Below are 54,172 nucleotides of genomic sequence, written 5' to 3'. Positions count from 1 at the left end.
ATACTCCCTACCCACTCTCCAAACTGATTTGGCTTAGGGATAGCAGCGGCAGCGCCTGACGGTGCTTTTGTATTGGAGCTTGGCCTATAATAAGCGACTTTAGAAGCTTGGTTTAGGCTATAGCGCAAAACAAAAGCAACAAAGGACTATAGCGGATAGCCTGTTTAAAGCCCCATATTAAATTTGTCCCTCGACTCCGCTCGGGAACCTAGTTTAAACCTATTGATTAAAGCACAAAAAAGGCCCTTTCGGGCCCTTCAGTAATTCTATATTTCAAAACTTTTACAAATTCTTCAAGTTCTCTTCTACCATTTCTAAAGGCACATAACCTCTGGCGATGGCGTAGAGTTTTCCTTCTCCTTTGTCTACAGCTAACGTTGGGAAACCGTTTACACCTATTTGCTGACAAACACTAAATTCTTCGAAGCTTTGCTCAACAATCTTCTTGTCTTGCATTTGCGCGATGAATTCCTCACCGTTTAATCCAAATTCTTCGGCCATTTTACCGTAAGCCTCCGTATCCATAGGTTGAATAGCATCAAAGTAGATTGCCTTTTGCAAACGTGAAGCAAAGGCTACTTGCTCTTGGGGCTTGTGTTGTTTAAATACACTCAATGCAACTGCCGTTGGAATAGAAGTGAATTCTGTACTTCCTTCTTCTAAAATGTCTTTTAAAAAGGCTTCGCTGAATTTTACGCCTGAACGCTCTTCTACTTGTTTGTAACCGTCTTTAATAAAAGGTGCTACTTCTCCAATGGGTCCAGCTCTCTCTCCTGTCATCATACCTCCAGAAATTACCTGGAAATCGTATTCGTCTTTGTATTTCTCATACACTTCCATCATTACCGGTGAAAAACCGTAACACCATCCACAAAGGGCGTCGTAGAAGTAAAATATTGTTCCTTTTTTCATACGGGCACAAAAGTAGGGGTAAAAAAAGAGGATACAAACGCTTTGGGTTTATATCCTTCTTTAGTATTATTTGGCGACAAAGACTGTCGTTCTATTTTTTCTGACCGAGTACTTGCTTTCTTCTTTGCTTTTTAGAATTTGGGTCTGGCTTACGCTTTTTATTGCGATTGGGTTTTTGCTTACTATTCTTCGCTTTTGGAGTAGGTTCATCTTGCGGTTCAAAACCTTCTTCGATTTTAGATGGAATTTGTGTTTTCAACAACTTCTCTATATCCTTTAAGTATCCTAACTCGTCAGCTCCTACCAAAGAAATCGCCAAGCCTGCAGCTCCTGCTCTACCTGTTCTACCAATACGGTGAACGTAGTCTTCTGGAACATTTGGTAACTCATAATTAATTACGTGCGGTAACAATGGAATATCCAATCCTCTAGCGGCAATATCTGTAGCTACCAGAGCTTTTATTTTACCTGCTTTAAAATCTTTTAGCGCTGCCGTTCTTTGGTTTTGACTCTTGTTACCATGTATAGCAGATGCCTTTATTCCTCTTTTATCGAGTTTCTGACATAAACGATTGGCTCCGTATTTTGTACGTGTAAAAATCAAAACTTGCTCCATTTCTGCATCAAAAATGATTTTGATTAACAAGGCTGTTTTTTCTGCTTTATCCACCCTATAGGCCAATTGGTCTACACGTTCAGCTGTTGTATTTTCTGGAGCAGCTTCTACTTGCGCCGCATTGTTTAAAATCCCTCCTGCTAATTTCTTAATCTCCTTGCTAAAGGTTGCAGAAAACATCAAATTTTGACGTTGCTTCGGCATAAGCTTCATGATGCGCTCTATATCGCGCAAGAACCCCATGTCTAACATACGATCGGCCTCATCGAGCACCAATACTTCAACTTTGTTAAGTTTGATATGTTTTTGGTTGTGGAGGTCTAATAACCTACCTGGAGTTGCTACCAAAATATCTACACCTTGTTTAAGGGTACGTACTTGTGGGTTCTGATTAACTCCCCCAAAGATTACGGTAGATTTTAAATTTAAATTAGCGCCATAGTCTCTTACAGAATCGTAAACTTGACTGGCTAATTCTCTCGTTGGTGTAAGAATAAGTGCGCGAATGGCTCTTTTTCCGTCTACCTTTTGTTCGCTTAATTTATGTAATAATGGCAAGGTAAATCCTGCCGTTTTCCCGGTTCCTGTTTGGGCTGAGGCTAATATGTCTCTCCCTTTTAATATCTCTGGAATTGCCTTTTCTTGTATGGGTGAAGGCTGCGTGTACCCTTTTGCTTGAACTGCTTCTAACAATTCACTTTTTAATCCTAATGATTCGAATGTCATATATATACTTGAAAGGGACGAACAGATGCCGTCCCTTTTATTTGGTACAAAGATAGTCTATTCTATTGGATTAGAAATCTACAACAATTCCTAAGGATGGAAGTATAGTTCCTGTGGCTACAGAAGGAAATTGTTTTAACTCAATAGGTTGAACCGGTACTCCGTTTTCATCTTGTACTAATCCGTATGAAGGCTCTGATGGCGTTGCTTGTCCAAATACATTTTGTACTTCAAAGTAGATGTCTAAAGTCCATTTTTCAAAATTCCATTTCTTATCGATACGTATGTCTGTTTGGTTGAAGGAAGCCAAAAACTCTTCTCCTAATCGGTTGTAATCTTTCACCAATGCAGGGTAAGTTTGTTCACTTGCTTCTACATCTACAGGAGCATAAGGTGTTTTTCCTAAGAAACGCGTTCTGGCACTAATCTCCCAGTTGTTTCCAAATTTATACCCTCCTGTTAAACTGATCAATACTTTGTTATCCCACGCCGATGGTAAATACACGTCTTCGTCAAAACTTGTGAATTCACTCTTGTAGAAAGTAACCGAAGCTACTCCATAAAAGTGCTTGGTGAATTTCTTTTGTGCCAACAACTCTATACCGTAAGTTCTACCCAATCCTATGCTGGTTACAGGTTCGTTTCCTAATACAGAGAAGTCTCCTCCTAAATTGGCCAAACTCACAGAATCTGTTAAAGAAACTGGATAGTTACTGTACTTTTTATAAAACCCTTCTACGGTAAACTTAGTAGATGAATTCAACAAGAACTCTACTCCTGCTACCAGGTGGTCTGATTGAATGTAATCAGCATCTCTGTTGGCAAAATTACCCTGGTTGTTGGTAAACCCTAAAATGGTATAACTCGGTAATTTGAAGTAACGTCCGATAGAGGCATTTAAACTCCAGCGTTGTTTTTTATCCAATTGATAAGAGAATGCTGCTCTCGGACTCAAGGTTTTGTAAATGTCATTTCCATTATTAGTAAAGTCATTTCCATCAAAACGCAAACCTCCAGAAATACTCAATTTATCTTTCAACACTTTAGTAGAGGCCTGAACGAAAGCACCGTATTTCCAAAAATTTATAGCGTTTTCGTAATTAAATCCGCTCACCGTATTGGTTGTATTATTCGAATAGTCAGCATTTTGAACTACTCCACCAAAAGCTAACTCCCACTTTTCGTAGAAACGTTTGTAGTAATATCTAGCCTTGGTTTCTTGCTCTTGCGATACATTATTTAAGTATAAACCTGTAAGGTTGATGTTGTCTTGATAACGCTTAAAGTTGTTGTTCAATATATTGGTACTCACAGCCGTAAGCATATACCCATTCACATCTTTAAAACGCTTTTTCCAACTTAAACCACTGGTTGTTGACCATTGTTTAATGACTGGAATTTGCTCCAATGTGGCTTGCTGCTCCTCATCAAATTCATCGGGTACATTAATGGCAAAATCATCTAAAGATCCTACACCGGTAAAGTTCAACTCGTTGTATTTGTTGATTTTATGGTTGATTTTGTACTGATAATCCCAGTAATCTGGCAAAAATGGAAGGTCTAGGGCTTGAAACAAAAATTGTAAGTATGATCTTCTAGCAGATACGATATACGTTGTTTTGGCTTCTTCTTTATCTTTCTTGAAAAGTGGTCCTTCTAGCGTCAATGCCGCCTCACTACTACTTAGCCTGAAGTTGGTTTTCATTTCTCGAGCATTTCCTGTACGTTGTTCAAATTGCAGTACTCCAGAAAGCACATTATCATACTGTGCGCCAAAAGACGAAGTTGAAAGCGTTACTCCTTCGAAAAAAGAGACATTCAATAAACCTACAGGTCCACCTGCAGAACCTTGCGTAGAGAAGTGGTTGATGTTTGGAATTTCAATTCCGTCTAAGTAATACACATTCTCATTCGGCGCTCCACCACGTATGATGACATCATTTCTAAAACCACCTACAGAACCTGAAACCCCCGGTAAAGATTGTACTACTTTGGCAATATCGTTATTACCTCCAGGGTAGGTTGCAATTTCTTCTTGACTCAATTTATTAGAAGATAGAGGAGTTTCTTTATCCTTCTTAAATGGATTGGCAACAATTTCAACTCCTTCCAAGTCTGTTGCTTCTTCTTGCAATACAAAATCAACATCTGGGTTACCTCCAGAACGAACTACAATGTTATATTTTATCTCGGGTTTATACCCCGTTCCTGTCGCTTCTAAGGCATAGGTTTTTGGGGGCAATCCAGTGATTTCGTACTTTCCATCAAAATCGGTTACGGCACCTTTGTCCTCCCCTACTATTTTCACTTTTATTCCAAAAAGTCCTTCACCTGTTTTACCATCTGTTACTGTACCTCTTAAAATACCTTCCTGACCAAAGGCAAAGATGCCCATTATAAGACATAAAAAAAGTGTTGTTATTCCTCGCATGCTACAAAATTATGCAAGGATAACAACACTTCAAATCAATTGTTCACTTATCCGTGAATTGTTTCTTCTTTTCCGTAATTTTTTATCACATCCGCTTCGTATTCTAACCATTCTTTCCAACGTTGATCAACGTCTGTTCCTTCGGTTAACTCTTTGGCCAAGCGTAAGAATAAGGTATAGTGTCCAGCTTCTGAAATCATCAATTCTCTATAGAATTCTGCCAACTCCTCGTCATCTATATTATCCGATAAAACTTTAAAACGTTCACAGCTTCTCGCTTCTATCATGGCTGAGAAAAGTAAACGGTCAATCAAACGTTGATTTCTAGAACCTCCGCTAATCATGAATTTGTACAACTCATTTACGTAGCTGTCTTTACGCTCTAAACCAAGTTTAAATCCTCTCGCTTTGATTTTTTCGTGTACCATTTCGAAGTGCTCCAATTCTTCTTGCGCCAACTTCAACATTTCCGTTACCAAATCTGGGTACTCAGAGTTTTGAACAACAATAGAAATTGCATTACTCGCCGCTTTTTGTTCACACCAAGCGTGATCAGTTAACACTTCTTGTATGTTCGTTTCCACAAGTTTAGCCCATCTTGGATCTGTAGGTAACTTTAATCTAAGCATCTGATAAAATTTTTTGCAAAGAAAAGGAATTTGAAAGTTTTCTTCGGTCTCCTCCGCTATTTATTTAAGATTTAAGGACTTTATATTCCAAATTGTTCAAAGTGGTGTTGCAAATGTTTGTCAAACAAAGTATTCCATTCAGCAGCTGTTAACGGACCAAAGTTTGGACTCTTTTTCCCTTCAAAACTCGCTTCTCCTTCTTGAATTACTTTTTCAATATTCGCCAAAAGCTCCGTTTTTTCCTTTTCAAATTCTCTTTCATCAACGATGTAAAATGCCGGAGAAGTACGTATGTTTTTCTTGTAAGGTTTATCTCCCACAACCAAAGGTTTAACAAACTTCTTTAACATGAAATTCATCAAAAAACCCTTCTTCTTTTGCTCTGTAGAAAAACTGTTGGTATACGTTGCGTTCAAATGCGCCAACATCTGTGGTGCGTTCATTTTTCCCCATAAAGGTTGCGTATTTGTATCTAGCTTATCCAGGCGCTCTTGTACGCTTGTTAAATAGGCTTCGTTATAAATTTTCATGTACTTTATTTTCTTACAAAAATAGAGGGATAGTTCACTTCTAGCTCATGCTTGATTACAAAATTTATATTCGTCATTTTTCCCTTGATTTCACTACTATTCTGACCGGTAAAAACTCTTCTTCGTCCTCCCCTGTTCATCCAATTAAAACAATTATCTTTGCTGCCATAAAATTAGGATGATGAGCAAAGCAAAATATACAATTACCGCAGCCCTTCCGTATGCAAACGGTCCCCTTCATTTAGGTCACGTTGCGGGTGTTTATTTACCAGGAGATATCTTTTCTAGGTTCTTACGTTTAAATGGTCATGATGTGGCTTTCATTTGTGGAAGTGATGAACACGGTGCTGCCATTACGTTAAGAGCAAAAAAAGAAGGGATCACACCCCAAGAAATTGTAGATAAATACAACGGTATTATCGCAAAGTCATTCTCTGATTTCAATATTAATTTTGACATTTTCCACAGAACATCAACTGAAATTCACAAAGAAACGGCACAAGCTTTCTTTAAGAAACTGAATAATGAAGGAAAATTCATTCAAAAGACAAGTGAGCAATATTACGACGAAGAATACAATCAATTCTTAGCCGATAGGTACATTACCGGAACTTGTCCAAGCTGTAAAAACGAAGGTGCTTACGGTGACCAATGTGAGAAATGTGGTTCGGCTTTGAGTCCGACAGAATTAATAGATCCAAAATCTACTTTAAGTGGAAAAACTCCAGTATTGAGAGAAACATCTCACTGGTTTTTACCGATGGACCAAGCAGAAGAATGGTTAAAGGAGTGGATCAAAGAAGGTAAATTAAACGGAGAGCAACAGCACAACCCAAGCGAATGGCGTAAGCAAGTTATTGGGCAGTGTATGAGTTGGATAGATGGTGGTTTAAAGCCACGTGCAATGACCAGAGATTTAGACTGGGGAGTTCCTGTTCCTGTTGAAGGAGCGGATGGAAAAGTATTGTACGTTTGGCTAGATGCTCCTATCGGTTACATTTCAGCGACCAAACAATGGGCGGCTGACAATGGTAAAAACTGGAAAGATTACTGGACAGGTGATAGAAAATTAGTGCATTTCATCGGAAAAGATAACATCGTATTCCACGCTATTATTTTCCCAATTTTATTGAAAGAACACGGTGGATTGATTTTACCAGATAACGTTCCAGCCTCTGAATTCTTGAACTTAGAAGGAGACAAATTTTCAACTTCTCGTAACTGGGCCGTTTGGTTACACGAGTACTTGGAAAGACACCCAGACAAGATTGACGAATTGAAATATACACTTACTGCTATTGCTCCTGAAAGTAAAGACAGTGAGTTTACATGGAATGAATTCCAAGCAAGAGTAAACAATGAGTTGGCCGATGTAATGGGTAACTTTGTGAACCGTGCTTTGGTGTTGAACCAAAAATACTACAAAGGAGAAGTTCCCGTTAGAGGAGAATTAGACGCTTACGATAAAGAAGTGATTGCAGCTGTAGAAAACATTCCTACGCGTATTGCTGAATTATTGTACAAATACAAAATTAGAGAAGCCCAACAAGAAGCCATGAACTTGGCGCGTATCGGTAACAAATATTTAGCAGATACTGAGCCTTGGAAATTGGCAAAAACGGATCCTGAGCGTGTAAAAACAATCATGAATATTGCCTTGCAAATTACAGCAAACTTGAGCATCGTATTTGAGCCTTTCTTACCAGACACCGCTGATAAGTTAAGAAGCTTCATGAACTTGGAGAAAATGGATTGGACCAAAGCAGGTAGCATGGATCTTTTACCAGAGGGATCCGTAACAAACAAGCCTAGTATTTTATTCCAAAAAATAGAAGATAGCTTAGTAGAAGCAGAACAAGAAATTTTAAAAGCTTCGCAACAAAGTAACCCAAGTTTACCGCCACAAAAAGAGAACATTTCTTTTGATGATTTCACGAAAATGGATATCAGAATCGGAACTATTTTAGAAGCTGAAAAAGTGCCAAAAGCTGATAAACTATTGAAATTATTGGTAGATACTGGTATTGATAAAAGAACCGTTGTTTCTGGAATAGCAGAGCACTATGACGCAGAAGAAGTTGTGGGTAAAAAAGTAAGTGTTTTGATGAATTTAGCGCCGCGTAAAATTAGAGGTGTTGAATCTCAAGGGATGATTTTGATGGCAGAAAATGAAGCCGGAGAATTGAGCTTTGTTTCACCAGAAAAAGCTTTCGAAGCCGGAGGAGAAATTAGATAAGTAATTATTTTATTATAGGAAAAAGGAGTTGCAGCGATGTGACTCCTTTTTTGTTTTATGAAGATTATCACTAATCAAATACTGGAACTCCTTTATCATACTCGTGGTAGAGTTTACCCGCTTTAAAAGAGAACATAATTTCGTGGGTTCCGAAGGTATTACTCTGCAATGAACTCGTTGTGAAATCATAACTATAAGCAATCGTATACATTTCTTTTATGCGTAGACGTAGCATACCCGTTATAGCATCTTCAGTTCTGTATCCTAAGCCAAAAGCGAACTTGTCGAAATAATCAAAAATCAACATTAAACTGGCTTGCGGATTTGCTCCTCTTACATAGTCTATTTTGGCGCGTGGTAAAAAACAAAATCCATATTTGTTATCAAACTTATATCCCCCTTGCAACGAATAATGCATGCGGAAACGACTTTCAGTTCCTGGTGCCGTCCATTTATTGCGTAAAATCTCTTCTCCACTCAAGCCTAAATAAAAGTCATTGTTGTTGTAAAGTGCTCCTAGCGTTACGCGTGGAAAGTAGATATTGGTAACATTGCTCCCCACCGTAAGGTCTGGATCTACGGTAGTTGCATTAATTTGATCAAAAGCTAATTGTTGAAGCCCCAAACTGGTTCCAAAACTCAACATTTGGGTTCTGTCTAAAGGGATGTGAAAGGCATAGTTCAAACCTACCATCATGTGCGTAAACTCTCCGGCTTGGTCACGTTGCACATTGAGCCCTACACCATGATAGGGTTTTAGGTAATTCCCTCTTTTGAATACCATAGGGGCATTGAAGGTGAGCAACCCAATATTGGGTGCGCCATCAAAACCAGCCCACTGTTCTTTATATCCTGTCTTAAATTCAAACTTCTTTGTTATTCCTGCAAAAGAGGGGTTATACGCAAAAGAATTTTCTGACCACATACTAAAGCTTCCCAATTGTTGTGCAAACAAAAGAGAGCTACTAAAACATATGAAAAGATAAAAGATGTATCTCATTATCTAATTAGGTTGATGTGTCCTTTCAAGGGTTTTTCATCTTCTTCTTGGGTCAAATATATCACATAATAGTATACCCCAGCAGGCAAGTTCTGCCCCTTGTGCATACCATCCCATTCTTCTTCCTTATTGTATCCCGTTTTTTGAAATACAACTTGTCCCCAACGGTTAAAAATTTCCACCTTACAATCTGGGTATTTTTCTATCCCTTCAATTTCCCAAGTGTCATTATTCCCATCATTGTTCGGCGTAAAGGTATTTTTTATATCGAGTGGTGAGTCTACAGTAACCACTACTTCATCACTACTCGTGCAATTTCCATCTGTTACCGTTAAGGTATAAGTTGTCGTTTGTTTAGGTTCTACAAAAGGTTGAATATTATCAGGATATTTCATACCTATCGTGGGAAACCAAGTAAACGTTGGTGCATTTGTACTGGCATTCAATTTTGTATCCTCACCAAGTTCTATGGTTCTATCTACTCCCGCATAAACGCTATATCCATTTACCGTAAACGCTATGGCATTGCTTGCAAAAACTTGATCACATGGTGCAAAACAATGTATATCCGCAGTTACCACGTCGCCATCTTGTAAATCGGAAGTTGTAAAAACACCTTGGGTATTGCTTTCTATGAAGTTTCCGTTGATGTACCAATTCACTTCATTGGTATCACAATCACTTATTGACGCATTGATACTTACCTCATCTCCTGCACAAATAATAGTATTCTCATAGGTTATTTGTAATTGAGCTGGATCAGGTTCTACTGCAGTTCCTGAAAGATTTACATCTAAACTTCCTTCAGCACCTCCACTACCATTAATCAACAACAAATAATTTTGATTGGCCCCTAAACCAAAGGCGTTTAAGGTAAAGTTAGTTGTTATGTTCGACTCACATGTGCTGACCACTGTTAATCCATTCGCATCACAACCATTAGCTGTTTCAAACAATACGGCTTGGAAAGCAGCACCATTTTGAAAATTAAAATTGCTCAAATCTATACTTGCATCACCTCCATTTGCATCACTCGTAAACTTCAACCAAATAGAATTTTGTGTTACAAAGCAAGAGCTTGCATCATCTGCACAAGATGTACAAGAGCTCGCTCCTATGGTGTTAACGTTAAGGGGTGAGTTTGGACAAATTTCCAAGGCCTGATCACAGACATCATAAGCCTGCTGAGCCCCTAAAAATCCAATGCTTCCAAAAAGAAAGAGTATGCTGCTAATTATTTTCATTACGACTAAGTTACAGTTTATAAACGAAAAATAAAGTGAGACATTGCAGTGAATACAGCGATCTTGATTCCATTTTATACACATCCCAATAGCGATAACATTTTCTAACCTCTAGTCACTAGTTTTGTGAAAATTAACATCTTTAACACTTCTTGGCATAGTAACTGATTTTACCTTGTCAAATAACACCAGGGATATGAAAAGAATTTTTACACTACTCGCAATTTTAACCCTCTTTACAGCTGCTGCTCAAAAAGTAGATTACGACTATAATAGTAGATGGTACTTTGGCTTAAATGCTGGAGCTACTTGGCAAACTACAGATGTTAATACTAAACTTAGATTAGGATCAGGTTTTGTATTTGGGAAATCGTTTAACATGGACAGAGGAAGACTTCTTTCTTTCGATTTAGGTGTAAGATACCTTTATGGTTATTGGGAAGGAGTGGATGATTTTCAAACGACTAACATCTCTGCTAATGCCCCTGTATACAATGTATACAATAATTTAGGAGCCTTTCAACAAAACTTTTTAAGTGAACAACACGCCGGAGATATTGAATTGGCCCTTCACTTTAATAGACTTAGAGAACGTACAGGATGGGATCCTTATCTTTTCGGAGCCATAGGTTTTACAGCGCACCAAAGTTATGGTGATATTTACACCTATGACGGTGATTTCAACCAAGTGCCTTACGATTTTGCTGCTGGTGAACAGTTAGAGGGAGTTTACAGAACTCCTTTAGAGGCAAACAGCGGAACACTTACTTACAACAACTTTGTTTGGAGAACAACACCTAGTTTAGGTTTTGGGATAGGTTACTATTTTGCACCGCGCATTTCTTTCGGTTTCGAACACAGAACAACCTTTACGCTAACAGATTATTACGACGGAACTGTTGTAGATGAATCTGGTTTTGCTGATAACTACAATGATTTGTACCACTACTCAAACCTCTATTTAAAATGGTACATTAAAGACAGACATAGAGAAGAAGATGATTATGTACAAGAGGAACCACAACCTGAACCTGAAGAATTGGTGGAGGATGTAAATAAAGTGTATTTACCGATAGTAGATTTTACACAACCCTCTAGTACTCCTACAAAAGTTGCAAACCCGAACTATACATTAAAAGCAAAGGTTCAATATGTAGCGGGTAAAGACAATGTTCAGTTTAGTCAGAATGGTCAAAACAGCAGAACATTTACTTACAATGCAAATACAGATGTATTTACAGCAAACGTTACATTAATTCCTGGTCAAAACACTTTCACCTTACAAGGAACAAATGAAGAAGGTGCCGACCAAGAAACAATTATTATCAACTACGAAAGGGAAGTTAAAACTCCTCCCGTTGTAGAAATAACAAGACCTAATAATACACCACATACAGTGTATAAAAACGTGTATAGCCTGAATGCGAATGTGTTGAATGTTACAAGTAAGCAAAACATTACTTTTACTTTCAATAACCAAGTATTGAACAATTTTAATTTCAATACTCAAAATGGTGTGTTGAGTGCCAACTTAAACTTAATCTCAGGTACCAATACAGTTCATATTGCAGCTACAAACGAAGATGGAAGCGCCAGCGATGAAACACTTTTGATCTACAAAAGAGAAGTGAGTATTCAACAACCAGATGTACAGTTTACAAATCCTTCAATTAGTCCGTACACCCACAACGCCAACACCTTTAACTTGGTGGCTAATGTTTTAAATGTTACCGACATCAACAACATCATTTTTAAAGTAAATGGTAGTCAAAACCAGAACTTTAGTTTTAATGCTAACACCGGTATTTTTACAGCGAATGTTGTGTTGATGGGAGGTCAGAACGTTTTTGAAATAATTGGAAGCAACAGTGCTGGTACTGACCAAGACATTGTTTTTATTAACTATAGAGAACCAGCTCCTACCCCACCGGTAGTTGCGATTACAAATCCTCAGAACCCAACATATGTTACCAATAATAGTAACCACACCGTTGTTGCAAACATTCTAAACATTAGTAGTGCAAACCAAATTACTATGACTGTAAATGGAAGTACTACACAAAACTTTAGTTACAACAATAATAACAACACACTTACAGCAAATGTAAATTTGGTGGAAGGGAATAACATTGTTACAATTAGTGCAACAAATGGAGATGGAACAGATAGCAAGCAATGTACTATTGTTTACAGAAAACCAGTAACTGTTCAAGCTCCAACGGTAGAGTTTACGCAACCTAACTATTCTCCATTTACTACAAACACGCAACAACAATATATTACTGCTGCAGTATACAATGTAAGCAGTGCCAATGCTATAAATGTTAGTGTGAATGGAAGTAATTTCAACAACTTTACTTACAACGCTAACACACATCAAGTGAACTTCAATGTTAACTTAATTGAAGGGGCAAACATCATTACAATCAGTGCAACAAATAGCGCAGGTTCTGATAATGATTCACAAACTATCATCTACAGAAAACCAGTAACTCAGGCTGCTCCTATTGTAAATATTGTAGATCCCGTTCAGAGTCCGCTTACAGTGTACAACAACAATTACTTAGTTCAGGCAACGGTTCAACACGTTAATGGTAGTCAGGATATAACCGTAAAAATAAATGGTATTGCTACACAAAACTTTAGCTATGTTGCTTCTAACAATCAAGTAAGTGTAAATGCTGGGTTAAATGAAGGTGCGAATACCATCCAAATCTTAGCAAGTAACAATGCAGGTCAGGATAGTGAGAGTACAACAATTATTTACAAAAGACAGCAAGTAGCAACTCCTCCGGTGGTTCACATTACGCAACCTGCAACTAATGTAACGGTTGGTACGAGTAATTATCAGATTACCGCTCTGGTACAAAACATCAATAATGAAAATGATATTGACTTAGTAATAAATGGAAATGGAATTAACAATTTTACTTACAATGCCAATACTTTAGAGTTAACATACACGCTCAACTTTAACAATGCAGGTATATACACCGTTCAAATTGTTGCTAGTAATGCGGCTGGTACAGCAAGTGATAATGTAAACATCAATTACCAACCAGAAGAAGATCAAAAATTACCAGAGGTATATTACTTACAACCGAGTAGTAATATTACCGTGAACACTCCTAACTATGCCTTGAAAGCAAAAGTATTACATGTTGACACAAAATCTCAAATTGTTTTGAAACACAATGGTCAAACCGTAAACCAATCGCTTTACAGCTTTAATACAGCGAACAAGGAAGTAGTCTTTAACCATAGTTTGGTTCCTGGTAACAATATGTACAAAATCATTGCTACCAACTCAGCTGGAAGTGCTGAAGAAGACATTGCTATTGTTTACAGAAAAGTAGTGGTGAAATGTGATGAACCTATAATTCGATTAGTGGCTCCGGCAACTACAGCTATTAGAACAGATCAAAACAGTTTCAATGTACAAATGAACATTGCTCATGTAGGAGCAGCAAATCAAATTCAACTCAAAGTAAACGGAAAACCAAAGAACTTCAGTTTTGTTAATGGAGTTTTGAAAACTAAAATTTACCTGACGGAAGGAAGTAACAGCGTTCAAATTATCGCTGCAAACGAATGTGGTCAGACCAAAGAAGCGGTAACTATCACTTACAAAGCGCCACAAAAACCTTGTGATAAACCAACGATCACAAGCAGACAAGCAAGTACAATAAAAACCAAGAATAGTACAACAGCTTTCATAGCTCAAGTAAATGGAGTAAAAGCTTCAAACATGATCAAAGTTATGGTGAATGGTAAAAACCATCCTTTTACTTATGATCCTGCGAGCAAACAACTGCGTATTGCTATTAATCCTTTACAAATGGGGAATAATACCATTAAAATAATGGCCAACAATGAATGCGGAGGTATAGATGTAAACTATTCTATAGTAAGAGAAGACTGTGAAAAGCCTGTATTAAACTTGAGATCATCTCAAAATGACAGACAAAAAACAATCGCTGATGATATGATTACAATTTCAGGTAACATTAGTGATGTGAAAAATAGAGCAGATGTAGAGGTAATCTTCAATGGAAGAGCTACAACATTTAACTTTTCTCCGAACAATGGTGCTTTTAGTTTTAGACAGAACTTAAAAATTGGTAAAAACTTAATTATAGTAAAGGCCAAGAATGAATGTGGAAGTGCCCAAAAATCATTCAGTTTTAACTACATGCCACAACCCGTAGTTGCCAAACCAACCTTAACTTTAGTTTATCCAAAAACTACAAAATTTGCTACGGAACAAGCAAATCATACGGTTAAAGTAAAAGCTTCTAATGTAACAGCGGCTTCAGATATTCAGGTGAAAATAAATGGTGTGAATACGCGTTTCAAGTTTCACGTTCCTTCACAAATGATTAGTTTCAATACTACCTTAAAAGCTGGAATCAATAAAATTGTAGTGTCTGCGGTTAATGTAAGTGGGAGCGCAACTTTAAACCTTGAAATGAATTACAAGGAAAAACCACAAGAAGCAAAACCCGTAATAACCATTACAAATCCAGATGCAACGCCAGCTATCCTTTCTAAAGAAGGTAGAGTTTTGTTCCAAGCAAATGTGACGAACATTACGAAAGCTTCACAGGTCAAAGTATACATGAATGGAAAATTGTATTCTAACTACCAAGCTGAATTGAATAACGGAGTTTTAACAATTAACGCTACAGTTTCTATGACCACTAGTAACGCGAATGTAAACCTTCAAATTATTGCAACAAATACAGGAGGAAGTAGCTCTGCAACACAAGTGATTACCTTGCAACAAAGCAAAACAATAGAACTGAATGGAGGTGAAGGTACAACACGACCGACCAATATTCAAAGACGCAGATAATTCAATTAAAACCGCTCTCACCACAGAGCGGTTTTTTAATTCCAAAAATAGCTTCTTATCACTATTTTTATCAAATGACCCTTTGCTTATTCGGTAACCATTTCTTAAAATTATGGCGATGAGCTACGTCGCGAATTTACTTACCTTTGTACCCATTAGGTAAGCACTAATATTCGCTTATCTTACAATACAATATATGTCAAGAAAAAAGAAAAAAGGCGGAAAAAAATCCAACAAACTTAAACAAAGATTAAAAACGAATATCCGTAAGGTATTTGAACAAAACCCAGACGCCCAACTCAATTATAAACAAATCAGTGCCGCTTTAGGAGTTAAAGATGGTGCTACTCGTAAACTGGTATTAACAGCCATGTACGAGCTTAAAGATGATGAAATCCTCAACGAATATTCTCGCGGTAACTTCTGTATCAACGAAGCTAAAACTGAATATTTCGAAGGTGAAATTGAAATCACACAACGTGGTGCCGGTTTCGTAATAATTGAAGGTCTAGAAAAAGATATTTTTATCCAACCTGAAAACACCAACCAAGCACTTCATGGAGATAAAGTGAAGGTAATGGTAATCAAATACGGTAAACGTCGTATAGAAGGAAAAGTAATAGAAGTAACAGAACGCAAGCGAACACAGTTTGTGGGGACGGTTGAAATGCATCCTAAATTTGCTTTTGTTGCAACAGACAACCAACGTTTAAACATGGACCTTTACGTTACACCTGAGCGACTCAATGGAGCTAAGGATGGCGATAAGGTAGTCTGTAAATTAGTTTCTTGGCCTAAAGCCATGCAGAATCCCTTCGGAGAAATTGTTGAAGTTTTGGGGAAACCTGGAGACAACGACACGGAAATGAAAGCTATTCTAATCAGCAATGATTTCGAAACAAGCTTCCCACAAGCCGTCGTACAACAAGCCGAGAAGGTGAGTATGGAATTGGATCCTGAAGAGATTAAAAAGCGCAGGGATATGCGTAAAGTAACGACCTTTACCATAGATCCATTTGATGCAAAAGATTTCGATGATGCACTTTCTTACCAAGTCCTTGAAAACGGAAATATTGAGGTAGGTATTCACATTGCCGATGTGAGTCATTATGTTACCCCAGATAGCGCAATGGACGTTGAAGCGTTGAAAAGAAGTAACTCTGTTTACTTGGTAGATAGAGTAATTCCTATGCTTCCGGAACAGCTTTCTAACTTAGCGTGCTCTTTACGACCAAATGAAGATAAATACACTTTCTCTGCCATTTTCGAAATGGATGAAAAAGGAAAAATCTTTAACCAGTGGTTTGGAAAAACGGTGATTCATAGTGACAGACGTTTTACCTACGAAGAAGCGCAAGAAATTATTGAAGGTGCTGAAGGAGATATGAAAGAGGAAATCCTTGCCTTGGATAAAATTGCCAAAATCTACCGTAAAAAACGTCTGAAAAATGGCGCCTTGAACATAGAGTCTGAAGAGGTGAAATTTAAATTGGATGAAGACGGTGAACCTATAGAGGTTGTTTACAAAGTTTCGAAAGATGCCAATAAACTGATCGAAGAATTCATGCTGCTTGCCAATAAAAAAGTGGCAGAATTTGTAGGGAAGAAAAAAGATAAGGCTGGAAATGTTCCTTTTGTTTACAGGGTTCACGATAAGCCTGATATCGGTAAAATTGAAACCTTCAAAACTTTTATAGACAAGTTTGGGTATGAAATTCACTTCTCAAATGAAGATGAAATTTCTGCTGCTATCAATGCCTTGTTGAGCGATATTAAATTGAAGAATGAATATGGACTCATTCAGTTGATGGCTATAAGATCGATGTCGAAAGCAACCTACGAAACTAAAAACATAGGTCACTACGGTTTAGCGTTTGAATACTATACCCACTTCACTTCTCCTATTCGTCGTTACGCCGATTTAATGGTACATAGAATACTCTTTGATGAATTGAATGGTAAAACGCACCCTTACAGTGGTGTATTGGATGATATTTGTAAGCGTATTTCTCGCCAAGAGAAGAAAGCAACAGAAGCGGAAAGAGATTCTAACAAATACTTCCAGGTGAAATTTGTGAAAGATAAAGTTGGAGAAGTTTTCGAAGGAACTGTTTCTGGGTTAGCCGATTTTGGAATGTTCGTGAAAATGGACGAAAACCAATGTGAAGGAATGGTGAGTTTACAAAGTTTACCTGATGACAATTTTTACTTCGATCAGGATGTTTTTAGCATCGTGGGTAGAAATACAACCAAAGAATACAATTTTGGTGATAAAGTAAAAGTTCAAATTATTGGTGTAGACCCAAGGAAGAGACAAATTGACTTAGAAATCTATCAAGGATTTTAAGTTCGATACCTAGAATATTTATTGTTTAGGAAACGACTAATGTCGTTTCCTTTTTTTATTTCAATACTTCCTTCAATTGGTATACTTTGTAAGCAACTAGACTCGTTAAAACGATTAAAGAGGTTATCAATAAGAAATCGAATTGTGCGGTAATTTTACTTGCCGCAAAAATGATTAACATCACAAAGAAAAGTATACTACTTAGGTGTTTGGCTATTTTCATAGTCGCAAATTTAATTGGTCAGTTAGTTTTTGCATTACCGCACATAATAAAAAAGGTCCAGCATCAATGCCAGACCTTCCGAAATTTTTAATTTCAACTATTCAATTTAAAGTACTCCAACGTCTTTCATGCATGCCTTCATCATATCATAAGTTCTTTCTATATCGTTATCTAAACCGATAGAAAAACGAATAATTCCATCCGACAAGCCCATTTCTTTTTGCTCTTCTTCCGGTATTTCTGATGAGGTAGAAGTACCTGGTGCTGAGAATAAGGTTTTATAGAAACCTAAACTCACAGCCAAATATCCCAAGTTGCGTTCTTGCATCAACTCCATCAAAGCATTCGCTTTTTCCAAAGATCCAGCATCAACAGTTAACATTCCACCATAACCATACTCTTCATTCATCATAGATGTAAATACTTCATGCGAAGGGTGCGATTTCAAACCTGGGTAAACTGTTTTCAAACCATCTTTTTCAAAACGTTCGGCCAAATAAGCAGCGTTATAACTGTGTTGCTTCATTCGAATATGTAAGGTTCTTAAATTCTTTAAAATTGAGGAAGACTGTTGACTATCCATCGCTGCTCCCAACAACATACTTGCTCCGTCGTTTACACTTTTGGTAGCATCAATAAATTCTCTACTCGCACAAATTACTCCTCCCATTGTATCAGAAGCTCCGTTGATAAACTTAGTTAAACTGTGTACAACGATATCTGCTCCTAATTGCGCTGGAGAAATACACAAAGGTGAAAAAGTGTTGTCAACAATAAGTGTTAACCCGTGCTTTTTAGCCAATTTAGAAAGTGCAGGTACATCCGCTACTTCCAACAAGGGATTAGATACTGTTTCACAATACAAAATCTTTGTTTTCGGCGTAATGGCTGCTTCCACAACATCTAACTTTGTGATATCCACAAAAGAAGTCTCTATTCCCAAACGCGGCGTAAAATTCTTTAGAAAGGCATAGGTCCCACCATAGATGGTTCTACTCGATACAATATGATCTCCAGCACCACACAATTGCAAAATAACCGGTGTTATGGCTCCCATTCCTGTAGAAGCAACATTAGCTGTTTCTGTACCTTCCATCTGCGCCAAAGCTTCAGATAAATACAAATTACTTGGCGAAGTATGTCGCGAATACAAATAACAACCCTCTGTGTTTCCTTCAAAAGTATCGAACATAGATTTTGCCGATAAAAAAGTATAGGTTGTAGAATCAGAAATTGAAGGGTTAACTCCTCCAAACTCACCAAAATATTGTAGGTCTTGAATGTTATTTGCGGGTTTAAATTTCATGCTTATAGTTTTTACTAAAGTTCGTGATTTACTGATAAATAATCAATCATTCAACACTAATACAGTTTATTAAACTATATAATCACTATTTTGTAGTTTTATTTTCAATAAACTAAAACATAATCCCCTAGTCAATAGAAAAATTTTCAGCATGAAATTAGACGCTACAGATAAAAAGTTAATCAACCTACTCCAAGAAGATAGCAAACGCACCAACAAGCAATTAGCTGCACTACTTAACTTATCCGTTACTGCGGTTTACGAACGTATTAAGAAATTAGAAAAAGAAGGTGTTATTAAGGACTATGTTGCCTTGGTAGATAAAAACAAAATTGAAAAACCTTTCTTGGTTATTTGTCACGTCAGGCTTTCGCAACACTCTAAAGAATACGTTACTTACTTCGAAAAAGAAGTAAAAAAATTAGAGGAAGTAGTAGAGTGTTTTCATGTTTCGGGTGACTATGATTACATCTTAAAAATCTATGTAAAAGACATGCAATCTTACCGCGATTTTATGATCACCAAACTCACCGCGCTTAAACATATTGGAAGTACACATAGCATTTTCACCATAGGAGAAGTAAAAAATTCTACTGCTTTACCTGTATAAAATGAGAAGGCAAATAGCCGGGCCATACACTGTAGTCCCTACCCTAAATAGTAAGGTTAACTAGGGTTCAAAATCACTTCCGTTGGTCGTAATTTTTCACCAAGTATACCTAAATATTTAGTCCCGGGCGCTGCCGTTGCTGTCCCTATTTGATATTGAATACTACTGTACTTTTAATACAAGCCTTGTAATCTTTGCGTTATATACACAGTGTTTTGATCCTCTTTCAGGTAAGTAGGTATTTCTAAACCAGGGGTTAACATCAACGCTACCTTTAAGCCCTTTGCTTTCAATTCTAAATATTGTTCTTTAGACGGCACAAAAGAATAGGCTATGTTTTGGGTATAAAACATACACTCTACATAATGTCTACCTCCCACGTTAAAGATGACCGTCTGTTCGTCTAAGCTATCTCTCAAATCAAAATAGATGGCTCTGTTTTCCATCATATATTTGGTATAAACATTCTCCGATTTCCACAAGGTGTGTTTTGCTTGTAATTCATCTAGGTCTATCCTAAAAAATACCAGAAAAGATAAGCCCACTGAAAATATACTTACGAAGATGATTTTGGAATTTACTATTCTTTCTACAACATCTAATACACCGTTAAAAAAACTAGCTATTGCCACGAAAAATGGAAACGCTAATATCAGCGTAAAAGAAGGCATCTTTGTTTGGGCAAAAGCAAAAAATAATTCAACTCCCAGACATATAGTTAGCAACCCAAAAAACAAAGCTTTGTTCTCCATTTTTCTGTACAAAAAGAAAAATCCGGGAATCACCAAGTACAAGGCATGGTTGATAAACATCTCTTTCATTCTATAGATGTGATATAGGAATTCTCCATCATGACCTTCTATCACTTCAAAAAAATGTTTGCTGTTATACGCCATTTCGTGGGCCGCTTCTTGGGGATACCACGCAAAGGTTAAAAACTGCCAGGGTAAAGCTATAATTAAGGCAATAACTAGGGCTGAAAACAAGTACAAATACGCCGAAAATTGTTTGCTTTCTTTAAGCAGTATGTACATACCCCATCCCATAAAAACACTTAAACCAACCAGCCATTTACACAATATAGCTGCTCCCACAGCTACTCCAATCGCTATTATCCAATACTTCTTTTTTGAACGAATAAACTCTATCCAAGCCCAAAAACTAGCGGTTACATAAAACAAAAAAGCAACGTCATTGTGCTCTAGCATTCCTCTCCCCGAAACCAATTCTATGAGGTAAAAAGAGGAAAAGAAAAGCAGTGCAGTAATGTATCCTACCCTATCGTTCACCAAGCATTTTCCCATTCTGTATGCCATAGGCACCAACAACGCGCACATTATGGCGCTGGGTAAACGCAAAGCAACTTCATTTGCTCCAAAAAGCTTCATACTTAAAGCCATTTGCCATAAAAACAGGGGTTGTTTATGTAACCAAATGTGTGCTTTATCCCAACCCGAATAATCTGCCGTAATGGGTAAACTGTCGTAAAGCGTTGGTTTTAAAGGATGGTTAATCAAATTCTTGGCCACCAAGGCATGAAAGCGTTCATCCCATACATTCAAAAAAGGATCTAACAAAGTAGCACAAGTATATATACTCAAGGCTCCCATAAACAAAAAGAAAACCGCCCATGTTTTATTCCCTTTCTGATAGGTAATAAGACTTAAAACGAAAAATAGAAAAGTAATACAGAAGAAGATTACTTGTAACCCTGTAAAATAAGTCGTGAACAATTTTTTTTTTTAAAAGTAGGAAATATTTCAGATAAGAAATAGTTCAATTATTCACTTCAATCCATTCGAATATTGAATATCTACAATTTGATCATTATTTAACTATTTCCTAATCACGTCAAAATAACACACTGAAATACAGTTATATACCATATTTAACATGCTGTAACCTGCGAGAATCCTTACCCTGTGGATTCTCGTAAATCACTGGTTTTCATTTGGATTGAGTTTAAACAAGGTTATACATTTGTTACAAATCTAAAAACCTAACACGATGAAAAATTTAAATTTAACAACTCGAATTATTGCAATTGCAAGTGTAGTATTAACCAGCTCTTTTAGCATTGCACAATCTGTACCTGATGATGAATTACAAAATGGAGATTTAGAAATCAACTGTAAAGACAAGTTTGGGAACACCATTAATGGAACACCTTCATGGGCAAGTTACCCTGGAAAAATAGTTACCGTTTCTCAATGTCCTACAAACGCTAAGGTAGGAATACAAGTAATGAATCCCGAAGCTAACCTTCATATAAATTCGGGTTTATCTAAAACTGCAAACAGTACGATATTACTGGTAGAAAATAACCACGAAAAAGTACTAAAGCTCTCTAATGAAGGAGTACTTTATGCGCGAGAAATTAGAGTAAATTTAGATACATGGCCTGATTATGTATTTGAAAAAGAATACAGTTTAATGAGTCTAGACAGCCTTGAAAGTTATATAGACAAAAACGGTCACTTACCCAATATACCAGCGGCTGACTCAGTAGTATCTGAAGGATTAGACTTGGGTACAAGTAATAAACTTCTCATGGAAAAAGTGGAAGAGTTAACCTTGTACTTAATCGCACAAAACAAAGAACAAGAACAACTCAAAGCTACTTTAGAGGAACAACAAAAGTTGTTAAAAACTCAACAAGAATTATTGGTACAACAAACCTTAATAATTCAACAAATCTGTGCTAACCTAAAATAATTGAGTCATGAAAAACCTAATCTACATAATCATTGTGTGTGCTAGCGGGATGCTAGCCGCACAAACAGAAACCAGAACCTTTGGTTCAACGAAGGAGTATGCAGAATATGCCTTCTCCAACACTAACCTAAACAACTTTAATTCTGGCTACCTACTCAACTTGGACTACAAGAGTATGTCAGATGAATTTAGCCTGAACAATTACCTAACAGAACTGGGAAATTCCAATAAGGTTAATGGAGATAAATTATCTCAAATGTTACATATCATGGAAAACTGTGATGTTCAACGCGAGTTTAACAAATCAGCAATAACCACTCCTATTTATGAGGAATTTTACAGGGTTTCTCCAGAATCTTATATGGATATTCCAATCATGATATTTGACATGGATTTCCAACGACTAAAACTGGATAAAGAAACACTCATTAAAGAATGGAACAGCGATAAACCTTATCCTATGTTCTCTAAAAATGATGCTTACCGTATGAATATTCAAATCGCTGGACCTTTTATCAAGCACCTCATCAATCCAAATGTTAGATTCTATTGGAACAATGAGTTATTCTTCACAAATAAAGATAAGTCCATTAAGCGTGTAGAATTAACATTAGATGGAGAAAATATTTCCCTTTTCGAAAATGAAACCATACAACTATTCGATTATGTTGAGCATGAATTAAATGAACTAGATATTAAAATCATTTATGACGATAACACGAGTTTTTCCAATACATTTCAATTGAAAATTCACAAAACAGAACCTTTATCTGCAAAAAGCGAAATTTTCTATTCAGACATATCTGGGAAAATAGAAGGATCTGAAAGTAGCACTGAACTTCATTTTAAAGTTCAATATGCTTGTGGAAGAAACTACATTGAAAAACCTTTGATAGTAGTAGCTGGATGGGGACCATACTCAGATAATCAATTATTTAATAACCTTAACTTTTTTAAAGCTAAATGGCCTGCAACTTTCGATGATTTGTATACGCAATTCAATAATTTCGAAATGATAGAAAACATGAGGGCTCAGGGGTTTGATATTATCATCTGTAAATTTTTTCCTCCCAATGAACGCGTTGAAATGAATGCGAATGCACTTATCAAACTGATAAAATATATCAATCAAGTTAAAAACGTAAATGGCTCTAGGGAGGAAAATGTGATTATGGGATACAGTGCTGGTTCTATTGCCACACGTTTGGCATTATTAAAAATGGAATATCAACACCTCAATGAAAATGCTGAACATCACCAAACCAAACTATATATATCCTTTGATGGAGAACATAGAGGTGCAAACATTCCATTGGCCGCCCAACATATGGTTAAACATATGTATACCGAATCCAACTGGCCTAATTTAGGATTACACATAGATGGATTAAACCAAATTCTCGAGGCGCCATTAACCAAAGAATTACTCCACTATTATTATACGGAGACGGGTGATATTGCAAACAATGAAATTCCGCATCAAGGACCTCATTTTATGCGCACATCTATGATGGAATTATTTAACGATTATAACCACAGTAAAAATAGCCATATTCCTGGGTATCCTTCTTTTACAAGAAATATATCCATTGCTCAAGGAGCTAATAAAGGAAACTATGCTAACGGTACCAACCAGCAATATCCTTACCCATTCACCGAAGGCTTAATACCCTATGAAAAAAATCACCTCGGTAAATACAGACGTAGTCAATTTAATATTCAAGGTGGAAATACTGTTTTTACTTATGAAGAAATTTTAAATGGAAATTGGTCGATAAATACTGATTTCAATACCAATAACGAATGTTTAGTAATTGATAATGCCCCAGGGGGAACTGTATTTGTAAAAGACAACCCTTTAGATGCTATTGTTATGTTGATGGATTATGCTTTCCTTGCTGGATCGGCAGATATAAAAAAGAAATATACCCAATTCTGCTTTACTCCAACCGTATTTGTACATGATATTCGCAATTTTGACCCTGTGAGTACTGGTTATAGATTAGATTATAATATGGGAAACAACAATCTTATGTTTACTAAATTTTCAGATGTTGCATCTAATAATAAATCAGATTTTTATGGGTACCCTCATTTAACAAAACCTGCCACCCACTATATGCATTTAACTCCTTTTGATGCAGTATTTTCTTCTAGTATTAATGAAGAACACTTGTACTGTAACCGCGTTGAAAGAGATGATTATAATGATTATGACGAACCTTATGAACGTGTTGCTAATTCTTACATTCATCCTTGCTTGGACTTTTGTTTGAACGAAGTAGACTATGAAAATGCCTATATTCAAAATGAAAATTATGGCGGTTTTTGTAGACCCAATTATACCTATCACGCGAAAATTCATGCACCCAAAAAGGTTTTTCTTGGACAAAAAGTAACGGATAGAACAGATTTTAAAATCGCTCGTTTCAGTGCTAATTCAGCCGTTGATGTTAAAGCTGGAAATGAAATCATCATCAAACCAGGGACGGAAGTGCTCGCTGGAACGCATTCTCTTTTCAAAATAGAAGGTATAGAATGTTTTGAATCTAAAAGTTTAACTCATTCCAGTCCATCTTCAAATCCTGAAGCAACAACAGTATCTATTCTTTCTAAAAAAGATAAGGAAGAAAACTGGTTTAATGTTTACCCCAATCCTTCAAATGGAAGCGTTTATTTGAACATTTTGGAAGAATTTAATCACGAATACAATTACGCTGTATACAATTTAAGTGGACAGTTAATTCAACAAAATAATCTCTATAGAAATAAGCAAGAACTGAAGCTTCCAAAAGGAGTTTACATCATAAAAATAAACAATCATGAAAAATCAAGTACGCAACGTATTATTGTACTGTAGCCTACTTTTAATAGGAGCAGGATGCATTAAAAAATCAAAGAAAGAGACGCAAGTTCATTTTCATCTGTATAACCCAGTAACCCAAGAAAAATTCGAAGGAGTCCATGTGAAAATTTATCGCATGAAAAGTTACAAGCTTCCTGCAGATTCTAAAGCAGAGTTAGAATGGGAAGGATACACGGATGTCGATGGAAAAGCTTCTTATGTGTTCAATGCAGCAGATAAAGGTAAATACGAATATATCCCTGCGGTAGATAAAAGTTTTACAAAAGGCATGGAATTGATTTTGCAACCCTCTCCTTATTCTGCAATATTCAAAGATCAAAACAATACCCTTGAATATTGTGTGGTTAGAAAAATTCAGTGGATTCACCACTTTAAAAATGTGAACTGTTATGACAATAACGATAAAGCAAGGTGGCGATATTCTGATATAACATTAGGAAATGACGTCAATTGGTCATATTGGTTTCCTTTTGATGTAATACCAGAATTTTCAAATGGTTACTTTGAAGGATGCACCGATCATTTAACAGCCACACGAGTAGATAATCAACGCACCTTTTTATCTCAACTAGAAGTCACTAAAAATGACAGTACTTACATCATTGAAGATACTTTAAGAATAACCGGAGAAAAGGGTATTGATACTTTACAACTCTATTATTAAACGAATGCAGTAAAGTAAACAACGGGAGTCGAAAGGCTTCCGTTTTTTTATGCCCTATGTATATAACGCATGATCTCAAAAGTAATATTGGTAAACAATATTTTGGGATTGGCATTACGCTCTACATTGTAGTGGGCATCGTTGAATAATTCGCAGAAGTCCATAACGTTATTCCCGGTAATAAAGCGTGCAAATTTGGCCAAGAAATCTGCTTCTTCATCTGAACAACGCATGAGTAAATCATCGGTATAATTCTTCATCATACTTTGGCGTATCATGTAGAGTCCGTATTTCAAGAAGTTCTTTTGCCTTTCTCTACCCAACTGTGCCAATTCCTCAGCCCAACCCAACATGCTCTTTACATCTTTCTTGTAACACACACGCATGAGCGAAACAAAGTATTCTCTGTTTACATCCTTTTGTTCGTGAGCTCCAGATAAATCTACCGCTTCAATTAAGTTTCCTTCGGCACGTAAACCTATACTACTCACAGACGCCTCGGTTGTCAATCTGTTCTGCAACAAATAGCGCATCAAATCATCTTCATCTATACGCGGAATATGAACATTTTGCGTTCGGGAATTTATGGTCGGCAAGATGTTCTCTACACTCTCACTGATTAAAAAGAACACCGTATCCTTTGGTGGCTCTTCTATGATTTTCAACAATTTATTGGAGCAAGAAACATGCATTTCATCGGCCATCCAAATAACCATTACTTTTTTACCTCCTTCAAAAGATTTCAAGGTAAGTTTACGCAATATCTCTACACTTTCCGAAACTCCAATAATGGGTTTACGCTTTTTATCGTCGATACGTTCTATCCAATTGTAGAGATTAAAATAAGGTTGTTCAATCACCTGTTGTCTCCACTCTTTAAGCATTCCATCCGAGGTTTTCGACAAGGTTTGAACTGTAGGAAAAGAAAAGTGTAAATCTGGGTGTTCCAATTTCCCTACTTTTCTACATGAAGGACAAATTCCACAACTATCATCTGCTGTAGGGTTCTGACAAAACATATATTGTACGAAAGCCAAGACCATAGGTAGTGGTCCATACCCCGCTTTACCAAAGAAGAGTTGAGCATGACTCACCCTGTCTTCCTTCACCTCATTGATGATGTGTTCTTTTAATGCTTTGTGTCCTACAACATCCTTAAATTGCATGGGGCTAAAATAGCCAAAATGATGGGAAATCATTCCTTAACAATACAAGTTAATGTCATTTTATGAATGTTTAATTCCTTTCCTAAAAACGAAAAATATAAAAGTTTCTACCGACCTTTGCCGCTACATTTTTAAAACGACATGAGTAAAGTCTTTAAATATCAAATTCTACTTCACGTAGTTATCTTCTTATGGGGATACACAGCAATTTTAGGAAAATGGATCAACCTTGATGCACTTGGAATTGTGTGGTATAGAATGGGAATTGCATTTCTTTCTCTCCTTGTCTTCATGCTTATCTTAAAGAAAAAGATTTTGATTAAAGACAAAGCAACCGCTATTAAAACCATAGGTGTAGGTTTTCTGGTGGCTTTGCATTGGTTGTTTTTCTTCTTAAGTGTACAAGTTTCAACGGCCTCTTTAGCCATTGTGTGTGCAGCCACGGCAACCATGCATGTTTCCTGGTTAGAACCGTTGGTAATGAAAAGAAAATTCCAAGCTTCTGAATTTATTTTAAGCTTGTTGGTAGTTGCTGGTATACTCATCATCACCTTTGATTCTACCGTAGAAACCAATGTTTTAGGAATAGTATTCGGACTATTAGCTGGATTATTTGCAGCCTGTTTTGCTACGTTTAATGGATATTTAGTGAACAAAACTACCGCCGCAACTATAACACTTTACGAAATGTTTAGTGGGTTTATTTTACTATCTATTTGTTTAATACTCGCGCCAAGTTTTGGTTTTGAAGAGTTACAATCCAACCTCGCCAAAATCAATGGGGAAGATGTTGCATGGCTATTATTTCTTGGTATAATTTGTACTTCTGTTGCCTTCTTGGCTTCGGTAGAAACTACTAAGCTTTTAGGAGCGTTTACCGTGTCTTTGAGTATTAATATGGAACCTATTTATACCATGATTATTGCGGCACTTTTCTTAAATGAAAATGAAAAAGTAGGTGAGTATTTTTACCTCGGTGCCTTTTTAATTGTGTTTGCCGTTTTCTTTAATGCTATTGTAAAGTACTATAAATCAAGACGCGTTAAGAAAGCTTCCCAAGCCAAAGCCTGATTTTTATTCATCACTCGGGCAAATTTATGTTGACCGCCTAATTTATTTCTACTCTCCAAAAATTCGTAGAATTTCTCCACGGGTAGAGCAATTACTTTTGGACTTTTCAACATGTACTTCCGCAAGGTTCTATAATCGTCATTTAAGGCACATAAATTACTGTTAAGTTCAACTTCAAAACGGCGTGTATCTACCTTAGCATTTACACCTATATACCAGTTGTGTCTATTCCCATTTTTAGACGGATATACACAGAATTCCTGAATATTCATACCTAGATTTGTTGCTGTTCTATTGATAGCATCGTTCAAATTCTCTACAGAAAGGTGCTCACCCGCACTATTCAATGTTTGTGATACTCTTCCCACCAAATCAAACCTGAATTCTTTGAGATCTTGAAAACGCACAACATCACCAATAAGATAACGCCATAATCCAGAACAAGTAGATATAATCAATCCATAATTTTTACCTTCTTCTACCTGACTCAAATTTAAGGTTGGTAAATCTTTTACACTGCGGTGATCATTGACAAGTGAAAAGTATTTCTCTTCTAAAAACTCATAAAATACACCATGATTGAGCAATAAATTCAATCCTTTTTGATAAACATTTTTCTGGTAGGCAAAATAACCTTCAGAGGCTAGTAAAGTGTTTTGGAAGAAGATTTCCTTACCGCATAGTGCTTCAATTTTCTCGCGATAACCATCGAGAAAAACCCCACCGTGCAAATACAGTGAAAAATTAGGCCAAATGTCATGTATACTTTTTAATTTATAGGTTTTTACAATTCCGTTAATCAACATCAATACCCAAGTTGGAACACCAGCAATAACACCTATATCCCAAGTGGGTGCCTTGGCGATTATTTGTTCCATTTTTTCATTCCAATCCGTCAATTTAGCGATGCCATTGTTGGGTTTGGTAAAAGGTTTAAAAACGAAACTTTTATTTTTTTGAAGTATGCCGGATAAGTCGCCTTGTAAATAATCTTTTGTGCGTTCTAATTGGGTAGATCCCCCTACGGTGAGAACAGAAGAGTTGTAAAATTTAGGGTGTAAATCAAATTCATAAAGCTCGGCCAATTGTTGAAAACTGGTCCGTTGAAACTGACGTATCATCTTATCGGATACAGGTATCTTCTTACTAGTATCTACTGTGGTTCCAGAAGACAAAGCGAAGTAATTTATTTTACCAGGCCATATTACATTTTTCTCACCATTTAAGGGTTTATGTAACCACTCTTTGTGAAAATCAGCATAGGTAAACAGGGGTACTCTTCGCGTAAATTCACCGGTAGAATCAGTATGGTTTAAGATAGCATCGAAATCGTAATGTAAACCGAATTCGGTTTTCCTCGCCTTTTGAAGTAATTTTTCCAAGGTAAAGTCTTGCGCCTGATTCCTGATTGTTCTGGGTAAAAATTCGTAACTGAGTCGCGCAGTTTCTTTTAACAAATTTCCGGTTATAGACATAGCAATAATTTGCTACAATTTTAAAGCATCAAAGGAAAGGTAGGGTATATAGAATATTAAGCTTTATTTATGATTTAGATTGAAATATTAAGAGATTATTACTAATATTAAAGTATAGAAATACGAGTCTTACTTAATAAAAGATTGTTTAATTTTGTAATAGACTATAAAACCAAAAACTAGAATATGTCTGATAAAACATTTATTGTTCCTCACGATTTTACAGAATTAGCAGATAACGCCATGAGAAATGCTATTGTTACTGCAAAATTTGTGAAAGCAAAAATATATGCGCTACATGTTGTAGCTAAAGAAAAGCATTTGGATGATGCACGTAAAGAATTAGCGAAACAATTAGAAAAATTCTCTGACGAAGAAGTAGAAATTGTTCCATCTGTGCGTGTAGGAAATATTTTCGACGACATAGGAGAGTTTGCTGCAGAACACGACGCTGAATTAATTTTCATGGGTACACATGGTGCTTCAGGAGTTCAAAAAATTACAGGATCTCATGCCTTAAAAGTTGTTTCTTACTCATCTGTACCATTTGTTGTAACGCAATTAAAACCTGTGAAAGATTCAGGTTACGATGATATTGTGGTTCCTTTAGATTTACATAAAGAAACGAAACAAAAATTAGCTGTTGTAGCTTCTATGGCTCGTTATTTTAAATCTAGAGTTCACGTAATTACTCCAGATGAGAATGATGAATTCTTAAAGCACAAAGTACAGGCAAATATTCAGTTTGCTAAGAAGTTCTTTAGTGAAAGAGATATTGAAATTACAGCAACTTTAGCACCTTCTTCTGGTTTTGATAAGGAAATTGTGAAACACGCTATTCACGTAGATGCTGATTTAATTGCTATTATGAACATACACAAGAACAGTATATTCGGAGCTTTCAGTAACAACTACGAACAATACATGATTACCAATGATGCACAAATCCCAGTATTGGTTGTGAATCCAGTGGATTCTTCTCAATACGGAGGAAGTGTATTGTTTACATAAAATATACAACACGTATAAAAACCGCTGCTTTTTCGAGTAGCGGTTTTTTTATGCCTTAGCATTGTGCTTAAATCTGTTGATCAACAAATCTGCTAGAATAGGTAGTATGAGTATATACCACGTATGTATCGCTATAGGATCTATGGAGTGATAAACATACAACACCAGTAGGGGAAGAAATAAAACAGACCAGTTTAACCTTGACTTTTGTTTACGACTAATATAAAGGGCGTTTTTCTCCACGTAACGCATACTAAACACATAGAGTATAATTAAGAAGAGTAACAGCCCAAATACAGGCGTAAAATTGAATTCTACATTACTTATTAAACTATACAGTAAGTAAAAGAAATAAAAATAATATCCCAAGAGCACAAAGGGGAATATAAACCTGTTCCAGATGTATTTTGTGTTTTGCATATGTGGCAGTAATATAAAAAAAGCTCTTCCCTATACAAGGAAGAGCTTTAAAATCTATAGTTTCGATTGTATTAAGCCATTTCGTAGCTTTCTACACTCGGACAAGAACACATTAAGTTTCTATCCCCGTATGCATCGTCAATTCTTCTTACTGTTACCCAGAACTTGTAATCTTTCAAGTATTCAATTGGGTAAGCTGCCTCTTGTGGAGAGTAAGGATAGTTCCAATCTTTGTTGATGATACAATCTGCTGTGTGCGGTGCATTTTTCAACAAGTTATTTTCTCTATCTGCATGACCATTTTCAATCTCTTTGATCTCTTTTCTAATGCTAATTAAAGCATCACAGAATCTGTCTAACTCTTCTTTATCTTCTGATTCAGTAGGCTCAATCATTAATGTTTCTGCTACTGGGAAAGATACTGTTGGAGAGTGGAATCCGTAGTCGATCAAACGCTTAGCGATATCTGCTACTGTAACACCAGAGTTTTGTTTAAATTCTCTACAATCCAAGATCATTTCGTGTGCTACTGTATTGTTTTTACCTGTGTAAAGAATACCGTAGTGCTCGCTCAATCTTGCTTTGATGTAATTCGCATTAACAATTGCCATCTCCGTTGAGTGTCTCAATCCTTTAGCTCCTAACATTTTGATGTAAGCGTAAGAAATCATTAAGATTAACGCTGATCCGTAAGGCGCTGCAGAAACTGCATTAATTGCTTTAGAACCACCTGCTTTTTCCATCATAACAGATCCTGGTAAGAATTCTGCCAAGTGAGCTGCTACTCCGATAGGTCCCATTCCTGGTCCACCACCACCGTGAGGAATTGCAAATGTTTTGTGTAAGTTCAAGTGACAAACGTCTGCTCCAATGTTACCTGGATTCGTTAAACCAACCTGAGCATTCATGTTAGCTCCATCCATGTAAACTTGTCCACCATTCTCGTGAATGATAGAAGTTACTTCTTGAATTGCCTCTTCGTAAACTCCGTGCGTAGATGGATAAGTTACCATCAATGCACCTAATCTATCTTTATGCTCTTCTGCTTTCGCTCTTAAATCTTCTACGTCGATGTTACCCATTTCATCACACTTCGTAACAACGATTTCAAATCCTGCCATTACTGCTGATGCTGGGTTTGTACCATGCGCTGAAGAAGGAATTAAACAAACTTTTCTGTCTGTATCTCCGTTTGCTTCGTGGTACGCTTTAATCACCATTAATCCTGCGTATTCACCTTGTGCTCCAGAGTTAGGTTGTAAAGACATTGCTGCAAAACCTGTAGCTTCACATAAATCTTTCTCTAACTGTTCAAACATCTCATGGTACCCTTGAGCTTGCTCCAATGGCGCAAATGGGTGCATGTGTGCAAATCCTGGGAAAGTAATTGGCATTAATTCAGATGCAGCATTCAATTTCATTGTACAAGATCCTAATGGAATCATAGAGTGTACTAATGATAAATCTTTGTTCTCTAAACGCTTCAAGTAACGCATCATTTTAGACTCTGAGTGGTACTTGTTGAAAACCTCGTGTGTAAACACAGCGTCAGCTCTCATGAACTCATCTTCTAAAGCGATAGTTGCATCTAAAGTTGTAGCTGTTGCATTTTTCTTAACAGCTGCTGCTAATACAGCTAAAACACCGTTGATATCCGCTTCTGTTACACGTTCTCCAAAACTTAAAGTCATTTCAGATCCACTGATGTAACGGAAGTTGTATTTGTTTGCTTCAGCTAATTTTTTAATATCATTTGTCATTACTCCAACTGGTGTTTTCAACCAAATTGTGTCGAAGTACTGATCGTATCCTAATTCGTATCCTAAAGCTACTGCACCTTCGGCTACTTTTTTAGCCTTGTTGTGAACAGATGTAGCAATCTCACGCATACCTTGTGGTCCGTGGTAAACTGCATACATACTCGCCATAACTGCTAATAAAGCCTGTGCTGTACAAATGTTAGATGTAGCCTTATCTCTTTTAATGTGTTGCTCACGTGTTTGCAATGCCATACGCAATGCTACATTATCGTCAACATCTTTAGATACTCCGATGATTCTTCCCGGTACGTGTCTTTTGTACTCTTCTCTTGTTGCAAAGTAAGCAGCGTGAGGTCCACCGTATCCCATAGGAACACCGAAACGTTGTGTTGAACCACAAACAACATCAGCTCCCATTGAACCTGGAGATTTTAACAATACTAAAGAAAGTAAATCAGCAGCTACAGAAACTTTGATGTTTTTGTCGTGCATTCTTGAAATAAATCCTTCCAAGTTTTTCTTTACTCTACCTAAAGCATCTGGGTACTGTACCAAAGCTCCGAAGAAAGTATCATCTCCTTCGAAAGTTTCTGGGTTACCTATAACTAATTCAATTCCTAAGTTTTCTGCTCTACCTTTAACTACGTCGATAGTTTGAGGGAAAGAGAACTCAGAAACGAAACACTTGTTCTTACCTGCTTTTACATCAGATCTTTTTCTAGCATTGTAGAACATGATCATAGCTTCAGCAACGGCAGTCGACTCATCTAATAAAGATGCATTGGCCAACTCCATTCCAGAAAGCTCCATTACCATCGTCTGGAAATTCAACAAGGCTTCTAATCTACCTTGAGAAATTTCAGCTTGATACGGCGTGTATGCTGTATACCATCCTGGATTCTCTAGAACGTTACGTTGAATTACTGGAGGAATAATAGTTTCGTTGTATCCTAAACCGATGAAAGACTTAAATACTTCGTTTTTCGCAGCCAATTCTTGAGCGTGAGCTAAGTACTCCTCCTCAGTTAAAGCAGCGTCAATATTTAATTCTCCCTTCAAACGGATATGAGCTGGTATTGTCTTGTCTACCAACTCTTCAACAGATTTAACACCTATTTTCTCCAACATAGCAGTTTTCTCTGCTGAATTTGGACCAATGTGTCTATTAGAAAAAGCGCTCATTTACATATATTTTGAGGCTGCAAATATACGTTAACCTTTTCAGATGGAAAAACAATTCAATCTACTTTATCTAAATAGTACTTAAGTGACAGTTTTTAAGGGTTTTGGAGAGTTTTTAACATATGTCATTAAATAGTGTTAAAAGGCCTCGTTATTCCATTAATTTTATACGGCTATCTAAGCATTTCACGCATCTCTTTTTATTTCACACCGAATTCTGTTTTTACATCGTTTTTTTACAGCTCTTTTTTCTCCTTTATATAGGTCGTGTGAAAAGGGTGTTTAAAAGTCTAAAAAGTAAAGACCTACTCAGGAAGATCTTAAAACTACTTTTACGGAGAGTATTTAAGTGTTTAACTAAAACTTTAAAAACTCTTAAAGTCCTTTGTTTACTGGTGTTTACATGATATTAAGAGGTGATGAAATTAGAGATAGCGATTTTTTTTCAATAATCCAAGCTTCGCACATTTAACCTAAAGAATAAGAAAAAAAGAAAAGAGAATTTTTTAAAAAGGTTTTACTATTACTTATTAAGGTGTTAATACTGTGTAAAAGAAAAAGAGATTTCAGTTGCTTTTTAAGTAATACACATTTAGGTCTAGGGTTATTAACGAAATGAATAGTTTTAGTTCTGTTGATTTTAAAAGGTTTAGCTAGGTTATTAACAATTAGTGCGTTTAGATGAACATGTAAAACTTTTTTAGTTAAAAACAGATTTCACCCCTCCAAAACTATGTGAATAACAAAACGGAAAAAATAATAACTCTCTATTGCTTTTTTCATTTTCATTTTGGCTTGGAATTATATTTTAATAATCCTAGCTTTTCTTTTCATTTTTCCTTGACAAGTATTAACAATTTATTCCCATTTCTTGTGCAAAAGTCAATTCCTTAAACTCCTTTAAAACAAAGGAATTATGAAAGTGGTTTTTGTGCAATTGTTAATAACTATGGATGAATGTTAATAAGGGTATAAAAGATGCAATGAAAGGTGGAAAATTGTTAATTACACCTATTAAGCCTTATTTTTGTAGAAAATAAAAGAAGTAAAATGAGTAAAAGAGTTATTCCAATTGGTTGTGATCATGCAGGTTACGCTTTAAAAGAGAAAATCAAAGAAGTATTTAGTGCAAAAGGATACGAGTTTGAAGATTTCGGTTGTCATTCTGAAGATAGCATTGATTACCCTGATTATGCACACCCGGTAGCGGATAAAGTAGCTGCTAATGAAGGAACTTTGGGAATTTTAATCTGTGGTTCTGGAAATGGAATAAGCATGACGGCGAACAAACATCAAGAAATTAGATGTGCTTTATGTTGGGAAAATGAAATTGCTCAATTAGCGAGAGAACACAACAACGCGAATATTATTTCTTTACCTGCTCGTTTTGTTACAGAAGAAGCTGCTTTAGAAATGGTAGAAACTTTTTTAACAACTGAATTCGAAGGTGGTCGTCACCAAAGAAGAGTAGATAAAATAGCTTGCGCATGTTAAAAAATCTAATCTATCTACCTATAATTTTCTTAAGCACTTCGGTTTTATCACAGGGTAAAGCCGAAGATTATGCACACTATATTAATAAGGAAGAATTATCAGAACATCTTCATGTAATTGCTTCCGATTCTTTTGCGGGTAGAGAAACAGGCTATGAAGGTCAAAAATTAGCAGCCGATTATCTTATCGCGTCTTTTAAGGAAGATGGACTTCAAGCACCAGCTACCCATCCTGATTATAAATTTCCCTTTCAAGTTTTAGAAACGGTATTTTCTGGAGAATTAAGCATTCACAAAAAACAATTGCACTTACAAGAGGATTTTTTCTACTTGTTTGCGAATGAGAAAATTCAAAGAACCGGAAATTACACCTTAATAAAGGATGTAAAGCAAAGCACAGAAAAGAATATTAAAGGGACCGATGTAATTTATTACGCCAATGATACGCTTACGAGTTTTGAAGTTATAGCAGAGTATAGAGCGTTGAAGAAAAACGGTGCAGCGAGTGTAACTTGTATTGTTCATAACTACAACAAGCACTTCGAAATTTTAGAACATCATGTCACAAGTTCTAAAATGACTTTATTGAATGAGGAAAATAAAGCACAAGTTCCTTTACTTTTTGTTGATGTTAATAAAGTTAGTAAGCGTTTGAAAAAATTAAACTTTTCTTTCGCCATCAGTACAGCATCTAAAATACTGAACACAGAGAATGTTGTTGCATTTATAGAAGGGTCGGACTCTATATTAAAAAATGAAGTTTTAGTACTTACTGCGCACTATGATCACATAGGTACTCACGATGGGTTAATTTTCAATGGAGCAGATGATGATGGAACAGGTACTGTGGCATTACTTGAAATAGCAGAGGCCTTTCAGCGTGCTAAGGATGATGGCTATGGGCCAAAAAGAAGTTTACTTATCATGCCAGTAGCCGGTGAGGAGAAGGGACTTTTAGGATCTGCATATTACGCAGAACATCCAATTTATGCTATGGAAAATACCATTACCAATTTAAATATTGATATGATAGGTAGGGTAGATGAAGCGCATGCAGGAGATCCAGATTATGTTTATATCATTGGTAGTAACATGTTGAGTGAGGATTTACACTTGGCGAATGAAAAAGCGAACAATACATATATAAATATTGAATTGGACTATGCTTACAACAGTTTAGATGATCCGAACCGTTTTTATTATCGTTCAGATCATTACAATTTTGCGAAGTATGATGTGCCAAGTATTTTTTATTTCAGTGGAATTCACGAGGACTATCACCAGGCTACAGACACTGTAGATAAAATAGATTTTGAGAAGGTTGAAAAAGTAAGCCGTCTGGTTTACCACACGGCTTGGATATTATTAAATGCAGAAAACAGACCAGAATTAATCAGCCAATAATTCTTCGATTAAAGCTTCTGTTTCCTTTTTGTAATCGATATAAACTTGTCCAGTTCCAGGACCATTGAATCCAGTATGAACTTTAACTATCTCTCCTTGCTTATTGATGTAAATTGAAGTAGGGAAGGAGATGATTTCATTTAAGAAGTAAAATTGCTCTGAAGCTAAAGTTTTAGATGCATTTCCACCAATTAAAAAAGTGTAATCCAAATCGTAGTTGTCTATGAGGCGTTTTACACTTTTAGTTTGTGACTCAAAACTTGTGCTAGCTTCATAACAAACAGCTATGATTTCTAAGCCTTGATCTTTGTATTTAGCTTGTAATTCTTTGTAGTATTTCGTTTCATCTAAGCAGTTCGGGCACCAGGTTCCCATAATTTGAATCAGTACCACCTTACCTTCTAAGTTTTCCTTAGAGTAGGTAAAGTCATTTCCATCCAAGTCTTTAAAGGTGAAATCAAAAGTATCCAATGCATTATTCACATAGGTTAAAGAATCAGGATCAGCTAAAGTAAAAGAATTGTCTTTTACAGCATACCACTTTGTTTTCCAGTGATTTCCAGAGTAAAAAGTCCCCCATAAAGTATCCTTTACTAAATCAGCTTCAAATAAAAATGCATGACTTCCATCAAAACAAGAAAGTTGAACTTTACCTCCGGTTGATAATCCATCTAAAAACCTATAATCTCCAGTTTCTGTTAAAAAGGTACCGGCTACATTAGCAGAACCCGCCATGTGATTAAAAACACCTAAAGCAGGATATGGAGTAGTAGAAGTATAATTAAATACTGTTTTCCATTTTCCTTCTATAGAGGTAATATTGGCTGTAGAAACTTCTACGGTTTTACCAATATATGTGGCTTTAAAAGGAAGGATATAATCTATTGAACGGTGTAAATTTTGCCAATAACCTTTTAAATTATTTTCATCATTTGCAGTGATGTACAACCTACTATTAAAGTCTTTAAATGCATATATTAAAGTGTCGTTAGATAGTTCTAACGGTTTTAAAGAGATAACTTCTGAAGCATTTTTTACTTTAATACTTAGTTGATTATTATCTTTTCTTTCTGTAATTAGTGTAAAGGGAATTACTGTACTATCGTTAATACTTAATTCGCTTTTCCAATATCCAAGAGCAGGTGGTGTATTGGCTTTTGCAAAATTTATGGTGGTGATAGTTAGCAGTAATACTGTAAATATTTTCTTCATGTTTTTAGCAATCTGAGCCAAAAGTATGTTAATTATTGTATCGAGGGGAAAGTTGTGCAACCTTTTTCCTAGTATTATTGTCTTTGTAAATGAATAGAACGAATGGATGAAGAAACACTTGTAAAAAAATGTGTTTCAGGTAACGCTAAGGCGCAAAAGACATTGTTTGATACCTATGCTCCTAAAATGATGGGAGTTAGTTTAAGGTATATGCGCGATGTTGCAAGTGCTGAAGATGTTTTGCAAAACGGTTTTATTAAGGTGTTTGGTAACCTCAAGAACTTTGATAACCGTGGCTCTTTGGAAGGCTGGATAAGACGAATAGTGGTGAACACTGCGTTGGATGAAATTCGAAAGAATAAGAAGAGACAGAATAATGTTGATATCACAGAAAGTGAATATTTGAGTCCGCAAAACGATTTCATTCTTGAAAACTTAATGGCAGAGGATTTGATGAAACTCATCCAAACTTTACCAGAAGGTTATAGAACAGTGTTCAACTTATTTGCCATTGAAGGTTATAGTCATAAAGAAATAGCAGAGCAATTAGGAGTATCTGAGAACACTTCAAAATCCCAATATTCGAGAGCGAAGGGATTTATTAGAAAATTATTAGAAGAAAACGGCATTGAAAGATAAAGACATATTTAAGGAAGTATTTTCCGAAAAACTTAAAGAACATAGTGTGGATGTGAATCCGCAATTGTGGTCTTCTATATCTAGTCAAGTTGGAGCAAGTGCTTCAGCGGCGGGTACAGGGTCGGCTTTAGGTTTAGGAGGGAAAATTATTCTTGGGGTAGCGGCAGTTGCTACCTTAGGTACTGCTACTTACTTTATCGCTGATAGAGGAGAGGAAAAAGCAGAACGAATTGAGCAAAGTCAAGCTGACGAGCAAAATATTCAAGACACAGAAGAGATCAAAGAAGGTGTTTCTGTTATAGTAGATAAAACGGTAAAAGAAGTAACTACTGAAGCAGAAATTGAAGAAAAACCTATATTGAAAGATCAGGATGAAGTTATCCAAGAAGTTGATAATACTGAGGAAATAGAGAGCTTAGATCCTTTAGAAAGTGTTCAATCCAATAAAGAAGATACAGAAGTTTCGAATAGAGAGACTCTAATAAATAAAGAGCAACCTACAACTGATGAAAATGAAGTTGAAGAAGATGAACCGGTAGTAATTCCTACGTATTCGATTAACTACGAAATTGATAGGAACATATATACCTTCAGCATAGAAGGAGGAGATTTCGATGCAATTGAGTGGGATTTTGGAAATAATGATTACAGTTTAAAGGAAAAAGCGGATTACTTCTTTGAAACACCAGGAAGGAAAACTGTGAAAGCCATTATAGTAAAAGGTGATGAAACGATAGAAGAATCGATAACCTTAAATGTAGAGGTTGCCGGTAAATTTATCCGTGTACCAAATACCTTTACTCCTTCAAATGATGGTAGTAATGATACCTACTTCCTTGAATCAGAAGGTATAGAATCAGCCAATATTCGTATTGTAGATCAACAGCAACAAGTTGTTTTTGAAAGTAATGATGTGAATTTTGTTTGGAATGGTGTAGGTATGGATGGTAGCGTGGTAAAGGAAGGAACTTATCATTTAATCATTATTGCAGAGGATGTAAATGGTTATCCTATTAATCTTCATAGAACGATTACGATATTTAGGTAAGGAAAAGATGAAAACCTAATACTTAGAACGGTTAATAAAAGTGTTAATTCTTTTGTTAACCGTTTTTTATTTGCGCTCTATTTCAAACTATTTTTGATTCAGAATGAAAAGGTTAACGAAATCGCTAAGTGTAGGATTAGGCATGTTGTTATGTCTAGTAAGTTTTGGTCAGTCTACTTTTAAGGCACAACCAATCCCTGGTAATTATCCTGACTTACAAGAAGTTAATTTTTCTATACCTGAAGGGAGTAAGGCCTATTTTACTACAGATGGAACAAGGCCTTCTTATTACAGTTCTCGTTTATCTTCAGTGGAAAAGATAGTTGGGAATACTAGTTTTTCTATTGCTATTTACAATGAAGAAGGAAAACGAAGCGACACCATTCTTTCTTATATCACAGACTTTAAACATGATATTCCTATCATAAGTATTGTTTCTAATCCTGCTAATTTTTTTGATTCAGCTATAGGAATTTTTGAAAAGGGTTGTTGTGCGGATACAATAGATCCTTACATAGGTGCTAATTTTTGGAAAGATTGGGAGAAAGTAATAAATGTTGAATTCTTTGATACCAATGGCGTAATTGGTTTTAATCAAAAAGCAGGTGTAAAGATATTTGGAGGTTACAGCAAGTCCATGCCGCAAAAATCATTGGCTATTTATGCTCGATCGAGGTATGGTAATAAGAAATTTGAGTACCCGATTTTTCCGCAACTAGAAATTGATAAATACAAGAACTTTGTCCTGAGAAATGGGGGAGGAGATATGTTAGCAGCTCATGCACGCGATGTTTTTGCAACCCAATTGGTAAAGGAAACAGGTATTGATTACCAAGAGTATAGACCTTGCGCTGTGTATATTAACGGTCGTTATTGGGGATTGTATAATATTCGAGAAAAAATTAACGAACATTACTTAAAAGCACATTACGGGTACGACAAAGATTCTGTAATTATTATGCGTCATATTTACGAGAGGCAACATGGTTCTCCGTATGATTACAGAAGAACCTTGAGATATATTCAGAACAACAGTTTAACGGATACTGCAGCTTTAAACTTTGTAAGTAAGGAAATAGATATCGACAACTATATCTTGTATAACATATTAGAAACCTATACCGCTAATGGTGATGCAGGTGGGAATATTCGCTACTATAAATCGACATCACCAGAAACAAAATGGAAATGGATTTTCTTTGATTTAGATCTTGGTTTAAATACAACAGGAAAACATGAAGTAGCTAAAAATACAGTAGAGGATTTCACAACCTATAGTACCGAAAAGTGGCCAAATCCTGCATGGTCAACTTTGATAATACGAAAAATACTGGAGAACGATTCTTTGAAAATGTTGTACATCAATCAGTTTTGTGATTTGTTAAGTACCACTTTTGATTCTACGAGAGCCATGTCTTTAGCGGATCAACTCAAAGCAGAACAACAGAATGAAATAGATGCTCATTTAAAAAGATGGGGAATTTACAGATCGCGTTATGATAGGAGCTGGCAGTATATTAAAGATTTTGCGCAAGCTCGTCCGAGGTATTTGTATCAATATATTCAGGAACGTTTTGCACTAGAAGCTCCTGTTCGTGTAGAAGTGAACGTAGATAAAAAGGCGGGAAGTGTTGATTTTAACACGCTATTACTCCAAGAAAACTATTCTGGAAAATATTTTCCAGGGGTAAAACTAAAAGTGAAAGCTACACCGCGCTTTGATTATGTATTCAAAGGCTGGAAGGGGAGAAGTGAAGTTTCTCCAGAAATTTATGTGGCAGTAAATGAAAACACAGTATTTGAACCCATTTTTGAAAAGCGTCCGAAGTCTGAATGGAGAAAGCAGATTATAATTTCTGAAATTAATGCAGCCCAAGCTAAGGCAGATTTGAGTGAAGATTTTGTAGAACTTTATAATCTAACAGATACGCTCATTGATATTAGCGGATGGATTTTAAAAGATAAAGAGGATATACATCATTTTGTAGTTCCACAAGGAACAAAGTTGATGCCGCATGCATTCCTAATACTTGCAGAGAACAAAAAGGCTTATTTAAAGCGTTATCCTGATGCAGATTATGTAATTGGTGATGTAGGATTTGGTTTTAAAGCGGAACATGATAAAATAAGGCTCTATGACGCTGATACGAACAGGATTGTTTCGATTACTTTGAAAAAATTGGGTGTTGCAGAAAATGATACAAGTAATTTAGTTTTAGAACGCTTCACTTATAGAAAGAAGGAGGAAAGTGGTTATTTATTAGAAGCTCCAAATCCAGGGGCAAAGAGTAAGGCGCAATTACTTTTTGAAGAAGAAGAAAAACGTAAAGCTTTTTATCGTCAACTTTTTTTTTACGCAGTAAGTAGTGCAGTTGTTTTGGGAACTTTGATTTTTGTTTTAGTAAGAAGAAAACGTAAACTTAAATTAAGAAGTAAGAATTAAGAATGTAGAGGGATTCTATTTTTCGAATTATAGAACCTTGAATTGTAATTCACAAAAAAGGGGATAAGCGGCTAGCTTTTTGAAGTGAGCCGTTTTTTTGTGCCGCAGAAAAAGTACCCTCAGAAACTTATTTTACAGTATTACAAAAAGTAGGTGAAATGAAAAATCTATATCAAGACTCCGGTCGATAATCTAAGTTGACCCGACTCCCAAGTGTAGGTAGGGGTTTCTCCAAAAAGTTATGGGCATAAAAAAACGCTTAATTCTATAAGAATCAAGCGTTTCTGTTGAGGTCCCGAACGGATTCGAACCGCCGTACAAGGTTTTGCAGACCTCTGCCTAGCCACTCGGCCACAGGACCATTATCGGGCGACAAAAATAATAAAATTTCTTTAGTTGTCGCCCAATATTTTTAATTTTTATTGAACTAGTTGTCTTTTCGATAACCTCCAATAGGGTTTTGTTGGAAAACATCCTCTTCGATGATAATCGCCACATTGTTCACATCTCCGTTAATAGGAGGGGTCAACTTAGTGATTTTCACCTTGATGGAATGTAGATCATTGATTTCATTTTTCATTTTATCAACGATGCGCTGTCCTACTTGTTCTATTAATTTAGAACGAATACCCATTTCAGATTTTACAATTTTGTTGATTTGTACATAATCAACAGTTTTGCTTAAATCATCTTCTTTGGCAGCATCGGAAAAGTCTGTGGTAACAGAAACATCTACAATGTAGTGTCCGCCCACCTTACCTTCTTCGGTTAAACAACCGTGAAAGGCATACAACTTAATTCCGTTTACTTCTATAGTATGTTTCATGCTTACGCTTCAGCTTTAAGAGCTGCAATATTTTTTATACCTGCTTCCATACGGGCAACACATTCTTCTTTTCCCAACAAGTTAGCAATTTCGAACATGCTTGGTCCCATTCCTTTTCCTGTTAACACAAGACGGAAGTTAGGAAGTACAGCACCTATACCTAATTCTTTCTCAGCTAAGAATGCTTTGAATTCTTTTTCAATATTCTCTGCGTTGAAATCTGAGATGTTTTTGAATCGCTCTAACCACTCTTCCATAATTGGAGTAGTGTGCTCTTTCCATTTTTTACGTACAGTTTTCTCGTCGTAAGAAGTTGGTGCATTGAAGAAGTAATCTCCTTCTACCAACATATCTTTTAAGAAAGTAGCACGTTCTTTCATCATTTCTACGATCTCTTCTAAGAAAGAAGCGTCGTATTCTTTATCTAAAAGCGTTTGTAATTCTTTCGCTAATACAGCTTTGTCTGTAGCTCTTAAATATTGTTGTTGGTACCACTTTGTTTTGTCAGCATCGAATTTAGCTCCTGCTTTTCCCACTCTTTCTAAAGTGAAGGCCTCAACTAATTCGTCTAGTTTAAACAACTCTTGCGGTGTACCTGGGTTCCATCCTAAGAAAGCCAACATGTTAATGAACGCTTCTGGTAAGTAACCTTGTTCTCTATATCCAGAGTATAATTCTCCTTCTGCAGTTGTCCAGTTCGTTGGGAATACAGGGAATCCTAAACGATCTCCATCACGTTTAGATAACTTTCCGTTTCCATCAGGTCTTAACAATAATGGTAAGTGAGCAAATTGTGGAGCATCCCATCCAAACGCTTCATATAATAAAACGTGTAAGGGAGCAGAGGGCAACCATTCTTCTCCACGAATTACGTGTGAGATTTCCATGGTGTGATCATCTACAATGTTTGCTAAGTGGTAGGTTGGCATACCGTCTGACTTAAACAAAACTTTATCATCTAAGTTGTTAGTATTCACAACCACCCATCCACGAACGATATCTTCGAAACGTACATCTACATTACGTGGCATTTTGAAACGGATGACATAAGGATCTCCGTTTGCAATTCTCTTTTCTACTTCATCAGCTGGAAGCGTTAAAGAGTTTTGCATAGAGTTACGTGTAACAGCATTGTATTGCCAGTTTGGCATTTTCATTGTTTTCGCACGCTCACGCATCTCAGTTAAACTTTCAGAAGTATCGAAAGCATAGTACGCTTTACCTTCTGCAACCAATTGTTCTGCGTAAGGTAGGTACATGGCTTTACGTTCAGATTGAATGTAAGGACCAAAGTCACCACCAACACCAGGACCTTCGTCTGGAGAAATTCCACACCAAGCTAAAGCATCCATGATGTATTCAAAAGCACCAGGAACAAAACGAGTTTGATCCGTGTCTTCTAAACGCAGGATAAATGTTCCATTGTTTTTCTTCGCAAATAAGTAATTGTATAATGCAGTTCTTACCCCACCCATGTGCAAGGGTCCAGTTGGAGAAGGGGCAAATCTTACGCGTACAGCTTTATCAGACATTTTCTAAAATTTTGTGCAAAGATAATGGATTAGCTGAACTGTTAAATTGTTAAGGGAGGACATTCTTGTTACAATTTTCTACGTTAGATAATATAACTTAGTAAGTTAAGCTAAATTGAAGGGAATATATGGGAGCATTTGATCGGTTAATAGAGCAAATAGATGCGTTTATACGCAAGTATTACAAGAATCAGCTTGTGAAAGGGATACTCTTGTTTTCTGCTTTTGCCTTGACGTGTTTTTTGTTGGTGAATCTTTTAGAGTATTTCGGTAGATTTAATTCTACTGTTCGAGCAGTGCTCTTTTTTAGTGCATTGGCTTTTATTCTTTATCTCTTCGTTTACTATTTCATTATTCCACTTGCCAAACTCACCTCTTTTGGTAAGCGAATCAACCGTGAACAAGCTTCAATTATAATTGGTGATTTTTTCCCAAATGTGAAAGATTCACTGCTAAACACCCTTCAGTTAGAGGCTGCTTCTAGAGATCAAAAACAATATGATTTGTTGTTGGCGAGTGTCGAACAAAAATCCAATCAACTGAGTGCAGTTCCTTTTGCATCGGCTATAGATATTAGAGAGAATAGAAAATATCTAAAATATGTCTTACCTGTTGTACTGACTGTTTTAGCGATAGCAGTTTTTGCTCCTTCATTTTATAAAGAGGGTACAGAACGCTTGGTGAATTATAATACACATTACGCGATACCAGCACCTTTTGATTTTGTTTTAGAAAATGATGTTTTAAAGGTTGAACAAGGGGAAGCTGTGGATTTATCACTACGTCTAAAAGCAACCAAAAACGAACCCCTTCCAGACAAGGTTTTTGTGCATTCGGATCAAGGTGTTTTTTTAATGGAACAGTCAACGAAAGATAAACGGTTATATACTTTCCCTAAAGTAACCAAGGATATGTCCGTTTATTTTTCAGCCAATGGTTTCGAAAGTGAAAGCTATTTAATTGATGTAGTAGGAAAGGCAAGTTTTGTAAAGTTCAATGCAGAGTTAATGTATCCTGCCTATTTAGGACTTAAAAATGAAGTGGTTGAAAATGTAGCTGATTTGTTGGTGCCTGAAGGTACAGTGGTGAAGTACGATATGTTAACTAAGAATGCAAAGCGCCTGGAGATTGGAGTTGGGGACAGTATTCAGATGTTCGAAGAAAAAGGTGTTAATTTTTCGACAAAAGTACAGCACGATGAACAGATTTCTTTTGCCTTAGTGAGTCAAGATCTGGAAAATAAAGAAGAGGTTTCTTATGTAATTGAGGTTATTAAGGATGCTTATCCTACACTTAGTGTTGTTCGGGAAGTTGACAGTACGGATATCAATAAAGTACGCTTTAATGGAGCCGCAAAGGATGATATAGGGATTTTAGAAGTTGCTTTTGTTTATACGGTTGAGGGTAAAGAAGGAACAAAGAGAAAGGAACGTACGGTGTTACCGGGTATTGGTCAAACCGAAGGACTCATAGATATGTCCTTTAACTTTTCGCAGTTAAGTCTTCTGCCAGAAGATCGGGTGAGTTATTATTTCGAAGTGTTAGATAATGATAAGGTCAATGGTTCAAAAAGAACAAAGAGTGCCATGTATACCTTGGCTATTCCTTCAAAAGAAGAATTAAAGAAAGAGAGACAAGAAGATTTAAATAAAGCGAATAGTGCTATGGAAGAAGCTATGAAGAAAGCTGAAGACTTCCAGAAAAGTGTAAATGATTTGAAAAAGAATTTACTTAATAATAAAGCAAGTGATTGGAATAAAAAACAACGCTTAGAAGATGTTAAAAAGCAGCAACAGAGTCTTGAAAAAATGCTAGAAGATCTGAAAAAGGATTTAGAGGATTCATGGGAGAAGAAAGATAAATTTTCAGAAGAGGAATTAGAACTGTTAGAAAAACAGGAGTTGTTGGATGAGTTGTTGAATGAATTGATGGATGATGAATTGAAGGACTTATTAGAGGAGTTAGAGGAATTGTTAGAACGACAGCAGGAGAATGGTCAAAAGGAAGTAACTGAAGAGGTTGAAAAAAGTGCTGAGGAATTAAACAAAGAATTGGATAGGGCTTTAGAACAACTTAAGCAGTTACAGGTCAATGAAAAACTTAACGATATAGAAGAGTCTTTAGAAGAACTTGCAGATGAGATGAAAGAGTTGTCTGAATCAGATAAAAATGCAGAGGAGAAGTTAGATGATCAAAAATCTTTAGAAAATGAGTTTGATAAATTGATGAAGGACTATGAAGAGACTTTAAAGGAAAATGAAGAATTGAAACGTCCTCTTGATATGGAAGACCTTGATGAGGATAAAGAGGATGTTAAGGAAGAGTTTTCTGAATCGGAAGAGAATTTGTCAAAGAGCAAAGAGTCAAAATCGAAAGAGAATCAGAAAAATGCTGCTGAGAAAATGAAAGAAATGGCAGCTAAAATTAATGGGATGCAAATGCAAAGTCAGCAAGAGCAAAACCAAGAAGATTATGAGTTTTTAAGAGCGTGTTTAGAATCTTTGGTAAATCTAAGTTTAAGCCAAGAGGCGAACATGGATGTGTTTGCAAATTTGGACAGTTCAGATCCAGATTACATCAATGTTGGTAGACAACAACGAAAAATAATGGATGATGCAGAACCTGTTAAAGATAGTCTTGAAGCCTTAGCGGTGAGGAACCCGAAGATTGCAAAGTTTATTGATCAAGAGTTAAGAGCTATCGAAAGAAATTATGCGAATTTATTGGAGGATATAGATGAACGTAAGTTGACTTCATTGGTAGTGAAGCAGCAATATGTTATGACGAGTTACAATAATTTGGCCTTGCTTTTTAATGAAAGTTTGGAACAGATGCAGCAAGAAATGCAAAGTCAAGAGGGAGGTAATGGAAGTTGTAATAATCCGGGAGGACAAGGAAAAGGTAGTTCGGGTAATAGTTCCATGGAGAGTATGAAAGAGATGCTTAAAAAACAATTAGAGAGCATGAAGAAGGGTATGTCTCCTGGAGGAAATAAACCTGGGGATAAGCAAGGTTCCTCGCCAATTCCGATGGGTGCTCAACAAGCTGCACGAATGGCAGCGCAGCAAAGTGAAATTAGAAGACGTTTGGAACAGATGAAGAACGAGTTAAACAAAGGCGGTAAACGTGAAGGTGATATATTGAATCCTTTGTTAGAAGAACTAGAAAAGCAACAAGAAGAGTTAATAAACAAACAGTGGAATCAAGAGCTTGTGAACCGACAACAAGATATTTTAACGCGTATGTTTGAAAGCGAAAAAGCACTAAAAGAGAGAGGGTTCGATGAACAAAGAGAAAGTGAAGAAGGAAAAAATACAGAAAAAGGTAACCCTATTGATTTTTTAGAGTATAAGAAGTTGAAAGAAAAACAACTTGAGCTATTAAGGTCTTTAAATCCCACCTTAGAGAGGTATTACAAAGACAGAGCGAGTGAATACTTTAATAGAGTTAATTAATGGCGGACGTAAGAGAATTTGTAAAATCAATCGAGGTTGATTCAACGATAGATAATTTAACGAAAGTAGAAGCTTTTGTAGATGATGTATGTTTAGAAATGGATGTACGCGATGAAAGTTATGGTAACGTATTAATTGCCGTAACAGAAGCATTTAACAATGCTGTTCAACATGGTAATCAAGGTAAGTCTACTTGTAAGGTGGTAGTAAAAGCTTATGAGGACACAGGGTTTATTAAATTATCTGTAAAGGATGAAGGAGATGGGTTTGATTATGATAATCTACCTGATCCGACAGCTCCAGAAAACCTAGAAAAGGAAAATGGTAGAGGTGTGTTCTTAATGAAAAGCTTGGCGGATGAAGTTGAGTTTGAAGAGAAAGGTGCACTCGTTATTTTAAGTTTTAAACTTTAATAATGGTTAATATATTTTTTGAAGATGTTGAAATTCCGAATTTAAATTCGGAATTTTTTGTTTCATGGCTTTCTAAAGTTTGTGAAACGGAGGGTAAAGTTTTGGATGAGGTGAACTTGGTTTTTGGTAGTGACGATTGGTTGCTTGAAAAGAATAAAGAGTTTTTAGACCATGATTATTATACGGATATAATCACCTTCGATTATTGTGTGGATAACGCAATTACCGGTGATTTGTTTATCAGTTGGGATAGAGTGCAGGATAATGCAATTACTCAGAATGTTTCACGTGAAACAGAGTTAAACAGAGTTGTTGTACATGGTGTTTTGCATTTATGTGGTTATGGTGACAAGTCAGAAACCGAAGAAAAGCTTATGCGTGAAAAAGAAGATGCGTACCTTTGTATGCTGAAATAGTTTCACGTGAAACATTTGTTATGATAAAAGAATACGATGTTGTAGTAGTTGGTGCGGGTCACGCAGGTTGTGAAGCGGCGAATGCCGCTGGTAAAATCGGTGCGAGTGTGCTTTTGATTACTATGAATATGAATACGATTGCTCAAATGAGTTGTAACCCTGCTATGGGAGGTGTTGCAAAAGGGCAAATTGTGAGAGAGATTGATGCTTTAGGTGGTGGTTCAGGTTTGGTTTCTGATGCAAGTGCAATTCAGTTCCGAATGTTGAATAGATCTAAAGGTCCAGCTATGTGGTCACCGCGTACGCAAAATGACAGAATGCGTTTTGCAGAAGAGTGGAGGTTGTTGTTAGAAAGAAATCCAAACGTGGATTTTTGGCAGGATATGGCAACTGAATTAGTTGTGAAAAATGGAAAGGTTACGGGAGTTAAAACGAATATAGGTGTCGAAGTAAAGGCAAAAAAGGTCGTTTTAACCAATGGTACTTTTTTAAATGGTTTGATTCATTTAGGTGAAAAACAATTCGGTGGTGGTAGAGCTGGTGAAAGAGCGGCTACTGGTATGACTGAATGTTTAATTAATCTTGGTTTTGAAGCGGGAAGAATGAAAACTGGAACTCCTCCACGTGTGGATGGTCGTTCTTTGGATTATTCTAAAATGGAAGTTCAACCGGGAGATGAGATCAGAGGTAAGTTTAGTTTTGATCCAAGAAGTAAGGCTTTGTTAACACAACGTCCTTGCCATATTACCTATACAAATCCAGATACTCATGAATTGTTGCGTTCAGGTTTTGATCGTTCACCAATGTTTAATGGAGCCATTAAAAGTTCTGGACCAAGATACTGTCCTTCTATAGAGGATAAGATTAACCGTTTTGCCGAACGTGATCGTCATCAAATTTTTGTTGAACCGGAAGGTTGGAACACAGTAGAGATTTATGTAAATGGTTTTAGTACGTCCTTACCAGAGGAAATACAATATCAGGCAATGACTACTATTCCAGGTTTTGAAAATGTGAAAATGTTCCGTCCTGGTTATGCGATTGAATACGATTATTTCCCGCCTACACAGTTGAAACATACGTTGGAAACTAAGTTAGTGGAAGGATTATTCTTTGCAGGTCAAATTAATGGTACTACGGGATACGAAGAGGCGGCTTGTCAAGGTTTGATGGCAGGGATTAATGCTGCTAATCATGCCCTGGGTAAAGGAGATTTTATCTTGAGTAGGTCTGATGCATATATCGGTGTATTGATAGATGATTTGATCACAAAAGGTACAAAAGAACCCTACCGTATGTTTACTTCAAGAGCGGAGTATAGAATTTTACTTCGTCAGGATAATGCAGATATACGTTTGACTCCGTTAGGTCATGCTATCGGTTTAGCGTCTGACGAGGCTTTACATAGAGTAAATGCCAAAAATTCGGGTACGGCGAAATTGAAGACCTTGTTGAACAAAACGAGTGTTACCCCTGAGGATATAAATCCATTATTGGAAGAGAAGGGGAGCAGCATCTTAAAACAACAGGTGAAAATTGATTCTTTAGTAGCAAGACCTCAATTGAAATTGTCTGAATTAATTGATTTGAATTCTAGTCTTAAAACAGAAGTGGATACATTGTTAGAAGGTCATGAGGATATTTTGGAACAAACAGAAATCCAAATGAAGTATGAGGGATATATTCAAAGGGAAGAAGATACTGTGAAGAAGTTAGGTCGTTTGGATAATCTTAAAATTCCGGAGGATGTAGATTTTTCCAAAATGGGATCGTTAAGTGCAGAGGCAGTCGAGAAATTAAACGATATTAGGCCTTCTACAATTGGTCAAGCCAGTAGAATTAGTGGTGTATCACCAAGTGATATATCTGTATTGTTAATTTATTTAGGAAGATAGTTTCACGTGAAACAAGATTTGATGCATAGAGAAGAATGTCCAGTTTGTGGTAAAACAGAATTTACGCATTTCATGGATGTGAAAGATCACATGATTACGAAGGAAGACTTTGTGATTGTAGAGTGTGATGATTGTAAATTTCATTTTACCAACCCTGTTCCAAGCAAGGATAAAATTGGCCCTTACTATAAGTCTGAAGAGTATATCTCTCATTCAAGTTCTAATAAAGGGGTTATAAACTTTCTCTACAACAAGGTTAGGGTGAAAACGCTACGCCAAAAATTACGTTGGATAGAAAGTGAAACCAGTGGAAAGCAATTGCTGGATATAGGTGCGGGGACAGGTCATTTTGTGAAAGTTGCGCAAAATCAAGGTTTCACCGTAACTGGTTTAGAGCCTGACGAGGACGCTAGAGCTTTTTGTAAAAAGGAGCATGGAATAGAATTACAACCACAAACTGATCTTTATAAATTAGAAGATAATAGTGCAGATGTTATTACCATGTGGCATGTGTTAGAACATGTTTATGATTTACAAAAAGACATCAAAGAGATTCGACGTATACTAAAACCAGGAGGTGTTTTGTTTGTAGCTGTTCCAAATATGGCGAGTTATGATGCAGAATACTACAAAGAGTTCTGGGCGGCCTATGATGTTCCACGACATTTATATCATTTCAAGAAGAAAGACATTGATAAGCTCTTTTGTTTAAATGATATTAAAATGTGTAAAGTGCTCCCTATGAAGTTTGATTCTTTTTACGTTTCAATGCTTTCAGAAAAATATAAAGGAGGAAATATTTTGAAAGCCGCCTTCATTGGCTTCCTTTCAAATTTGAATTCTAAAAAAGGTGGATTTAGTAGTCAGGTATATGTTTTAAGACATGATGATTAAGATTAGACACTTATTTTAACGTATAAAGGCCCATTTAGGGCCTTTTTTTATGTCTGAAAGGGAAATACCTTAGCTGTTTCGAGTTCTACGAGTATACGAAGCGTAATTTTTGCTTCGAGACCCAGTTTTTGTTAAAATATGAAATTATTGTGAAGAAACTTCATTCCAGTCGCCGTAGCTTTTGATAAGGTCAATGAGAGCATCTACAGCTTCGTCTTCAGGTACATTTCTTTTGATAACCTCTTTTTCTTTGTACAAATTAATTTTACCTGGTCCTGTTCCCACATAACCATAATCTGCATCAGCCATTTCTCCTGGACCGTTTACAATACATCCCATGATCCCAATTTTGACTCCCTTAAGGTGAGATGTGCTTTTTCGAATTTTTGCAGTTGTTTCTTGCAGGTCGAACAAAGTTCTACCACAAGAAGGGCAAGAAATGTATTCTGTTCTCGAAATGCGTGTTCGCGTTGCTTGTAGAATACCAAAAGCTGTACTTGTAGTTGCTAGATAGGGTAGGTGTTGTTCATTTTGGATAAATAAACCGTCTCCAAAGCCGTCTATGAGTATTGAACCAGCCATTGCTCCAGTTTCAAGCTGATAGTGCTCTAAATCGGCTGTATTTAGCTTTAAATTGAGTATCACGGGTACTTCAATGTTTCCAAGTGATAGATGATTAAAGAATTTTCTAAATGATTGGGTAAAACTTCCCGCTGCTTCAGCAATAAGCACCGTGTTTTCTGGTAATTGACTTAAGTCTATATTGTAATCGTTTACGTTTATCTTTAAAAAGTTGATTTTAGCCTTACTTTCGGCTAAGGTGTTTACTGTTGTATGTAAAGGGAAAAAGTGATCTTTTTCACTGTAGTTTTCCTTAAAATTTTCAAAATCACAAATAATACCCAAGTATCCAGGAGTTTCAAAATCGACCTTTTGATTACCTACGTAGATGTAATCTGCAGCTAAATCTTTTTGATTCCATTTGTCTAATTCAACGTTGTAATTATGGCCGAATCCAAATAGGTGAGAAGCTTTAATATTTTCTGTAGTGTGTAAATCACCAATTACAACAGGTACGTGTTTATGACCAATGTTGTGAACCTCGAAACTATCTCTTCGTGTATAATGAAAGGGATCATATTGAAGTGTTTCAATTGGTTCAACCTCATTCCTTTTTTCTTCTTCGTAAATCTTTACGAGTTTTTGTGCTACTGGTATTTCAAATTCGGGTGCTTCTGTTAAGCTCACACGAATTGTATCACCTAATCCATCGGCTAGTAAAGCACCAATTCCTACAGCACTTTTGATTCTTCCGTCTTCACCATCACCGGCTTCAGTTACACCTAGATGTAGCGGATAATTCATACCTTCTTTGATCATAGTAGCTACAAGCAAACGGTAAGCTTGGACCATTACAAGGGTGTTACTGGCTTTCATAGAAATTACAATCTCATGGAAATCATTCTTTCTACAAATGCGTAAAAATTCCATGGCAGACTCAACCATGCCTTCGGGAGTATCTCCGTAACGACTCAAAATTCTATCGGATAAAGAACCGTGGTTGGTACCAATACGCATTGCCGTTCCCTCTTTCTTACACAAGAGCACTAGAGGTGTAAATTTCTTTTCTATACGTTCAAGCTCTGCCTGGTAACTTTCGTCGTTGTATTCGATTTCCTCGAATTTCTTCTTATCGGCGTAGTTTCCTGGGTTTACTCTAACCTTTTCAATTTTTGTGGCTGCGATTTCTGCCGCATTGGGTGTAAAATGAATATCAGCCACCAGGGGAGTGTCGTATCCTTTGGCTAATAATTCAGCCTTAATAACACCTAAGTTTTCGGCTTCCTTTTTAGAAGGTGCAGTTAATCTTACTAATTCACATCCAGCATCTATCATACGGATAGATTCTTCTACAGAACCTTGCGTATCCATAGTATCAGCTGTGGTCATACTTTGAATTCGAATAGGAGCGTTGCCACCTAAGGTCAAATTTCCAATTTTAACTTCTCTAGTTTTAAATCGAGTACGTTGTGTAAGTGAATTACAATATTTCATGTGTTAATCTTATATCTCTTGTGTGCTACAAATATCTTGTTTTAAAGGGAGATTTAGTCTATTCTCCTTTCTTTTTCTTTGTAAGGGCTTCATGAATTTGTTGGGCGTGAGCTTGCAATCCATAATGTGCCGATATATAGGATCTACGCTTTAAAATAGCAGTAGGATCTATAGCCGTTGAAAAACAATTTTCAAGAGCTGTTTTAATTTCTTCAGGCGTATTGGCTATACAACAAAACTCTTCCATTTTTGTTCCAGCAAGCATCTCATTATTCGCGATAATATATCCACCGTTACTCAAAGCATTGATGAGTTTATGTTTAATCCCTGTGGCCTGAAAGGTAATAAGTAGATTGACCTTTGCTTTTGCAATGAGTTGGTACAATTCTTTGTCAGACGGTGATACGCTAACTTCTACTTGTGGATGTGCCTCCAAAAGTTTTAAAAATTCT

The 54,172-nt window shown here is 36.4% G+C and carries 38 protein-coding genes and 1 tRNA gene; 19 read left to right on the top strand and 20 right to left on the bottom strand.

The window, feature by feature from the left end:
• Nucleotides 1-282: 282 nt before the first annotated feature.
• From R3333_RS00450 to R3333_RS00430, 5 genes are all read right to left on the bottom strand, one after another.
• The gene (locus R3333_RS00450; protein ID WP_318956603.1) at nucleotides 283-912 is read right to left on the bottom strand and encodes a DsbA family protein; all 630 of its coding nucleotides are present in this window, start codon (nucleotides 910-912) and stop codon (nucleotides 283-285) included.
• Between the two features lie 91 nt (nucleotides 913-1,003).
• Nucleotides 1,004-2,254: a DEAD/DEAH box helicase gene (locus R3333_RS00445; RefSeq protein WP_318956602.1), complete on the bottom strand. Its 1,251-nt coding sequence runs from the start codon at nucleotides 2,252-2,254 to the stop codon at nucleotides 1,004-1,006.
• 70 nt (nucleotides 2,255-2,324) lie between these two features.
• Nucleotides 2,325-4,649 carry a TonB-dependent receptor gene (locus tag R3333_RS00440; protein ID WP_318956601.1) on the bottom strand — a complete coding sequence of 775 codons (2,325 nt, stop codon included), beginning with the start codon at nucleotides 4,647-4,649 and terminating at the stop codon, nucleotides 2,325-2,327.
• An 83-nt stretch (nucleotides 4,650-4,732) separates the two neighbouring features.
• Nucleotides 4,733-5,314 carry a tRNA-(ms[2]io[6]A)-hydroxylase gene (locus R3333_RS00435; RefSeq protein ID WP_318956600.1) on the bottom strand — a complete coding sequence of 194 codons (582 nt, stop codon included), beginning with the start codon at nucleotides 5,312-5,314 and terminating at the stop codon, nucleotides 4,733-4,735.
• An 80-nt stretch (nucleotides 5,315-5,394) separates the two neighbouring features.
• Nucleotides 5,395-5,844, bottom strand: a complete 450-nt coding sequence (locus R3333_RS00430; RefSeq protein WP_318956599.1) for a DUF1569 domain-containing protein — start codon at nucleotides 5,842-5,844, stop codon at nucleotides 5,395-5,397.
• Between the two features lie 181 nt (nucleotides 5,845-6,025).
• Here R3333_RS00430 and metG point away from each other — a divergent pair, with 181 nt between their 5' ends.
• Entirely contained in the window at nucleotides 6,026-8,080 is a 2,055-nt protein-coding gene (gene metG / locus R3333_RS00425) for a methionine--tRNA ligase (protein ID WP_318956598.1), read from the top strand.
• Between the two features lie 70 nt (nucleotides 8,081-8,150).
• On the opposite strand, the gene R3333_RS00420 is transcribed toward metG, so the two are convergent.
• On the bottom strand, nucleotides 8,151-9,080 hold the full coding sequence (locus R3333_RS00420) for a PorP/SprF family type IX secretion system membrane protein (RefSeq protein ID WP_318956597.1): 930 nt from the start codon (nucleotides 9,078-9,080) through the stop codon (nucleotides 8,151-8,153).
• A complete protein-coding gene (locus tag R3333_RS00415; RefSeq protein ID WP_318956596.1) occupies nucleotides 9,080-10,324 on the bottom strand; it encodes a gliding motility-associated C-terminal domain-containing protein in 1,245 nt (414 codons plus the stop codon). Before R3333_RS00415 ends, R3333_RS00420 begins: the two co-directional genes overlap by 1 nt.
• Before the next feature lie 196 nt (nucleotides 10,325-10,520).
• Here R3333_RS00415 and R3333_RS00410 point away from each other — a divergent pair, with 196 nt between their 5' ends.
• A complete protein-coding gene (locus R3333_RS00410) occupies nucleotides 10,521-15,179 on the top strand; it encodes a hypothetical protein (RefSeq protein ID WP_318956595.1) in 4,659 nt (1,552 codons plus the stop codon).
• 196 nt (nucleotides 15,180-15,375) lie between these two features.
• Nucleotides 15,376-17,526 carry a ribonuclease R gene (rnr, locus tag R3333_RS00405; protein WP_318956594.1) on the top strand — a complete coding sequence of 717 codons (2,151 nt, stop codon included), beginning with the start codon at nucleotides 15,376-15,378 and terminating at the stop codon, nucleotides 17,524-17,526.
• Between the two features lie 55 nt (nucleotides 17,527-17,581).
• Here the strand turns inward: rnr and R3333_RS00400 are convergent, their stop codons facing one another.
• Nucleotides 17,582-17,749, bottom strand: coding sequence for a hypothetical protein (locus tag R3333_RS00400; protein ID WP_318956593.1), 168 nt, complete (start codon nucleotides 17,747-17,749; stop codon nucleotides 17,582-17,584).
• Between the two features lie 106 nt (nucleotides 17,750-17,855).
• Nucleotides 17,856-19,055: an aminotransferase class I/II-fold pyridoxal phosphate-dependent enzyme gene (locus tag R3333_RS00395; protein ID WP_318956592.1), complete on the bottom strand. Its 1,200-nt coding sequence runs from the start codon at nucleotides 19,053-19,055 to the stop codon at nucleotides 17,856-17,858.
• Nucleotides 19,056-19,206: 151 nt separating this feature from the next.
• Here R3333_RS00395 and R3333_RS00390 point away from each other — a divergent pair, with 151 nt between their 5' ends.
• Nucleotides 19,207-19,665, top strand: coding sequence for an Lrp/AsnC family transcriptional regulator (locus tag R3333_RS00390; protein ID WP_318956591.1), 459 nt, complete (start codon nucleotides 19,207-19,209; stop codon nucleotides 19,663-19,665).
• A 173-nt stretch (nucleotides 19,666-19,838) separates the two neighbouring features.
• On the opposite strand, the gene R3333_RS00385 is transcribed toward R3333_RS00390, so the two are convergent.
• Nucleotides 19,839-21,398, bottom strand: a complete 1,560-nt coding sequence (locus R3333_RS00385) for an ArnT family glycosyltransferase (protein WP_318956590.1) — start codon at nucleotides 21,396-21,398, stop codon at nucleotides 19,839-19,841.
• A 274-nt stretch (nucleotides 21,399-21,672) separates the two neighbouring features.
• On the opposite strand from R3333_RS00385, the gene R3333_RS00380 reads away from it, so the two are divergent.
• The 3 genes from R3333_RS00380 to R3333_RS00370 are packed head-to-tail and all read left to right on the top strand — an operon-like array spanning nucleotide 21,673 to nucleotide 25,910.
• Nucleotides 21,673-22,380, top strand: a complete 708-nt coding sequence (locus R3333_RS00380) for a hypothetical protein (protein WP_318956589.1) — start codon at nucleotides 21,673-21,675, stop codon at nucleotides 22,378-22,380.
• 7 nt (nucleotides 22,381-22,387) lie between these two features.
• On the top strand, nucleotides 22,388-25,240 hold the full coding sequence (locus R3333_RS00375) for a T9SS type A sorting domain-containing protein (protein WP_318956588.1): 2,853 nt from the start codon (nucleotides 22,388-22,390) through the stop codon (nucleotides 25,238-25,240).
• Nucleotides 25,203-25,910: a hypothetical protein gene (locus R3333_RS00370; RefSeq protein WP_318956587.1), complete on the top strand. Its 708-nt coding sequence runs from the start codon at nucleotides 25,203-25,205 to the stop codon at nucleotides 25,908-25,910. Before R3333_RS00375 ends, R3333_RS00370 begins: the two co-directional genes overlap by 38 nt.
• Before the next feature lie 47 nt (nucleotides 25,911-25,957).
• Here the strand turns inward: R3333_RS00370 and R3333_RS00365 are convergent, their stop codons facing one another.
• Nucleotides 25,958-27,076 carry a DNA polymerase III subunit gene (locus tag R3333_RS00365; RefSeq protein ID WP_318956586.1) on the bottom strand — a complete coding sequence of 373 codons (1,119 nt, stop codon included), beginning with the start codon at nucleotides 27,074-27,076 and terminating at the stop codon, nucleotides 25,958-25,960.
• Between the two features lie 141 nt (nucleotides 27,077-27,217).
• On the opposite strand from R3333_RS00365, the gene R3333_RS00360 reads away from it, so the two are divergent.
• Nucleotides 27,218-28,147, top strand: a complete 930-nt coding sequence (locus R3333_RS00360) for a DMT family transporter (protein ID WP_318956585.1) — start codon at nucleotides 27,218-27,220, stop codon at nucleotides 28,145-28,147.
• On the opposite strand, the gene R3333_RS00355 is transcribed toward R3333_RS00360, so the two are convergent.
• Nucleotides 28,102-29,622 (bottom strand): GH3 auxin-responsive promoter family protein, encoded by a 1,521-nt coding sequence (locus tag R3333_RS00355; RefSeq protein WP_318956584.1) that lies wholly within the window; start codon nucleotides 29,620-29,622, stop codon nucleotides 28,102-28,104. The genes R3333_RS00360 and R3333_RS00355 overlap by 46 nt on opposite strands.
• A 186-nt stretch (nucleotides 29,623-29,808) precedes the next feature.
• On the opposite strand from R3333_RS00355, the gene R3333_RS00350 reads away from it, so the two are divergent.
• Nucleotides 29,809-30,633 carry a universal stress protein gene (locus R3333_RS00350; protein ID WP_318956583.1) on the top strand — a complete coding sequence of 275 codons (825 nt, stop codon included), beginning with the start codon at nucleotides 29,809-29,811 and terminating at the stop codon, nucleotides 30,631-30,633.
• 48 nt (nucleotides 30,634-30,681) lie between these two features.
• Here the strand turns inward: R3333_RS00350 and R3333_RS00345 are convergent, their stop codons facing one another.
• Nucleotides 30,682-31,053: a hypothetical protein gene (locus R3333_RS00345; RefSeq protein ID WP_318956582.1), complete on the bottom strand. Its 372-nt coding sequence runs from the start codon at nucleotides 31,051-31,053 to the stop codon at nucleotides 30,682-30,684.
• Between the two features lie 71 nt (nucleotides 31,054-31,124).
• Nucleotides 31,125-33,995: an aminomethyl-transferring glycine dehydrogenase gene (gene gcvP, locus R3333_RS00340; RefSeq protein WP_318956581.1), complete on the bottom strand. Its 2,871-nt coding sequence runs from the start codon at nucleotides 33,993-33,995 to the stop codon at nucleotides 31,125-31,127.
• A 1,050-nt stretch (nucleotides 33,996-35,045) separates the two neighbouring features.
• Here gcvP and rpiB point away from each other — a divergent pair.
• Together rpiB and R3333_RS00330 are read left to right on the top strand one after the other, a co-directional pair.
• A complete protein-coding gene (rpiB, locus tag R3333_RS00335) occupies nucleotides 35,046-35,489 on the top strand; it encodes a ribose 5-phosphate isomerase B (protein ID WP_318956580.1) in 444 nt (147 codons plus the stop codon).
• Complete coding sequence (locus R3333_RS00330; protein WP_318956579.1) at nucleotides 35,483-36,892, top strand: M28 family peptidase; 1,410 nt, start codon at nucleotides 35,483-35,485, stop codon at nucleotides 36,890-36,892. The genes rpiB and R3333_RS00330 overlap by 7 nt, the downstream gene beginning before the upstream one ends.
• On the opposite strand, the gene R3333_RS00325 is transcribed toward R3333_RS00330, so the two are convergent.
• On the bottom strand, nucleotides 36,878-38,104 hold the full coding sequence (locus tag R3333_RS00325) for a TlpA disulfide reductase family protein (RefSeq protein WP_318956578.1): 1,227 nt from the start codon (nucleotides 38,102-38,104) through the stop codon (nucleotides 36,878-36,880). The genes R3333_RS00330 and R3333_RS00325 overlap by 15 nt on opposite strands.
• Nucleotides 38,105-38,206: 102 nt before the next feature.
• Here R3333_RS00325 and R3333_RS00320 point away from each other — a divergent pair, with 102 nt between their 5' ends.
• From R3333_RS00320 to R3333_RS00310, 3 genes are all read left to right on the top strand, one after another.
• Nucleotides 38,207-38,743, top strand: coding sequence for an RNA polymerase sigma factor (locus tag R3333_RS00320; protein WP_318956577.1), 537 nt, complete (start codon nucleotides 38,207-38,209; stop codon nucleotides 38,741-38,743).
• Nucleotides 38,733-39,791, top strand: coding sequence for a gliding motility-associated C-terminal domain-containing protein (locus R3333_RS00315; RefSeq protein ID WP_318956576.1), 1,059 nt, complete (start codon nucleotides 38,733-38,735; stop codon nucleotides 39,789-39,791). The genes R3333_RS00320 and R3333_RS00315 overlap by 11 nt, the downstream gene beginning before the upstream one ends.
• A gap of 103 nt (nucleotides 39,792-39,894) precedes the next feature.
• Nucleotides 39,895-42,234 (top strand): CotH kinase family protein, encoded by a 2,340-nt coding sequence (locus R3333_RS00310; protein ID WP_318956575.1) that lies wholly within the window; start codon nucleotides 39,895-39,897, stop codon nucleotides 42,232-42,234.
• 290 nt (nucleotides 42,235-42,524) lie between these two features.
• Here R3333_RS00310 and R3333_RS00305 read toward each other — a convergent pair.
• The 3 genes from R3333_RS00305 to gltX all read right to left on the bottom strand — a co-directional run bounded on the left by R3333_RS00305 (nucleotide 42,525) and on the right by gltX (nucleotide 44,592).
• Nucleotides 42,525-42,595 (bottom strand) — tRNA-Cys (locus tag R3333_RS00305).
• Between the two features lie 66 nt (nucleotides 42,596-42,661).
• Nucleotides 42,662-43,060 carry a dihydroneopterin aldolase gene (folB, locus tag R3333_RS00300; RefSeq protein ID WP_318956574.1) on the bottom strand — a complete coding sequence of 133 codons (399 nt, stop codon included), beginning with the start codon at nucleotides 43,058-43,060 and terminating at the stop codon, nucleotides 42,662-42,664.
• A gap of 2 nt (nucleotides 43,061-43,062) precedes the next feature.
• A complete protein-coding gene (gene gltX, locus R3333_RS00295) occupies nucleotides 43,063-44,592 on the bottom strand; it encodes a glutamate--tRNA ligase (protein ID WP_318956573.1) in 1,530 nt (509 codons plus the stop codon).
• 128 nt (nucleotides 44,593-44,720) lie between these two features.
• Here gltX and R3333_RS00290 point away from each other — a divergent pair, with 128 nt between their 5' ends.
• Genes R3333_RS00290 through R3333_RS00270 form a run of 5 tightly spaced genes read left to right on the top strand, consistent with a single transcriptional unit; the run spans nucleotide 44,721 to nucleotide 51,665 of the window.
• The gene (locus tag R3333_RS00290) at nucleotides 44,721-48,047 is read left to right on the top strand and encodes a DUF4175 family protein (protein ID WP_318956572.1); all 3,327 of its coding nucleotides are present in this window, start codon (nucleotides 44,721-44,723) and stop codon (nucleotides 48,045-48,047) included.
• Entirely contained in the window at nucleotides 48,047-48,460 is a 414-nt protein-coding gene (locus R3333_RS00285) for an ATP-binding protein (RefSeq protein ID WP_318956571.1), read from the top strand. Before R3333_RS00290 ends, R3333_RS00285 begins: the two co-directional genes overlap by 1 nt.
• A 2-nt stretch (nucleotides 48,461-48,462) precedes the next feature.
• A complete protein-coding gene (ybeY, locus tag R3333_RS00280) occupies nucleotides 48,463-48,876 on the top strand; it encodes an rRNA maturation RNase YbeY (RefSeq protein ID WP_318956570.1) in 414 nt (137 codons plus the stop codon).
• 20 nt (nucleotides 48,877-48,896) lie between these two features.
• Complete coding sequence (gene mnmG, locus R3333_RS00275) at nucleotides 48,897-50,771, top strand: tRNA uridine-5-carboxymethylaminomethyl(34) synthesis enzyme MnmG (RefSeq protein WP_318956569.1); 1,875 nt, start codon at nucleotides 48,897-48,899, stop codon at nucleotides 50,769-50,771.
• Between the two features lie 21 nt (nucleotides 50,772-50,792).
• Entirely contained in the window at nucleotides 50,793-51,665 is an 873-nt protein-coding gene (locus tag R3333_RS00270; protein WP_318956568.1) for a class I SAM-dependent methyltransferase, read from the top strand.
• 144 nt (nucleotides 51,666-51,809) lie between these two features.
• Here the strand turns inward: R3333_RS00270 and ispG are convergent, their stop codons facing one another.
• Together ispG and R3333_RS00260 are read right to left on the bottom strand one after the other, a co-directional pair.
• Nucleotides 51,810-53,720 carry a (E)-4-hydroxy-3-methylbut-2-enyl-diphosphate synthase gene (ispG, locus tag R3333_RS00265; protein ID WP_318956567.1) on the bottom strand — a complete coding sequence of 637 codons (1,911 nt, stop codon included), beginning with the start codon at nucleotides 53,718-53,720 and terminating at the stop codon, nucleotides 51,810-51,812.
• A 58-nt stretch (nucleotides 53,721-53,778) separates the two neighbouring features.
• Nucleotides 53,779-54,172: hypothetical protein (locus R3333_RS00260; RefSeq protein ID WP_318956566.1), on the bottom strand; the 394-nt coding region annotated here is incomplete at its 5' end.

It is taken from the genome of Lishizhenia sp., assembly GCF_033720595.1.
GTDB lineage: Bacteria > Bacteroidota > Bacteroidia > Flavobacteriales_D > Crocinitomicaceae > Lishizhenia.
The sequence above is the reverse complement of the archived record's forward strand: the minus strand, read 5'-3'. Positions and strand labels throughout refer to the sequence as shown.

Bases quoted from the DNA above. Each gene is read 5' to 3' on its own strand.
- R3333_RS00450 (WP_318956603.1), bottom strand. From the start codon at position 912: ATGAAAAAAGGAACAATATTTTACTTCTACGACGCCCTTTGTGGATGG.
- R3333_RS00445 (WP_318956602.1), bottom strand. From the start codon at position 2,254: ATGACATTCGAATCATTAGGATTAAAAAGTGAATTGTTAGAAGCAGTT.
- R3333_RS00440 (WP_318956601.1), bottom strand. From the start codon at position 4,649: ATGGGCATCTTTGCCTTTGGTCAGGAAGGTATTTTAAGAGGTACAGTA.
- R3333_RS00435 (WP_318956600.1), bottom strand. From the start codon at position 5,314: ATGCTTAGATTAAAGTTACCTACAGATCCAAGATGGGCTAAACTTGTG.
- R3333_RS00430 (WP_318956599.1), bottom strand. From the start codon at position 5,844: ATGAAAATTTATAACGAAGCCTATTTAACAAGCGTACAAGAGCGCCTG.
- metG (WP_318956598.1), top strand. From the start codon at position 6,026: ATGAGCAAAGCAAAATATACAATTACCGCAGCCCTTCCGTATGCAAAC.
- R3333_RS00420 (WP_318956597.1), bottom strand. From the start codon at position 9,080: ATGAGATACATCTTTTATCTTTTCATATGTTTTAGTAGCTCTCTTTTG.
- R3333_RS00415 (WP_318956596.1), bottom strand. From the start codon at position 10,324: ATGAAAATAATTAGCAGCATACTCTTTCTTTTTGGAAGCATTGGATTT.
- R3333_RS00410 (WP_318956595.1), top strand. From the start codon at position 10,521: ATGAAAAGAATTTTTACACTACTCGCAATTTTAACCCTCTTTACAGCT.
- rnr (WP_318956594.1), top strand. From the start codon at position 15,376: ATGTCAAGAAAAAAGAAAAAAGGCGGAAAAAAATCCAACAAACTTAAA.
- R3333_RS00400 (WP_318956593.1), bottom strand. From the start codon at position 17,749: ATGAAAATAGCCAAACACCTAAGTAGTATACTTTTCTTTGTGATGTTA.
- R3333_RS00395 (WP_318956592.1), bottom strand. From the start codon at position 19,055: ATGAAATTTAAACCCGCAAATAACATTCAAGACCTACAATATTTTGGT.
- R3333_RS00390 (WP_318956591.1), top strand. From the start codon at position 19,207: ATGAAATTAGACGCTACAGATAAAAAGTTAATCAACCTACTCCAAGAA.
- R3333_RS00380 (WP_318956589.1), top strand. From the start codon at position 21,673: ATGAAAAATTTAAATTTAACAACTCGAATTATTGCAATTGCAAGTGTA.
- R3333_RS00375 (WP_318956588.1), top strand. From the start codon at position 22,388: ATGAAAAACCTAATCTACATAATCATTGTGTGTGCTAGCGGGATGCTA.
- R3333_RS00370 (WP_318956587.1), top strand. From the start codon at position 25,203: ATGAAAAATCAAGTACGCAACGTATTATTGTACTGTAGCCTACTTTTA.
- R3333_RS00365 (WP_318956586.1), bottom strand. From the start codon at position 27,076: ATGCAATTTAAGGATGTTGTAGGACACAAAGCATTAAAAGAACACATC.
- R3333_RS00360 (WP_318956585.1), top strand. From the start codon at position 27,218: ATGAGTAAAGTCTTTAAATATCAAATTCTACTTCACGTAGTTATCTTC.
- R3333_RS00355 (WP_318956584.1), bottom strand. From the start codon at position 29,622: ATGTCTATAACCGGAAATTTGTTAAAAGAAACTGCGCGACTCAGTTAC.
- R3333_RS00350 (WP_318956583.1), top strand. From the start codon at position 29,809: ATGTCTGATAAAACATTTATTGTTCCTCACGATTTTACAGAATTAGCA.
- R3333_RS00345 (WP_318956582.1), bottom strand. From the start codon at position 31,053: ATGCAAAACACAAAATACATCTGGAACAGGTTTATATTCCCCTTTGTG.
- gcvP (WP_318956581.1), bottom strand. From the start codon at position 33,995: ATGAGCGCTTTTTCTAATAGACACATTGGTCCAAATTCAGCAGAGAAA.
- rpiB (WP_318956580.1), top strand. From the start codon at position 35,046: ATGAGTAAAAGAGTTATTCCAATTGGTTGTGATCATGCAGGTTACGCT.
- R3333_RS00330 (WP_318956579.1), top strand. From the start codon at position 35,483: ATGTTAAAAAATCTAATCTATCTACCTATAATTTTCTTAAGCACTTCG.
- R3333_RS00325 (WP_318956578.1), bottom strand. From the start codon at position 38,104: ATGAAGAAAATATTTACAGTATTACTGCTAACTATCACCACCATAAAT.
- R3333_RS00320 (WP_318956577.1), top strand. From the start codon at position 38,207: ATGGATGAAGAAACACTTGTAAAAAAATGTGTTTCAGGTAACGCTAAG.
- R3333_RS00310 (WP_318956575.1), top strand. From the start codon at position 39,895: ATGAAAAGGTTAACGAAATCGCTAAGTGTAGGATTAGGCATGTTGTTA.
- folB (WP_318956574.1), bottom strand. From the start codon at position 43,060: ATGAAACATACTATAGAAGTAAACGGAATTAAGTTGTATGCCTTTCAC.
- gltX (WP_318956573.1), bottom strand. From the start codon at position 44,592: ATGTCTGATAAAGCTGTACGCGTAAGATTTGCCCCTTCTCCAACTGGA.
- R3333_RS00290 (WP_318956572.1), top strand. From the start codon at position 44,721: ATGGGAGCATTTGATCGGTTAATAGAGCAAATAGATGCGTTTATACGC.
- R3333_RS00285 (WP_318956571.1), top strand. From the start codon at position 48,047: ATGGCGGACGTAAGAGAATTTGTAAAATCAATCGAGGTTGATTCAACG.
- ybeY (WP_318956570.1), top strand. From the start codon at position 48,463: ATGGTTAATATATTTTTTGAAGATGTTGAAATTCCGAATTTAAATTCG.
- mnmG (WP_318956569.1), top strand. From the start codon at position 48,897: ATGATAAAAGAATACGATGTTGTAGTAGTTGGTGCGGGTCACGCAGGT.
- R3333_RS00270 (WP_318956568.1), top strand. From the start codon at position 50,793: ATGCATAGAGAAGAATGTCCAGTTTGTGGTAAAACAGAATTTACGCAT.
- ispG (WP_318956567.1), bottom strand. From the start codon at position 53,720: ATGAAATATTGTAATTCACTTACACAACGTACTCGATTTAAAACTAGA.